Source organism: Xanthomonas arboricola, assembly GCF_003353015.1.
Lineage (GTDB): Bacteria > Pseudomonadota > Gammaproteobacteria > Xanthomonadales > Xanthomonadaceae > Xanthomonas > Xanthomonas arboricola_E.
Genome location: NZ_QREM01000008.1, coordinates 57,672 through 113,423, shown reverse-complemented (window position 1 = coordinate 113,423; position 55,752 = coordinate 57,672). Strand labels below are relative to the sequence as shown.

The window sequence follows — 55,752 nt, the reverse complement described above, 5'->3', positions numbered from 1 at the left end:
GCGACGGCAGCAGCCAGGCCTTGTGGGCGAGTGCGGTGGCCGGCAGTGCGGCGAGCAGGGCGACCAGGACGAGCGAACGTTGCATGACAACTCCTTGAAGGATGATAAGGGCGGTGGGCACGTGTCTGATCAGCGCGCGTCGCCGCGCTGGCTGGATGCGTGGGACAAAAAAAGCGGGAGACGATCTGCTGAAGCGGCTGCAACTGGCGCCAGCCGGGCAGGGCGCAAGCTGCCCGCGCTACCGGCCGACGCCAGGCGTCACGGTTTGGCGACCAGGCTGACGGCGCCCAGTTCGCTGCTGCCGCTGGCCTTGGCGTTCTGCGGCGTCTTTGCCGGCCAGCTGAAAGGCACCTTGACCAGTTCGCGGCCGCCGACCTCGCGCGCGGCTTCCACCACCAGCGTGTACTGGCCGGCCGGCAGCGACTTCAACGCGCCCTTGGTATCGCTGAAGGAAAGCGCATGCGCGCCGGCCGGACGGGTGGGGCCGGTGACGCCGTCGACCGGCACCTCCAGGGTGCGTCCGCTCTTGCGCCACCACTGGCGCAGGTCCGGCAGCCACTTGGTGCCATGGCCTTCGGCGGTGTCCTTGGATTGATACCAGACCGCCAGGTTGGCGGCGACCTTCTGGTCGGCGCCTTCCAGCCAGATCGCCACATACGGGCGGTGATACTCGGCGACGTTGAGCTTGGGAATCTCGACGTTGATGTCGAGCGTGGCCGCGTACGCCGGCATGGCGAGCAGGCCGCTCAGGGCGATGGTCAGGGTGGCGCGCATGATCGTCTCCGGTAGAAAGGTCAGTGGATCAACAGCAGGGCGAGCAGCAACGGAATCAGCAGGCCCAGGCCGACCAGCGGCCAGGTCATGCGGCGCTGGCGCGCATGCAGATGCAGCAGGAACAGCCCGGTGATGCAGAACACCAGGCAGGCGATGGCGAATACGTCGATGAACCAGCCCCAGGCCGGCCCGGCATTGCGGCCCTTGTGCAGGTCGTTGAGATAGGCGATGGCGCCGCGCGAGGTGCGCTCGTATTCGATCGCGCCGGTGCTGCGGTCCAGGCTCAGCCAGGCATCGCCGCCAGGACGCGGCAGCGCCAGATACACCTCGTCGGCCGACCATTCGCCGTTGCGCGCGCCGATGCTGATCTCCAGCTCGCGTCCCAGCCATTGCGCCACGCGCGGCGGCAGCGGTGCATCGCCTTCCCGGCGCGCGCCCAGGGTCTTGAGCAACGCGGGCGGCAGGGTCAGCGTGCGCTGTTGGGTCGACGGGCTGGCTTCGATGCGCGCGGCATGGTTCAAGGTCAGCCCGGTGACGGTGAACAGCAGCATGCCGACCAGGCACAGCGCCGAACTGATCCAGTGCCATTGATGCAGCATGCGCAGCCAGAATCCACGGCGTTGCTGGGCAATGGCGTTGGTGGCGTTGGTGGACGACATGGCGCGCTCAGGCCACATCCGCTGCGAGCGGCGGCTGCAATTGCGATTGCCGCGCTTCCACTTCGCTCAGCAAGGCGCGCAGACGTGGTTGCGTTGCACTGGCCAGCAACGGGGTGAGCTGCCGCAGGAAGCCGGCATGCCCGCCGGCGATCGCACGGCGCATCCAGCGCTCGGCCTGGTCGATGTCGCCACCGTCTGCGAGCAAGGTGGCGTAACTGGCCTGGCCGCGAAAATCGCCCGCTTCGGCAGAGCGGCGATACCAGTGGTGCGCAGCGATCGGGTCTGCAACGCAGGCCAGGCCCTGGTCGAGATAGCGCGCCAGGAAATTCATCGATTTGGCATGCCCGCGTTCGGCGGCCGTGCGATAAAGCGCCAGCGCCTGTGCATGATCCTGCGCCACGCCACGCCCGGAGGCGTGCAGATGCGCCAGGTTGTACATGCCCCAGTCCAGCCCATGCTCGGCGGCGCGGCGATACCACAACGCCGCCAGCACCTCGTTGCAGGCGGTGCCGAAGCCCAGTTCATGGCAACGCCCCAGCTGGTTCATCCCTTCCGGATGCCCGGCATTGGCGGCCACTTCGTACCACAGCATCGCCATGGCCGGATCGGCGGGGATGCCGCGGCCCTCGGCGTAGAGCTGCGCGAGCAGCAGTTGCGCCGCCTGATCCTGGCGCTCGGCGGCCTTGCGCAGCCGTGCGATCGCGCGATCGGGATGGGTGCGCAGCAGCTCGATCAGCTGCGCGGGGTCCAGTGCGGGCTCAGACATCGGCCCATTGCCGCAACAGGTTGTGGTACACGCCGGTGAGCTGGACCAGCGACGGATGGCCGGGGGTGTCCTGGGTGAGCCGCCGGATGGACACATCCAGTTCGAACAGCAGGCGACGCTGCGCATCGTCGCGCAGCATGCTTTGCGTCCAGAAGAAACACGCCACGCGGGCGCCGCGGGTCACCGGCATCACCCGGTGCAGGCTGGTGCCGGGATAGATCACCATGTGCCCGGCCGGCAGCTTCACCGACTGCGTGCCGTAGGTGTCTTCGATCACCAGTTCGCCGCCGTCGTAGCTGTCCGGGTCGCTGAGAAACAAGGTAGCGGAGACGTCGGTGCGGATGGGATCTGCGCCGCCGCGACTGCGGTCGTAACGGATCGCGTTGTCGACGTGATACCCGAACGATTGCCCGCCGCTGTAGCGGTTGAACAGCGGCGGATAGATGCGCCGCGGCAACACTGCCGAAAAGAACGTGCTGTTGCGCGCGAGCGCCTCCAGCACCAGCGCGCCGGCCTCGCGCGCCACCGCGCCGTCTTCGGGCAACTGCGCGTTGTCCTTGGCCTGCGCGGACTGGTGGCCGGCAGTGATGCGGCCATCCGCCCAGTCGGCCGCGTCCAGCCGTTCCCGCAACGTGCCGAGTTGTGCGGGGGTGAGGACATCGGGAATGGGCAGCAGCATGCGGTGGTCTCCACGCCGCCCGCGGCATGCGGACGGCGTGTCAGTGGGTCAGAAACTGAAGGTGGCGCTCAACACCGCCGAGCGACCTTCGCCAGGAAGCGCCCAGCCATTGCCCGCCGTGACGGTCCCTGCGGCGTTGACGGTGAGGTTGTTGCGCACGCTGGTGTAGTACTCCTCGTCGAACAGGTTGTTGACGTTCAACTGCAGGCTGAGCCAGTCGTTGACGCGCAGGCCGACCATCGCGCGGTGTACCCAGTAGTCGTCGGTCTTGATGTAGGCGGCCGCCGAGGAATTGTTCGGATAGAAACCGCCCTGGTAGGTGACGCCGTAGCCGAAGGTCCACTGGTTGAGCGTATAGGTGGTCCAGATGTTGCCGGCATTGCGCGGGGTCTGCACCAGCTCGCGCCCGGCCACCGGGTCGCCGGTGAGGCTTTCGGTGCGGTTGGACACGCTCTGCAGCACTTCGCTGTCCAGGAAGGTGTAGTTGGCGAAGATCGACCAGCGCTCGGTCAGGTAACCGGCGGCGCCAAGCGCGATGCCGTCCACGCGCGCCTTGCCGTCCAGCACCTGCTCGGGGATCAGCGGATCGCCGCTGTTGACCTTGTAGTTTTCGCGCTCGTTGCGGAACAGCGCAGCGGTCAGCGCCAGGCGCTGGTCCAGCACGTCCCACTTGCCGCCCAGTTCGATGTTGACCGCCGTCTCCGGCTCGACATTGCAGTTGGCACCGGCGGTAGCGGTGGCGATCGGCGTGCACGAGCCGTTGACCGAGGCCTTGGACGGCGTCTTGCTGTTGGCGTAGGACAGGTACAGGCTGGCGTTCTCGGCCGGCTTGAACACCAGGCCGGCGCGATAGGAGAACAGGTCCTCTTCGCTGCTGGCCGGGAAGCCCGCGCTCACACCGGTGACGTTGCCGGCGGCATTGACGGTGTAGGTGGTGCTGTCGCCTTCGTTGTGCTCGTAGCGACCGCCCAGATTGAGCATCCATTGCTCGTTGAATTGCAGGGTGTCGAACAGATAGATCGCCTGGTTGGTCAGGCTACCCTTGCTGTGCCCGGTGCGGACGTAATTCTGCGGGCCGGTCCAGATGTTGTACGGATTGTCGAAGGACTGCAGCGGATAGGTGATGCCGGTGGTGGAGCCATCGGCATTGCGGAAGCTGGTGCCGCTGTCGAGTTCGAAGTCTTCCTTGCTGAAGGCCACGCCTGCGACCACGCGGTGCTCGATGGCACCGGTGTGCAAGGTGGCGGTCAGGTCGGTCTGGCTATGCGCGATGAAGTTTTCCGTCTCGCGCACCAGGCCGCGCGGGCCGCTGTTCGGATTCCAGCTGGCCGCCGGCTGGCCGACGCAGGCGCGACCGGTGTACGGGTCGGTGCCGTTGGGCAGGCACCAGGTGCCCTGCAGTGCGGTGGCATTGGTGGTCTGGTCCACGCGCTGCACACGCGCCAGGCTACGCAGCTTGAGGTTGTCGTCGAAATCCATTTCCAGCACGCCGGTCAGCATGTCCACGTCGATTTCCTGACGCGAGGTATTGCGGTAACCGAAGAAGGTCTGCGGGTCCACGCCGGGCAGCGGACCGTCGTTGAACGGGCTGAGCGCGAACGGCACGCCGTACTGCGGCAGGTTGTTGTCGTGCTGGTGCAGGTAGCTCAGGGTGAAGCGGGTATCCGAGCCCAGGCCGAAAGCCACCGACGGCGCAAATCCCCAGCGATGACGGAATTCCTCATCGCGCCCCGGCACGTCCTGGGTGTGGCCCATCGCGTTCAGGCGCACGGCGGTGCCGTTGTCGAAATCGTAATTGCTGTCGGCGGTGAGCCGGCCATAGCGGTCGCTGCCGCCACCAACCACGACATTGGTGAAGTCGCCCTGGCCGGCGGTCTTGGTGACCAGATTGATGTTGCCGCCGACCGAGCCGGCGCCGGACATGGCCGAGTTGGCGCCGTTGATCAGCTCCACCGCTTCCAGGTTGAAGGTGTCGCTGCGGCTGTACTGGGCGCTGTCGCGCACCCCATCGGTGGTGATGTCGCTGCTGGCAGTGAAGCCGCGCAGGTTGATGCTGTCGCCATAGCCGCCGCCGCCTTCGCCGGCGCCGAAGGTGATGCCGGGCAGGGTGCTGAGCACGTCGCGCAGCGACAGCAGGTTCTGCTGGTCCATGGTCTGCTTGGTGACCACGGTGATCGTCTGCGGCGTGTCCAGCAGTGCCTCGGTGTACTTGGGCGAGGACGGCTTCTGCGCGCGTTCCTGCTGCACCCGGATGGCGTCCAGATCGACCGCGCCCGGAGGAGCCGGCGCATCGCCAGGCTGGGCGAAGGCAGGAGCGGACAGCGTCAGCAGCACGGCCGAGGTGAGCGGGGAGATCTTGGGAGTCATGAGGCGTCTCGAAGAGGAAGCGAGGCTCCGGCCTGGCGATGGCTCGGCGGATGCGGGATGGGAAGGCGGAAACTGCGCGCCCGCTAGCCCGAGGCGGCCAGTTGCCCCGACCAGTGTGCGGACACAGGCAGGCGCTGCGCAGCAGGGCGCATGCGGGGCAAGGTCAGGCAACACGTGTCGGGCAGAGCTGGGCGCATGGGATCGCAGGGCAGGCCAGTTGTTAAGAAGGCCTGAAGGGCTGCGATCTTAAATGCAAATCATTCTTCTTTGCAATCTTTGTCGAGCGCTGCCGTGCGCAGGGACATGGGCGCTGCGTGACGCGTCAGTCCACGGCGCCAGCAGCGCGGGGGTGCAAGGAGATTGGTCCGGCCACCGTTGGCGGGCCGGCGTGCCCTGGTCGCGTCCGGCCGCGCTTTGCCTTGCATGGCAGTGCGGCTGCTGCAGCGCGGATCCGCGGGCTGCTGGACTGCCTGCCGTACCGGATCGAGAGTGCGGAACCCGCCCCGACCGGCCCCGCGGCGTCGTATCAGGCGCGGGTGCAGCCGCGGTCAGCGGTCGTCGCGGGTCCAGATGCCGCCGTGTTCGCGCTTGACCGGGAATTTCGGTACCGCGGTGTAGGCCGGCGCGCACAGCGGGCGGCCGTCGCGGATGTCGAAGCGGGCGCTGTGCAGCAGGCATTCGATGCTGCCTTCCGCCGGGTCGAACGTGCCCGGCGACAACTCGTAGTCTTCGTGGCTGCAGCGGTCTTCGAGCGCGTACAGCTCGCCGTCGAGGTTGAAGATGACGATCGGGGCATCGGTCACCTCGTCCCAGACGGTCTGCAGCTCGCCGGGCAGCAGCGCCTCGCTGGCGCAGACGTAGGTCCAGGTGTCGCTCATGGCGCTGCGCCGCCGAGCGGTTTTTCCAGCACCTCGAAGCGCAGGTCCTGGCGCAGCGGCACGCCGAAGCGCGCGTCGCCATACGGGAACGGTTTGGTGATGCCAGTGCGGCGATAGCCGCGGCGCTCGTAGAACGCGATCAGCTCGGTGCGGATGTCGATCACCGTCATGCGCATCACCGGCAGCTGCCACTCGCTGTAGGCGATACGCTCGGCCTCGGCCAGCAGCGTCTTGCCCAGCCCGCTGCCCTGCAGCGCGGGGTCGACCGCAAACATGCCGAAGTAGCCGGCGCCGTGGTCGTCGGCGATATGTGCGCAGGCCAGCAGGCGCTTGTCCTGTTCGACCAGCAGCACCAGGCTGCGATCGCGCAGCAGATCCTCGCGCAGCACCGCAGGATCGATCCGCGCGCCGTCGAGCAAGTCGGCCTCGGTGGTCCAGCCCACCCGGCTGACATCGCCGCGATAGGCCGACGTCACCAGCGATACGAGGGCGTCGATATCGTCGACGGTGGCGGTGCGGAAGGTGGTGGTCTGCATGGGGAGCAGTTTAGCGGGAGTCGGGAGTCGGGAATCGGGAATCGGGAATCGGGAATCGGGAATCGGGAATCGGGAATCGGGAATCGGGAATCGGGAATCGGGAAAAAGCGTTGCGCCGCTCGATGAGCTATTTCCAACGTGTCGAACTGCATCAGTATGCGGNGGGAATCGGGAATCGGGAATCGGGAATCGGGAATCGGGAAAAAGCGTTGCGCCGCTCGATGAGCTATTTCCAACGTGTCGAACTGCATCAGTATGCGGAACAGCCGCTTTGTCGATTCTCCATTCCCGATTCCCGATTCCAATCAACCCAGCAGGCGACGCACCTTCACCAGCGCAGCAACGAAGCGCTCGATCTCGTCGTGCGTGTTGTAGAACGCCAGCGAGGCGCGGCAGGTGGCGGCGACGCCGTAGTACTGCAGCAGCGGATGCGCGCAATGCTGGCCCGAGCGGATTGCGACGCCTTCCAGGTCGAGCAGGGTGGCCAGGTCGTGGGCATGCGCGCCTTCGACCAGGAAGGACACCACTGCGGCCTTGTCCGGTGCGGTGCCGAAGATGCGCAGACCGTCGATGCGCTGCAGTTCCTCGGTGAAGTGCGCCAGCAGCTCGGCCTCGCGCGCTTCCACGTGCGCCAGGCCGACCGATTCCAGGTAATCGACCGCGGAGCCCAGGCCGATGAATCCGGCGATGTTGGGCGTGCCGGCTTCGAACTTGTGCGGGGCCTCGTTGAATACGGTGCCGTCGAAACTGACTTCCTTGATCATCTCGCCGCCGCCCAGGAACGGCGGCATCGCCTGCAGGTGTTCGCGGCGCGCCCACAATGCGCCGGTGCCGGTCGGCCCGCACATCTTGTGGCCGGTGATGGCGTAGAAGTCGCAGCCGATGCCCGCCACGTCGACACGCCGGTGCGGCGCGGCCTGCGAGCCGTCCACCACGGTGACGATGCCGCGCTTGCGCGCCTCGCGGCAGATCTCGCGCACCGGATTGACCGTGCCCAGCACATTGGACACATGCGTGATCGCCAGCAGCTTGACCTGTGGCGTCATCGCCTTGCGCAGCGCGTCCAGATCCAGCGCACCGTCCGGGGTGATCTCTGCCACCCGAATGGTGGCGCCGGTACGCTGCGCCACCAGCTGCCACGGCACGATGTTGGCGTGGTGCTCCATGCGCGAGATCAGGATCACATCGCCGGCGCCCAGGCGCGGCAGCGCCCAGGAATAGGCGACCAGATTGATTGCAAAGGTCGTGCCGCTGCACAGCACCAGCTCGTCGGCGCGCACGTTGAGAAAGCGTGCCAGCTTGCTGCGCGCGCCTTCAAACGCATCGGTGGCCTCGGTGCCCAGCGCATGCACCGCGCGGCTCACGTTGGCGTTCTGGCGACGATAGAACTCGTCGGTCGCGGCGATGACCTGCAGCGGCTTCTGCCCGGTGTTTGCGTTGTCGAAATAGATGAGCGGCTTGCCGTGCACCTGCCGCATCAACAACGGGAAGTCCGAGCGCACGCGCTCCCAGTCCGGCGCGGCCAGGTGCGTGGCGGCAGGCGCGTTCATGCCACGCCTGCCGAGGCCAGTGCGCGGTCCAGCTGCAGCGCCAGCACCGCCCCCAGTGCGCCGGGCAGCATGCGCAGCGGCTCGTGGCAGAACGCGGCGCTCAACAGACGCTGCGCCTCGGCCTGCGGCAGGCCGCGCGAGCGCAGATAGAACAAGGCATTGTCGTCGAGCTGGCCGACGGTGGCGCCATGCGCGGCCTGTACTTCCTCGGCATCGATCACCAGCACTGGCTGGGTATCGATCTCGGCATTGGACGACAGCAGCAGATTCTTGCTCGACAGCCGCGCGTCGGTGCCATCGGCGCCGGGACGGATGTTGATGCCGCCGTGGAAGACCACCCGGCTGCGATCGGCGCCCACGCCGCGCCAGACCAGCTCGCAAGCGGTGTCGCGTGCGATGTGCGCAATACCCAGGCGTGTATCGACGTGGCGGCGGCCGTTGCCGAGCAGCACGCCATTGGCGGTGAGCTGGGCGTTGTTGCCTTCCAGGCGCACGTTGAGCTCGTGGCGCGACAGGTTGGCACCCAGTTCCAGATCCACGCGCTGGTAGCGCGCATTGCGCGCGAGCACCGCATCGGTGCGCAACAGCGCCGTTGCGTGCGCACTGTCGGCCTGCACGCGCGCATGCGACAGCACTGCATCCTGGGCCAGATGGACATGCATCAGGCTGTTGTGCAGATGCGCGGCATCGCCGACATGCAGGTGATGCTCGACCACGTTCAGCGCCGCGCCGGCGCGCAGTTCGATCAGGTGGCGGTGATGCCAGGACAGGTCATGCTCGCCGGCCACGGCGATGAAGACCAGGTGCAGCGGCGCCTCGATCTGCGCGCCGTCCTGCACGCGCACCAGCACGCCCTCGTCGGCAAGCGCGGCATTGAGGCGCGCAAAGATTTCATCGCTGCCTTCGAAGCGGCGGCCAAGCAACTGCTGCGCCTCGTCGCCGGCGGCCAGCGACGCGGACAGGGTGTCCAGCCGCACGCCGTCCGGCAGCGTCGACAAGTCGCTCAATGCGTCGGACGGGCGGCCGTTGACGAACACCAGTCGCGGCGACGGGATATCGTCCAGCAACGCGGCATCGATCAACGTCGGCACCAGCGGCGCGGGCTGGAAGCTGCGCCGCTCCAGCTGGCGCAGCGAGGTGTATTTCCAGGCTTCGGCGCGCGGGCCTGGGAGGCCGGCCTGCAGCGCGGCATCGAGTTCGACCCGGCGCGCATCGTTACCGCAAAAGCCGCGGGCGAGGGATTCCAGCAGGGCGCTCATCAGGCAGCCGCCTCGGGCACCACGCGGTCCTTGAGGAAGTGGTAGCCATGCTTTTCCAGTTCCAGTGCCAGTTCCGGGCCGCCGCTCTGCACGATGCGGCCTTCGGCCAGGACATGCACCACGTCCGGGGTGATGTAGTCGAGCAGGCGCTGATAGTGGGTGATCACCAGGAACGAACGCTCCGGCGAGCGCAGCGCGTTGACGCCGTCGGCCACGCTCTTGAGCGCGTCGATGTCCAGGCCAGAGTCGGTCTCGTCCAGGATGGCGAGCTTGGGTTCGAGCACGGCCAGCTGGAAGATCTCGTTGCGCTTCTTCTCGCCGCCGGAGAACCCTTCGTTGACGCCGCGGTGCAGCAGCTCGTCCTTCAGGTGCAGCACGGCCAGCTTCTGCCGCACCAGCTTGAGGAACTGCATCGAATCCAGTTCGTCCTCGCCACGCGCCTTGCGCTGTGCATTGAGTGCTGCGCGCAGGAAGTAGGTGTTGTTGACGCCGGGGATCTCCACCGGGTACTGGAAGGCCAGGAACAGGCCGGCTGCCGCGCGTTCTTCCGGCGACAGCTCAAGCAGGTCCCTGCCTTCGAACTGCACGCTGCCTTCGCTGACTTCATAGCCGTCGCGCCCGGCCAGCACATTGCCCAGCGTGGACTTGCCGGCGCCGTTGGGCCCCATGATGGCGTGCACCTGGCCCGGCTGGATGTCCAGCGACAGGCCCTTGAGGATGTCTTTGCCGGCGATGCTGGCGTAGAGGTTGTTGATCGTAAGCATGGGAATAGGGAATCGAGAATAGGGAATGGGTAATGCGAGACGTTTGCGCGGCAAGGGGCAGGAAAGAGAACCGATACCGATTCTCCATTCCCCACTCCCGATTCCGTCGGCGTCAGCCGACGCTGCCTTCCAGCGAGACTTCCAGCAGCTTCTTGGCTTCCACCGCGAACTCCATCGGCAGCTCGCGGAACACCTGCTTGCAGAAGCCGTCGACGATCAGCGACACCGCGTCTTCCTGGCTGATGCCGCGCGCGCGGCAATAGAACAGCTGGTCGTCGCTGATCTTGGAAGTGGTGGCCTCGTGCTCGACGGTGGCGCCGGGATTCTTCACCTCGATATAGGGGAAGGTGTGCGCGCCGCATTGCTTGCCGATCAACAACGAATCGCACTGGGTGTAATTGCGCGCGCCATCGGCATTGCGGTCCACCTTGACCAGGCCGCGATAGGTGTTCTGCCCGCGCCCGGCGCTGATGCCCTTGCTGACGATCTTGCTCTTGGTGCGCTTGCCGATGTGGATCATCTTGGTGCCGGTATCGGCCTGCTGGCGGTGATGGGTCAGCGCCACCGAATGGAACTCGCCGACCGAATCGTCGCCGAGCAGCACGCAGGAGGGATACTTCCAGGTGATCGCCGAGCCGGTTTCGACCTGGGTCCAGGTGACCTTGCTGCGCGCACCACGGCACTCGGCACGCTTGGTGACGAAGTTGTAGATGCCGCCACGGCCTTCCTCGTCGCCCGGATACCAGTTCTGCACGGTCGAATACTTGATCTCGGCATCTTCCAGCGTCACCAGCTCGACCACCGCCGCGTGCAACTGGTTCTCATCGCGCATCGGCGCGGTGCAGCCTTCCAGATACGACACATAGGCCTTGTCCTCGCACACGATCAGGGTGCGTTCGAACTGCCCGGTGTGGCCGGCGTTGATGCGGAAATAGGTGCTCAATTCCATCGGGCAACGCACGCCCTTCGGGATGAACACGAAGCTGCCATCGGAGAACACCGCCGAGTTGAGCGCGGCGAAATAATTGTCGCCGACCGGCACCACGCTGCCCAGATACTGCTTGACGATCTCCGGGTGTTCCTTGATGGCCTCGGACATCGAGCAGAAGATCACGCCCTTTTCGGCCAGTTCCTTGCGGAACGTGGTGCCGACCGAGACCGAGTCGAACACCGCATCCACCGCCACGCCGGCCAGCCGGGCGCGCTCGTGCAGCGGCACGCCGAGCTTGTCGTAGGTGTCGAGCAGCTCCTTGGGCACGTCGTCCAGCGAGGCGTACTTCGGGCCCTTGGGCGCGGAGTAATAGCTCAATGCCTGGAAATCGATCGGCGAAACCTTCAATTTCGCCCATTCCGGCATCGGCATCTTCAGCCAGTGCCGATAGGCCTCGAGCCGCCAGTCGGTCATCCATTGCGGCTCGTCCTTCTTGGCCGACAAGGCGCGGATGACGTCCTCGTCCAGGCCGGGCGGAAGCGAGTCCGACTCGATGTCGGTGATGAAGCCGGCGTCATAGCGTCGGCCCAGCCGTTCGATAATTTCGGCATTCTGCGGGGGTGCAAGTTCGGTGGCCATCGGGCTGCCTACAGGGTCAGGTGGTCGCGACGCGTGCGGCAATGGAACGCCGACGGCCGTCGCCAGGGAGAGAGAGGGGCTGCAACATCTGTGCGAGCGTGACGCGACGCAGCGCGTCGCCGACCACGTCGTTGATCAGGCGCCAGTTGGAGCGCACCCCGCATGTCTGCGCGATGCCGCACTGGCTGTGGTCCTGGCTGCATTCGGTGATCGCCAGCGGGCCTTCCATCGCCTCGACGATCTCCACCAGCGTGATCTCGCTGGCCGCGCGCGCCAGCCGGTAGCCGCCATGCACGCCGCGCAGCCCTTCGACCAGGCCTGCCTGCGACAGCGGCTTGAGGATCTTGCTAACGGTCGGCGCTTCCAGGCCGGCCTGCTCGGCCAGTTCGCTGGCGCTGAGCACCTGGCCGCAGCGCGCTGCCAGGACGGTCAACACGACGGTGGCGTAATCGGTGAGTTTGGTAACGCGCAACATGAGGACGGCAAGAAACCTTAAAGCGGACCGAAATTGTACGCTTTTGGCCGGGGCAGGGCCAGCCGCCCGGTTCAGCCGCCGGCAAGCAGCAGCCGTTGCAGGGACCGGTGCGCTTGTGCTTGGCGCATCGTCGCGCTGCAGTCACAATGAGCGGCCCCATCACTGGACCCCTTCATGTCGCGCAAAGTTGCCGCCCGCAAGTCACGTATCCACGGCAATGGCATGTTCGCCCTCGCCGCGCTCCGCAAGGGCGAGCGCATCATCCAGTACAAGGGGCGCCTGCGCACGCACGCCGAAGTGGATGCCGATGACACCGGGGATGTCGAAAGCGGCCACACCTTCCTGTTCACGCTCAGCGACGACTACGTGCTGGATGCCAACTACGAAGGCAATGTTGCGCGCTGGATCAACCACAGCTGCAGTCCCAATTGCGAGGCGGTGATCGAAGAGGCTGAAGGCGACGACCGCAGCAAGGACAAGATCTTCATCGAGGCCAAGCGCGCGATCAAGGCCGGCGAAGAGCTCACCTACAACTACGGCATCACGCTGGCCGAGCGGCATACGCCGCGCCTGAAGAAGATCTGGGCATGCCGCTGCGGGTCGAAGAACTGCACCGGCACGATGCTGCAGCCCAAGCGCTGAGCACTCGCGTACCGCTGCCGCACTGACGCGGCGCATACATCGGTTCACTCACGTGCAACAACGGCGCGACTAGCGTGCGGACTTCTTTTCAGCGAGGAGTTCCCGCATGTCTTATTCGCTCTCCGGCAAGACCATCGCCGTGCTGGCCACCGATGGTTTCGAACAGTCCGAGCTCATCGAGCCCAAGCGCCTGCTGGAATCCTGGGGCGCCAAGGTCGATGTGATCGCGCCCGGCGACGCCGCGCAGATCCGCGCCTGGAACAAGACCGACTGGGGCGATTCGGTCCCGGTGGACCGACGGCTGGACCAGGCCAAGGTCGATGCCTACGACGCGCTGGTGCTGCCCGGTGGTGTGCTCAACCCCGATACGCTGCGCGGCGACGCCAAGGCGATCGCATTCATCCAGGCCTTTGCCAGCGCCGACAAGCCGGTCGCCGCAATCTGCCACGGCCCCTGGCTGCTGGTGGAGAGCGATCTGGTGCGCGACCGCGATGTCACCTCGTGGTCGTCGGTCAGGACCGACCTGCGCAACGCCGGTGCACGCTGGCAGGATGCAGAGGTCGTCGTTGACGGGGCGCTGATCACCAGCCGCAAGCCCGACGATATCCCGGCCTTCACTGCTGCAGTGGCCAAGGCCCTGGCGGCCTGATCGCTTCGTTGCGATGTAGACAGCACGAAAGCAAAGGCCCGGCGTGATGACGCCGGGCCTTTGTCTTGATCCGATACTGGTTTGTGCGCGTTGGCGCGGCTGCAAGACGGCGGACCTTCATCCTGCGTCGCACCTGGTGCGAAGGCCTACTTCCCGGACAGTGCGGCCGCCGGCACCAGTTGCTCGATGTTCTGGTTGAAATTGACCGCGACGCGGCCGTTCTGGATGCCGACCGACTCCACCTGCACATTGCCCATCACCGCCGCAATGGCCGGATCGATGCGATAGATCGGCTCCTTGCGCGCGTAGTCGGCCAGCCAGGCATTGAGCAGCTGGCGGGTGCTTTGATCGAGTCGTGCGCCGGCGTTGGCCGGGCGGAAGTCATCGATGGTGGGCTGATCGAGATAAAAGCCCTGCTTGGCCGTGTCGTAGCGCAGTGCACTGGTCAGAGTCACATTACCGACCGGTGCAGGCGCGCCGCCGGCAGTGGCGAGCGCCAGGTCGAAGGCCATCTTGAGCCGGTCGCCCGGCGGCAGCGACAGCGCCGGATTGCTGACCGTCATCTCGACCAGGCCGCCCAGCGCATCATGCGTCTGCGGGAAGCGGCCCCCCAGGAACTGCTGCAGGTCGCTGCCCTGCACGCTGATTTGATGCCCCTGGATCTGCGGGGTCGCCCACGCGCCGGTCGTCGGTAGCGCCAGAGCCAGGGCAAGCAGGGATCCGGTAAGCGAACGCAGTTTCATCGGGTGACTCCGGCAACAGGTGCGATCACCTTAGTCGGTGCCGGTGAACCGTGGGTTAGCGCAATACCGGGTGCAGGGTGGCCGAGTAGATCTCCCAGTCGTCGCTGCCGCTGCGCGGCTGCAGCCGGTAGGCGCCGACCAGGCGTTGGGTGCCGGTGTCGGTGCGCACGATCAATTGCACCGGCACTTCGATCCGGCGTGGGGGCTGTTCCTGATCCAGTGCGATGGGCGCGTCGTTGTTGATACGCATCGACTGGATATTGCCGATACCGCGCAGCGCCGCATCGTCCGGCACCGGGGCGGGGCGACCGCCGCTCCACAGGGCATCGGCATCGCCGCGTGCGGCCCCTGGCAATGCGCCCAGATAACGCTGCACGGTCGCGCTTGCTTTGGCGAAGTTGGCGCGTGCATGCGCATCGTCAGGGGCGGCATCGATTGCGGGGCGTCCAGGTGTGTTGCCATCCATCGCAACACCCGGGGCCTTGGCCGCCGCTGCGGCTCGCGAAGGCGGCGCCGCGATGTCGGTTTCTTGGTCCGCGTCGCGATGACAACTGCAACCGGCGATGGCCGCTGCAAACATGACGATCCCCAACCCACGCATGGCGCATCTCCTGTCCCCGATGCGCGCAGTGTAGCGATCACCGCGGGGGCGGTCTCAGCTGCCGGGAGCCGGCTGCACGCGCTGCAGGCGCTCCAGCAGCAACTGCAGCTTCGGCCGCAGGGCTTCCAGCGCGTCGCTTGGCCGTGCGCGCGGGCGGGCGGCCAGGTCTTCCAGCAGTTGCGAGCCGACGGTCAGCGCCGCGCATTCGTCGCTGCTCAGATCGCGTCGCAGGTGCAGTTCCTCGAGTAGCCGCATCCAGTCCGCACGCGAGCGCTGTTCGAATTCGATGGTGCAGCGATCGCTGCAGGGGCGGCCATCGCTCTCGATGGGCGTGACCGTAATGCGATAGCGTTTTCGGGACATGGAGGGGCGTCGTTCCTTGGGCTGACTCCACCATAGGCGCAGCCGGCAACGGCCTCGATAGCTCAGGCCATGACGCAGTGTTCCAGCGTACTCACTGTGCCGGCTGTGGCATGGGTTTGCGCAGCAGCGGCAGCGGATCGTACGCACCGTTGCGCCCATAGACCCCATAGTGCAGATGCGGCGGCGTGCCGCGCGCGTTGCCGGTGGTGCCGACCATGCCAAGCCGCGTGCCGGGCTCGACGACATCGCCGACGGCCAGGCCGGCGGCCCAATCGTCCAGGTGCGCGTAGTAATGGCGTTCCATCGCCGGCCCGAGCACCCAGACCTGTTTGCCGCCCAGGCCTTGATCGCGGATGGCACTGACCACCCCACGCGTTGCGGACAGCACCGGCGTGCCGCGCGGCGCGAAGATATCCACGCCGGCATGACGTCGGTCGCGACCGCGCGGTGCACCGAAGGTATCGGCGATGCGGCGCGCCTGCACGCCTTGGACCGGAACTTGTAGCTGCACAGGTGGCGGCATGCGCGACAGCTCCCAGCTGGTACGCAGTTGTTCGGCAATCGGCAACTGCCATGCCCAACGCGCAGCGACACCCAGGATGCACAGCAGCGCGATCGACACCAGCAGCCGGCGCAGGCGGCGTGCAGGGCTGCGAGGTGCCGATGGCGGCGGTGTGGATGAGCGGGGGAACGCTGGGTCGGTCACATGCACCTGCTGCGCTGAGCATCAGGGTGCAGGGTAGGCAAGCGCCGATGAGCGGCATGTGGGTAACGGCATTGGCGGTCACGCGCGCCGCAAAAAAAAGACGGCCCGCAGGCCGCCTTGGTGACGCCGGATGCGTGCTCGATTAGAGCGCGGCGTCCTTCAACTTCTTCAGCGAACGAATCTTCAGCTTGCAGGTCGCAGGCTTGGCGGCAAAGATCTGCTCTTCCTTGGTGAAGGGGTTGATGCCCTTGCGCTTCGGCTTGGCCGGCACGTTGACCGAGGTGATCTTGAGCATGCCCGGCAGGGTGAAGCTGCCAGCGCCCTTCTTGCTCAGCGAAGCATGTGCGGTGGCTTCCAGCGAAGCCAGCACGGCGCGGACATCCTTCGGAGCCAGCTGGGTGGATTCGGCAATGTGCGCGACCAGGCCGGTCTTGCTCAGCGCTTCCTTGATCGGCTTCGGCGCAGCGGACTTGGCAGCAGCGGCCTTGGCCGGCTTTGCGGTCTTGGTCGCAGCGACCTTTTTCACTGCCTTCTTGGGGGCAGCCTTCTTAGCGGCGGTTTTTGCCATGAGGTATACGTTCCGTATTCGTTGGTGGTGTTGGGTCTGCCGACCCGGTCGGCAACGCGAAATGTAGGGCAACTGCTGCGCGCCGCCAATAGGTAAACGATGAAACAACCGAAAAAAAGCGTCTTTTGACGGGGATTCGTTCACCGGTGACAGAAACCCTCCGCCAACGGGCTGCCGAAGCGGCTGCGACGCGCAAGCCGATGCGGTATCTGACGCATAGCAGCAGATCGTTTGCGCGAAGGCATGTGTGCGTTTATACGCTGTGTTCGGCATCGAGTGCTGGTCAACGCCTGCTGCCGGCGGTGGCGTTCGCTGCCGCGATCAGCTGTGGTTGCGTGGGCGTACCGGCGGGATGCGTCTGGCGTCGCCGGTTGTGGCAGCAGGTTTCGGCGCCGTGCCTCGATCCCGATCCGCAGCGGTCGCGTTCCTGCCGACCTGTACCCCCAGCGTGTGCCGGGGTTTTGTACGCGAGCGGCAGCGACGCGCTGCGGGTCGTCACGATGCCAAGGCGCACTCGTTGCAGCACGCCCGCGCGTGCCGGCCGCTGCGAAACATCGCTGCGCCCGAAGACGCGCGCTCGCTGCGACTAATCGTTGGCCGCCGACAGGCTGCGGCCGCGCTCGGTCGCTGCGGCGATCGCCTTGGCGGTGAGCGCTTCGAATTGCCCGGCCTGGAATGTCTCGATTGCCGCCTGCGTGGTGCCGTTGGGCGAGGTCACCCGGCGGCGGAGCAGCTCCGGTGCTTCGCCCGATTCGGTCAGCATGCGCGAGGCACCGAGCAGGGTCTGCAGCACCAGCGTGCGCGCGGTCTCCGCTGGCAGGCCTTGCGCGCGCGCGGCGGCCTCCATCGCTTCGGCCAGCAGGAACACATAGGCCGGTCCACTGCCGGAGACCGCGGTGACTGCGTCCATCTGCGCCTCGTCGTCGATCCAGACGGTGACGCCGGCGCTTTCGAGCAAGCTGGTTGCCTGCGCACGTTGCGCGTCGGACACGCGTGGATTGGCGTACAGCCCGGTGACGCCGGCACCGAGCAGCGCGGGCGTATTGGGCATTGCGCGCACCACCGCCAGGTGGCCGCCGAACCAGCGCTCCAGCTGCGGCGCGGTGATGCCGGCGGCGATGGACAGCAGCAGCGGCTGCTGTGCCTGCGCAAGATCGGCCAGCTGCGCGCATACCGTTGGCAGCACCTGCGGCTTGACCGCCAACACCCAGCTGCGTGCGCCGTCCACCGCGCTACGCGCCTGCTCCACGGCATGCACGCCGAAGTCGCGCGACAGCGCATCGCGCAGCTCGGCCACCGGCTCGGCGACGCGGATGCTGGCAGCGGGCACGCCCTGCCGGATCAGCCCGGCAATCAGGCTGCGCGCCATGTTGCCGCCGCCGACGAATGCGATGAGCGCTGTGGCGGGCGAGGGCATGGGGGCGGAGGGCAGAGTCATTGCGACACCTTGGATAAGAGGGAGCAGTGGGGATAAGAGGCAGCAGCGACGCTGCGCGGGGCCGGGCGGAAAAGGCGCTCAGGACGCTGCGGCAGCCGACGCAGCGCGTTCGCCGAACAAGGCAGTCCCGACCCGCACCATGGTCGCGCCGGCCGCGATCGCTTCGGCAAAATCCGAGCTCATGCCCATCGACAAGGTATCCACTTGCGGGTAGCGGCGCTTGAGGTCTTCGAACAGTGCCTGCATGCGGGTAAACGCCACCATGCGGCGCGCCTGCTCGGGAAACGGCGCGGGGATCGCCATCAGGCCGCGTAATTGCAGCTGCGGTTGCAGCGCGATGGCCGCGGCCAGGCCGTCGACCACCTCCGGTGCGCAGCCGTGCTTGCTGTCCTCGTCGTCGATATTGACCTGGATCAGCACGTTCAACGGCGCACGCCCGGCCGGGCGGTGCCTGGCCAGCGGTGCGATCAGCTTGGCGCGGTCCACGGTCTGCACCCAGTCGAAGCACTGGCTGGCCAGCTCGGCCTTGTTGGATTGCAGGTGGCCGATCAGATGCCACTCCAGACCCAGCGTCTGCAGCTGGACAATCTTGGCGTGCGCTTCCTGCACATAGTTTTCGCCGAATGCGCGCTGGCCCTGCGCCGCCAGCGCGGCAACCGCGTCCGCCGGCCGGGTCTTGGACACCGCCAGCAGGCGCACATCGGCACGCGCGTGTCGCGCGGCGGCAGCGTGGATGGCATCGAGAATCTGCGGCAGCGACGAAGCCGGCACGTGGCAATCCAGGCGGGAAAGGAACGCTATAGTGCCGCCCCCGGCAGCGTCCTTCCAGCCGGGTTGCCGAATCGGGCCGGCCGATGACGCTGCGGTAGCGCACGGAAGTGCCGGGCCGGGCCACATGCGCGGGTCGCCGACAGTCGATGCCGGAGCTGGCCCGGGCCAGCGCCCTGCCCGCAGCGCAGCCGCCAAACCAACGCCTTCAGGCACGCCCGACGATGGCGGCCTGAACCGGCCGTGCGCCGCTTCCCGCTGGCAGCCAGAACGCTATACTGCCGCTTGGGGAGTACCTTCCAATCGCAGCCTAGGGGAAAAGCAGCGCATGGATATCGCTGAACTATTGGCGTTTTCCGTCAAGAACAAGGCATCGGACCTGCATCTGTCGGCCGGCCTGCCGCCGATGATCCGTGTCGATGGCGATGTCCGTCGCATCAATATTCCGGCCCTGGACCACAAGCAGGTGCACGCGCTGGTCTACGACATCATGTCGGACAAGCAGCGGCGCGATTACGAGGAATTCCTCGAGGTCGACTTCTCGTTCGAGATTCCCTCGCTGGCGCGCTTCCGCGTCAATGCGTTCAACCAGAACCGCGGCGCCGGTGCGGTGTTCCGCACCATTCCCTCCGAAGTGCTGACGCTGGAAGACCTGGGCTGCCCGCCGATCTTCCGCCAGTTGATCGACCAGCCGCAGGGCCTGATCCTGGTCACCGGCCCGACCGGGTCGGGCAAGTCGACCACGCTGGCCGGCATGATCGACTACATCAACAAGAACGAATACGGCCACATCCTCACCGTCGAGGATCCGATCGAATTCGTGCATACCTCGCAGAAGTGCCTGATCAACCAGCGCGAAGTGCACCGCGATACGCACGGCTTCAACGAGGCGCTGCGCTCGGCGCTGCGCGAAGATCCGGACATCATCCTGGTCGGCGAATTGCGCGACCTGGAAACCATCCGCCTGGCGCTGACCGCCGCCGAAACCGGCCACCTGGTGTTCGGCACCCTGCACACCAGCTCGGCGGCCAAGACCATCGACCGCATCATCGACGTGTTCCCGGCCGGCGAAAAGCCGATGGTGCGCTCGATGCTGTCCGAGTCGCTGCGTGCGGTGATTTCGCAGGCGCTGCTGAAGAAGGTCGGCGGCGGACGCACCGCGGCCTGGGAAATCATGGTCGGCACCCCGGCCATCCGTAACCTGATCCGCGAGGACAAGGTGGCGCAGATGTATTCGTCGATCCAGACCGGCCAGCAATACGGCATGCAGACGCTGGACCAGCACCTGCAGGACCTGGTCAAGCGCAGCCTGATCACGCGCAACCAGGCGCGCGAGTACGCCAAGGACAAGCGGATCTTCGAGTAGCCGGGATTCGGGATTCGGCATTTGGGATTCGCAACGGCGGCTCCCGGACCGGACCCCGCTCTTGCGAATCCCGAATCTCCACTCCCGAATCCCTGCTCCCGAGGAGCACGCCATGAGCACCATCGACTTCACCTCCTTCCTCAAGCTGATGGCGCACCAGAAGGCGTCGGATCTGTTCATCACCTCGGGGATGCCGCCGGCGATCAAGGTGCACGGCAAGATCAGTCCGATCACCCAGACGCCGCTGACCGCGCAGCAGAGCCGCGACCTGGTGTTGAACGTGATGACGCCGTCGCAGCGCGAAGAATTCGAGAAGACCCACGAGTGCAATTTCGCCATCGGCGTGTCCGGGGTCGGGCGCTTTCGCGTGAGCTGCTTCTACCAGCGCAACCAGGTCGGCATGGTGCTGCGCCGGATCGAGACGCGCATCCCCACGGTGGAAGAACTGAGCCTGCCGCCGGTGATCAAGACGCTGGCGATGACCAAGCGCGGCATCATCATCTTCGTCGGCGCCACCGGGACCGGCAAGTCCACCTCGCTGGCGGCGATGATCGGTTACCGCAACCAGAATTCCACCGGGCACATCATCACCATCGAAGACCCGATCGAATTCGTGCACAAGCACGAGGGCTGCATCATCACCCAGCGCGAAGTCGGCATCGATACCGACAGCTGGGAAAATGCGCTGAAGAACACCCTGCGCCAGGCGCCGGACGTGATCATGATCGGCGAGGTGCGCACCCGCGAAGGCATGGATCACGCCGTGGCCTTCGCCGAAACCGGCCATCTGGTGCTGTGCACCCTGCACGCCAACAACGCCAACCAGGCGATGGACCGCATCATCAATTTCTTTCCGGAAGACCGGCGTGGCCAGCTGCTGATGGACCTGTCGCTCAATCTCAAGGGCGTGGTCGCGCAGCAGTTGATCCCGACCCCGGACGGGCGCGGCCGGCGCGTGGCGATGGAGATCATGCTGGGCACGCCGCTGGTGCAGGACTACATCCGCGACGGCGAGATCCACAAGCTCAAGGAGATCATGAAGGAGTCCACCAACCTGGGCATGCGCACCTTCGACCAGAGCCTGTTCGAGCTGTACCAGGCCGGCGAGATCAGCTACGAAGACGCGCTGCGCTACGCCGACTCGCAGAACGAGGTGCGCCTGCGCATCAAGCTTTCGCAGGGCGGCGATGCCAAGACCCTGGCCCAGGGGCTGGATGGCGTGGAGATCGCCGAGGTTCGCTGAGCGTTCGCAGGTGCGCTGCAAGCCATGGCCGATGGCCGCAGCGTGCAGTGTGCAGCGAGCGGGGTGGTCCGGGCCGCAGTCGACGCAGCTTGCTGCAGGCAGCGTGTTGCTGCGCGATGCCGGTGGCAGGCCTTGCCGCGGTCGATGAACGCGCGACGTCGCAACGCCGGACCGGGGTGATGTTTCAGATGTAACCAGGCGGGCCGATAGTGTCTAATATCCGCACCCCACCGCAGTGCCCCAGCCCGTGAGCCTTCCCGATTCCGACCTCCGTCCGGAGCAACAGCCGTTGCCCGACGACGGCACAGTGATGACGTCCGGTCCGTTGACGCCGCCCCCGGATTCGGCCGGCACCGCGGCCGACGATCACGCGTTTCACCACTCGGTGGCCGAGGACGTGCAAGGCATGGTGCTGGCGACGCTGGTGGCCTCGCTGGGCCTGGCGCTCTTCGCCAAGGGCGGGCTGATGATCGGCGGCATGGCCGGCGTGGCATTCCTGCTGCATTACGCGCTGCACTGGAATTTCGGCCTGGTGTTCGTGCTGGTCAACCTGCCGTTCTACTGGCTGAGCGTGCGCCGCATGGGCTGGGAGTTCACCCTGAAGACCTTTGCCGCGGTCGGCGCCTGCGGCGCGCTCACCGACCTGATGCCGCGCTGGGCCGACTACGCGCATGTCAGTACGCTGTTTTCGGCCGTCGTCGGCGGCGCGCTGGCGGGCCTGGGCATCCTGTTCTTCATCCGCCATCGCGGCAGCCTGGGCGGCATCGGCATCCTGGCGGTGTACCTGCAGCGCGAGCGCGGCTGGAGCGCCGGCAAGGTGCAGATGAGTTTCGATGCGATGCTGATGCTGGTCGCCTTCGGCATCCTGACGCCGGACAAGGTGCTGTACTCGGCGCTGGGTGCGTTGATGCTGAGCCTGGTGCTGATGTTCAATCACCGGCCGCATCGCTACATGGGCGTGTGATCCGGCGCCTCGTCGGATGCCGTCGGTGCCGCTGCGATCGGCAGCGGCGCGTCTCACGCCGATACAGCAGCGCTGCATCGCCGCTGCGCCCTGGCGCCGTGCAACTGCCTGCCGGCCTGCAATCGCGGGCCTGCCGCTAGGGCTTGCCGTGGTGCATCCACGGCGGCGACAACGCCTGGATGCGCGCATGCACCGGGCAATCGGCGTGATGCGCGCCGGGCAGGTAGCCCAGGCTCATCAGGAATTCGCCGGTGATCTCGCCGCCGGTGAAGCGGAAGGTCTTCTTGAACAGCGTGACCCAGGCGGCCTTGTCGAGCGGGTGCTGCGCGTCCAGCCATTGCGCGAAACTGCCGTGGGTGGCGCGCAGCTGCTGGATGACCTGCGCATTGTGGATGGCCGCCAGCACTTTCAAGCGGTTGCGGATGATGCCGGCATCGCCGAGCAGCCGTGCGATATCGCGCTCGCCGTAGGCCGCCACCGTGTCCACGTCGAAGCCGTCGTAGGCGCGCTGGAAGTTGCCGCGCTTGCGCAGGATGGTTTCCCAGCTCAGCCCGGCCTGATTGATTTCCAGCACCAGGCGCTCGAACAGCTCGTGCTCCTCGCGCTGCGGAAAGCCGTATTCGTGGTCGTGGTAGTGCCCGTGGACCGGATGGCCTGGGGCGATGCTGCAATAGCCGCTCATGGGAGACCTGTTGTGGGTGGACCGGTTGTCGCTGGACCGGGGCCGGCGCAGCGGCCGGCAATCCGGCGCCCGAGCTTAGCGGCCGCGCAGCGATGCATGCGTGGACGCATCCACTGCAGGACCACGAGCAGCGCGATCGCAGCATGGCGCAGCCTGCATGTTCGCGCTACGCCGCAGGCAGCCATCTGGATGTGCCGGGCCTTGCTGCCGGGTGCCATCGGTGGCGCCTGCGGGGACGATGTCGGTGGGCAGCCTCGGCAGTTTCGGTGGGCAGCCTGGGCAGTCCGATGCCGCCAGGGTGCAGCAAGGATGGCAGCGGCTCTGCGCGCGGCGAAGCGAACGGCTAGAATGCGGCCATGTCCGTTTTGCCCACGCCTCTGGCCAACCAACTGCTGATCGCGCTCCCGGCGCTGTCCGATCCCACCTTTTCGCGCAGCGTCGCGCTGATCTGCCAGCACGACGAGAACGGCGCCATGGGCGTGCTGGTCAACCGGCCCTCCGAGTACACGCTGGGCGAGGTCCTGTCGCAGATGGGCATCGACACCGTCGACGAGCACCTGCGCGAGCAGATCGTGCTCAGCGGCGGACCGGTGCACCCGGAGCGCGGTTTCGTCATCCACGACGATGCGCGTGACTGGGATTCCAGCCTGGAAGTGGGGCAGGGCGTGTACCTGACCACCTCGCGCGACATTCTCGAAGCCATGGCCGCCGGCGAAGGCCCGCGCAATGCGCTGGTGGCGCTGGGCTGTGCCGGCTGGGGCGCGGGGCAACTGGAATTCGAACTGGGCGAAAACAGCTGGCTGACCGCGCCGTCGGACGCCAATGTGCTGTTCGCCACCGCGCTGGAAGATCGCTGGCAGACCGCTGCCGGGCGCATCGGCGTGGATCTGTTCCGGCTGACGGATTATTCCGGGCATGCCTGAGGCGGGCGCGATCCGCCCCGACGGCACGGTGCTGGGCTTCGACGTGGGGTCGCGCCGGATCGGCGTGGCGGTCGGTACCGCATTGGGCGCCGGTGCGCGTGCAGTGGCGGTCATCCCTGTGCATGCGAATGGCCCGGACTGGGTCGTGCTGGACCGCGTGCACAAGGAATGGCGGCCGAACGGCCTGGTGGTCGGCGACCCGTTGACCCTGGACGACAAGGATCAACCCGCACGCAAGCGCGCGCACGCCTTCGCCCGCCAACTGCGCGAGCGCTATGCGCTGCCGGTGGTACTGATCGACGAGCGCTCCAGTTCGGTCGAAGCTGCGCAGCGTTTCGCGCGCGAGCGCGCCGACGGGCGCAAGCGCCGCCGCGATGCCGAGGCGCTGGACGCGATGGCGGCCGCGGTGATCGTCGAACGCTGGTTGGCCGCGCCCGACCAAGCCACCCTTCTCCCCTGACACTCCCGACCTGCGATGACCACCATGCAACTCGATTCGGACGGACGCCTGCGCCACCTGCTCACCCTGGAAGGACTGCCGCGCGCCACGCTGCTGCAACTGCTCGATCGCGCCGGCCAGATCCGCGACGCGGCGGTGGGGCGCGTAGGCAAGCGCAGCGTGCTCGCCGGCACCGCGGTGTGCACGCTGTTCTTTGAACCGTCCACGCGCACGCGCAGCTCGTTCCACCTGGCTGCACAGCGGCTGGGCGCGGATGTGCTCAACTTCGATGCCTCGACCTCCTCGACCCGCAAGGGCGAGACCGCGCGCGACACCTTGAAGAACCTCGAGGCGATGGGCGTGCGCGGCTTCGTGGTGCGCCATCCCGACGACGGTGCGGTGGAAGCGCTGGCCGCAGCTGCAGGCGAGGGCACCGCCTTGATCAATGCCGGTGACGGGCGCAGTGCGCATCCCACCCAGGGCCTGCTGGACATGCTGACCCTGCGCCAGGCCAAGGGCACCGATTTCTCCAGGCTCAAGGTGGTGATCGTCGGCGACGTGAAGCATTCGCGCGTGGCGCGTTCGGACCTGCATGCGCTGCGCACGCTGGGTGCCGGCGAGATCCGCGTCTGCGGTCCGGCCAGCCTGCTGCCCGACGACGCCATGCTGGACGGCTGCGTGGTCGGCCAGGACTTCGACGCCATGCTGGACGGTGCCGACGCCTTGATGATGCTGCGCCTGCAGCGCGAGCGCATGGAAGAAGGCCTGGTGCCGTCGCTGGAGCAGTACCATGCCGACTACGGACTCACTCGCGAGCGCCTGGCACGCGCCGGCCGTGATGCCGCCGTGCTGCATCCGGGCCCGATCAACCGTGGCGTGGAAATCACCGACGAAGTCGCCGATGGCGCGCAATCGTGCGTGCTGCGCCAGGTCGCCAACGGCGTGGCGGTACGCATGGCCGTACTGGAAACCCTGCTCGGCTGAGCGAGCGCAGCAACGCGACCGCAGACCCGCAATGCGGTCGCGGTCGCCGCCGGCCGAGCGTCTTCGCGCAGACGCTCGCACAGCCCTTGCCATCAGAACGCACGCGCAGCCTGCTCTTACGATTCCCGATTCCCGATTCCCGATTCCCGATTCCCGAATCCAGCCACCACGCCATAACATCCACTCGCCTATCGTGGCCGCTCCTTTCATCGCAGGAGATCGCAATGGGTATTTCACGTCACGCCACCGCTCACTGGGAAGGCGACCTCAAGACCGGCAAGGGCCAGCTCAGCACGCCGCAGAGCGGGCTGATGGACAAGACGCGCTACGCCTTCAACAGCCGCTTCGGCGACGAGAAGGGCACCAACCCGGAAGAACTGATCGCCGCCGCGCACGCCGGCTGCTTCACCATGGCATTGTCGGCGCAGCTGAGCGAAGCCGGTTTTCCGCCCACCTCGCTGGAGACGCGTGCAGACGTGGACCTGTCGATGGAAGGCGGCCCGCAGCTGTCGCAGATCCGCCTCAAGCTGAGCGCCGTGGTGCCGGGGATCGACGAAGCCAAGTTCCGCGAACTGGCCGACACCGCGAAGAAGAACTGCCCGGTGTCCAAGGCGCTGAGCGCGGTGCCGATCAGCCTGGAAAGCGAGTTTTCCAACCAGGCGTGACCCCTGTGCGTGCGCCGGCGATGCTTGCCGGCGCACGCAGCTGGCGGCGACCTGAATAGGGCTTTGCAGGGGCGGTTCGGTTCAGGGCGGTTTCACTGGCGCAGGCCGAGCATCGGCTGCGTGTCCTCCCTGTGAAGCTGCTGCAATGAAAACTCTCGTGCTTGGTGCTCTGGTGGTGGGTCTGGCCGTTGCAGGCAATGCAACCGCGCAGCGCTATGACAGCGGCTACAACGGACGTGGCAACTACGAGGATGGTCGCTACGAATACGCGCGGGTGGTGCGCGTGGACCCGATCATCGTGACCGATGCGTACAACGAGCGCAGCAGCGAACGCTGCTACAACCGCCCGGCCGACGGCTACTACACCAGCAACGATGGCTATTACCGCGATGGCGGCAGCTACGGCCAGGCCGGCGTATCCAATCGCGGGGTGGCCAGCGTGATCGGCGGCATCGCCGGTGCGGTACTGGGCAGCCAGGTCGGTGGCGGCAATGGCCGTCTGGTCGGTACGGCGGTCGGCACCATGGCCGGCGTCGCGGCGGGCCGCTCGATCTACGAAGCCAACAACCGCAACTACCAGGGCAATGTCAGCGTCTGCGAGCCGGTGTCCTACCGCCGCGAGCGCGATCGTGTCGATGGCTACGACGTGACGTACGAATACGCCGGCCGCACCTACCACACGCGTAGCGACTACAACCCGGGCGACCGCATCCGCGTGCGCGTGGACGTGCGTCCCGACTGACCGGTGCGGTAGCGCGCCGTGCTCAGGTGATCGCCATCGGCCGCTTGAACGAGGAAAACGCTGCGGGAGACCGCAGCGTTTTTCGTTCCGGCGCAGGCATGGTCCAGCCCGCAGGATCTGGCGCGATCACGCCCAATCCAGCGTGCCGCGAATCACCGTCTGCACCTGGCCGCCGGACCATACATCGCCCTCCGCATCGATGCGCAGTTCCAGCAGGGCGTCGAAGCCGATCTCGCGGCCCTGGCTGACCACATAACGGCGTTCCCTGCCCGGCAGTGCGTTGCGACTGTCCAGCCAGGCGGCGAGCACCGCGTTGGCCGCGCCGGAGGCGGCGTCTTCGAAGCGCCGGCCATTGCCGACGAAGGCGCGCACCGCCAGCTCGTAGGCACCGGGCGCTGCGGCGCGGGCGTAGGCGAACACGCCCATGCTGCCGGTGGATTCGGCCAGCGCGGCGATCGCGTCCCAATCCGGCTGCAGGCCGCGCAGTGCCGCTTCACTGGCCAGTTCCACCACCCACCAGGTGCGCCCGCCGTCCATCAACGCGGGCGGCAGTCCGCCGAGGGGCCAGCCGCGCAATGCATCGCGCAGGCGCGGATCGTCCGCCTGCACCTGCTCGGCCACGCGCGCGCGCGGGGTGCGGATGGCGATGCTGCGGTGACCTGCGATCTGCTCCACGCGCAGCGGCAGCTGGCCGGCGATGCCGTCCTGGATCAGCACGCCGTCGTCGGGCGCGGCCAGGCCGGCCTCCAGCACCGCATGGGCGGTGCCCACGCTGGGGTGGCCGGCAAACGGCACTTCCTTTTGCGGCGAAAACATCCGCAGCCGGTAGCTGCTGTGCGCATCCGGCGCCGCAAACACGAAGGTGGTTTCCGGCAGCTTGGTCCAGCGTGCGATGGCCTGCATCGCGGCATCGTCCAGGCCTTCGGCATCCAGCACCACCGCCAGCGGGTTGCCACTGCCGGGGCGGGCGGAGAACACATCCAGTTGCAGGAAACGGCGGGTGGTCATGGTGGCGGTTCCGCGAACAGGGCGCGGCAGCTTACCAATCGATACGGCCTTCGATCACTTGCCTGGTCGTTCCGCCGATCCAGACCTCGCCTTGGTGGTCCACCTCCACGTGGACACGGCCGTCGCGGCCGACCTCGCGGCCCTGGCTGGCGACGTAGCGCGACGCCTCGCCCGGCACGCGGCCCTGGCCGTGCAGGCGCGCGGCAATGCAGGCGTTGGCGCTGCCGGTGACCGGGTCTTCCGCAATGCCGTCGCCGGGGCAGAAGGCGCGCACCACCAGGTCCGCGTCGCCATCGGCCTGCGCCGCGTAGATGGCCAGGCCGGTGGCGGCGCTGGCCTGGGTCAGGCGGGTGATCGCAGCCAGATCGGGCATCGCCTGGCGTACCGCCTGCGCGTCGGCCAGTTCCAGCAGCCACCAGCCGGGGCCGTTGTTCCAGAGGGCGGCCGGCTGGTCGGCCACGCGCAGACCCGCGCAGGCCTCGTGCAACGCCGCAGCAGGGATCGTGCCGGTCTCGATCGCTTGCGCGCGCGGTGCCTGCAGCCGCACCAGCAGGGCGCCATGCCGCTCGATCACCTGCACCGGCAGCACGCCCGCCGCACATTGCTGGCGCATCCGGCCGTCCGGCTTGAACGCCACCAGCCCGTGGGTTGCCGCCGCCCATGCGGCGCCGACGCTGGGGTGGCCGGCAAACGGCAACTCGGCGCGCGGGGTGAAGATGCGGATGTGGTAATCCGCATCGGGCGCGCTGACCGGCAGGAAAAAGATCGTCTCCGACAGGTTCAGCCACGCGGCGATCTGCTGCATCTGCGCGGACGACAACGCCTGCGCGTCGAGCACCACGCCCAACGGATTGCCGTTGCCGTGCTGGCCGCCGAAGACATCCAGTTGCAGGTAGCGGTGCTTGCTCATGGGGCATGGATCTCGATCGATGGAAGGCGCGTGGATGGTTGCAGCGCAAACCGTTGCGGTGATGGAAGCGGCTGCCGGCATGCTGTGACCGCACCCGGGGTCATGCAGGCGACATTGGCAGTAGAATCGGAGGTTCCGCCCGGCGTACCGGGCGTTTTCCCCCTCATCCTAAACGCCTATCTCCATGTCAGCTCCCCACTCTACCGATCGTTGGATCGTCCTCAAGTTCGGCGGCACCTCGGTGTCGCGTCGTCATCGCTGGGACACGATTGGAAAACTGGCGGGCAAACGGGCCGAGGAAACCGGTGGCCGTGTGCTGGTGGTGGTGTCTGCATTGTCGGGCGTGACCAACGAACTCACCGCGATCGCCGATGGCGCCGCCGACAGCGCGCAGCGCGTGGCCGCGCTGGAGCAGCGTCATCGCCAGTTCCTGGCCGAGCTGGAGCTGGATGCCGATGCGGTCCTCGGCGAGCGCCTGGCCGCCTTGCACGCCCTGGTTGCCGACGCGCGCGCGGCCACGCGCACGCTCGATTGGCAGGCCGAGGTACTGGGGCAGGGCGAGTTGCTGTCTTCCACCATCGGTGCGGCGTACCTGCATGCCAGCGGCCTGGACATGGGCTGGCTGGATGCGCGCCAGTGGCTGTCGGCGCTGCCGCCGCAGCCCAATCAGAGCGAATGGTCCAGGCGCCTGTCGGTGTCCTGCCAATGGCAGTCCGACGCCGACTGGCGTGCGCGTTTCGCTGCGCAGCCCACGCGCCTGTTGATCACCCAGGGCTTCATTTCGCGACACGCCGATGGCGGCACCGCGATCCTGGGGCGTGGCGGTTCGGATACCTCGGCGGCGTACTTCGGTGCGTTGCTCGGCGCCAGCCGGGTGGAGATCTGGACCGACGTGCCCGGCATGTTCAGCGCCAACCCGAAGGACGTGCCGGACGCGCGGCTGCTGACCCGCCTGGACTATTACGAGGCGCAGGAAATCGCCACCACCGGCGCCAAGGTGCTGCACCCGCGTTCGATCAAGCCCTGCCGCGATTCCGGCGTGCCGATGGCGATCCTGGATACCGAGCGCCCGGATCTGCCCGGCACCAGCATCGACGGCAACGCCGAGCCGGTACCGGGCGTCAAGGCGATCAGTCGCCGCAACGGCATCGTGCTGGTGTCGATGGAAGGCATCGGCATGTGGCAGCAGGTCGGCTTTCTGGCCGATGTGTTTACGCTGTTCAAGAAGCACGGCCTGTCGGTGGACCTGATCGGTTCGGCCGAAACCAATGTCACCGTGTCGCTGGACCCGAGCGAGAACCTGGTCAACACCGACGTGCTGGCGGCGTTGTCGGCCGATCTGTCGCAGATCTGCAAGGTCAAGATCATTGTTCCCTGCGCGGCGATCACCCTGGTCGGGCGCGGCATGCGCTCGCTGCTGCACAAGCTCTCCGATGTGTGGGCCACGTTCGGGCAGGAACGCGTGCACATGATTTCGCAGTCATCCAACGACTTGAACCTGACCTTCGTCATCGATGAAGCCGATGCCGATGGCCTGCTGCCGATCCTGCATGCGGAATTGATCGACAGTGGCGCGATGCCGGTGAGCGAAGGCGAGGTGTTCGGTCCGCGCTGGCGGCAGATCATCGGTTCGGTGCGCCCGCGGCCCACGCCGTGGTGGCATGCCGAGCGTGCGCATCTGCTCTCGCTCTCCAGGGCCGGCACGCCGCGTTACGCGTATCACCTGCCGACCGTGCGTGCGCGTGCGCAGGCATTGGCGCAGATTGCCGCAGTGGACCAGCGCTACTACGCAATCAAGGCCAACGCGCATCCGGCGATCCTGATGGCGCTGGAACAGGCCGGCTTCGGCCTGGAATGCGTCTCCCACGGCGAACTGCGCCGCGTGTTCGATACCTTGCCCGAGCTGTCGCCGCGGCGCGTGCTGTTCACGCCGAGCTTCGCGCCCAAGGCCGAGTACGAAGCCGGCTTCGCGCTGGGCGTGACCGTCACCGTGGACAACGTCGAAGCATTGCAGTGCTGGCCGGAGGTGTTCCGCGGCCGCAACGTGTGGCTGCGCATCGACCTGGGGCATGGCGACGGGCACCACGAGAAGGTCAATACCGGCGGCAAGGCGTCCAAGTTCGGGTTGTCGTCCACGCGGGTGGATGAGTTCGTGGAAGTGGCGCGCACGTTGGAGGTCACCATCACCGGCGTGCATGCGCACCTGGGCAGCGGTGTGGAGACCGGCGAACACTGGCGGATGATGTACGACGAACTGGCCGGCTTTGCGCGCCGCATCGGCACGGTGGAGACCATCGACATCGGTGGCGGCCTGCCGATTCCGTACAGCGCCGAAGACGAGCCGTTCGACCTGGAGCTGTGGGCCAAGGGCCTGGCCGAGGTCAAGGCGGTGCATCCGGGCTATCGCCTGGCGATCGAGCCGGGCCGCTACCTGGTGGCCGAAGCCGGCGTGCTGCTGGCGCAGGTGACCCAGGTGATCGAAAAGGATGGTGTGCAGCGCGTGGGCCTGGATGCGGGCATGAACACACTGATTCGCCCTGCCTTGTACGACGCCTGGCACGACATCGAAAACCTCAGCCGGCTCGACGCGCCCGCCGATGGCAGCTTCGATATCGTCGGGCCGATCTGCGAATCCTCCGACGTGTTCGGCAAGCGCCGTCGTCTGCCGGCCGCCACCGCGCCGGGCGATGTGATGCTGGTGGCCGATGCCGGTGCCTACGGCTACTCGATGGCCAGCACCTACAACCAGCGCGAATTGCCGCGCGAAGAGGTGATCGATGCGCCCGCAGGCTGAGTTCATTGCGCTCAGCACGCTGGCCGGTGGCGGCGCGATGGTGTTCGCCACCGCGCTCCAGCAACTGGGCTTTGCCATGCCGTGGAGCGACACCTTCAAATGGGTGCTGCCCGCGTTGGTCGCCGCCGGTATCGGCGCATGGCTGGCCGGGCGTTGGCAAGGTCGACGCGATGCGCGGGCTGCGGCGCGTCGCAGTGGCGGGATGGCGGTGCGCACGGTGTTGTTGAGCGCGCTGAGTTACGTGCCGGTGGTGGCGCTGTATCTCGCAGTCGCCTTCGCGGTGTCCGGCGATGCGACGGCCGCACGCCTGGATGTGCTGCTGCTGGCGATGCTGTTCGGCTGCCTGCCGCTGCTGTGGGCCGCGGTGCCGTTTTCCATGATTGAATATGTCCTGTGCCGGCGTTATCTGCGTCGCGTACGTGTTCCTGCAGGTAGTCCATGAGCGCTTTCGACAAACACCAGATCTCCACCTTCCGTTTCGTGCGTTGCGCACTCGACGCACAGACCGGCGTGGCGACGCTGGTGTATGCCTTCGACCAGGGGCCGGAACTGGTCGAGACCGTCGCGGTGCCGGGCGCGCCCTTCGTGCTGGACGGCGCGCATGCCGCTGCGGTGCAACAGGCGCTGCGCCTGCTGCACCTCATCGCCGGCGTCAGCTATTTCAAGGCGGCGGTACCGCCGGCCATCCAGATCGACGATTACGCCATCGATGCGGATACCGCTGCGCTGGTGGAAAGCGTCTACCTGCATGGCCTGGGCGAGTTCGCCTATCGCAATGGCCTGAACCTGCACGGCAGGATCCGCTTTCCGGTGGCCGCACCGGCACCTGCCGATGCGCCGGCGCTGGGCCTGCGCGAGCATGCGCTGGTGGCGATCGGCGGCGGCAAGGATTCGCTGGTCAGCATCGAGGCCCTGCGCCACGCCGGCGTGGAGCAGACCGTCAGCTGGATCGGCGGCTCGCAGCTGATCCGTGCCTGCGCCGAGCGCACCGGCCTGCCGGTGCTCAATATCGGCCGCGTGCTGGCCCCGGAATTGTTCGAGCTCAATCGCCAGGGCGCGTGGAACGGGCATATCCCGGTCACCGCGGTGAATTCGGCCATCCTGGTGCTGTCGGCCCTGCTCAATGGCGTGGACCAGGTGGTGTTTTCCAACGAGCGTTCGGCCAGTTACGGCAGCCAGATTCCCGGCACCGGCGAGGTCAATCACCAGTGGTCCAAGGGCTGGGCGTTCGAGCAGGCATTCGGCGACTACGTGCAGCGGCATGTGGCGGCCGACCTGCGCTATTACTCGTTGCTGCGGCCGTTGTCGGAGCTGGCGGTGGCGCGCCAGTTCGCCAGGACCGACCACTACGACGCGCATTTTTCCAGCTGCAACCGCAACTTCCACATCATGGGCGAACGCCCGGTGCACCGCTGGTGCGGGGTCTGCCCGAAGTGCCATTTCGTGTTCCTGGCGTTGGCACCGTTCATGCCCAAGACGCGCCTGGTCAAGATCTTCGGACGCAATCTGCTCGACGATGCAAGCCAGGCCGGCGGCTACGATGCGCTGCTGGAATTCCAGGACCACAAGCCGTTCGAATGCGTCGGCGAAGGCCGCGAATCGCGCGCGGCGATGGCGGTGCTGGCCAGCCGTGCCGAATGGAAGGAGGACGCGCTGGTGCTGCGTTTCATCCGCGAGATCCAGCCGCAGCTGGACCAGCAGGAACTGCAGCTGGAGCCGTTGCTGGCGATCGACGGCGAGCACCGGATTCCGTCGGCGCTGTGGGAGCGCGTGCGTGCGAATTTCGCAGCTTGAGGGCAAGGCGGTTGCGTTATGGGGCTGGGGGCGCGAAGGGCGTGCGGCGTATCGCGCCTTGCGCGCCCGGTTGCCCAGCCAATCGCTGACGGTGTTCTGCAACGCCGAAGAGGCGCGCGAGCTCGATGCGCTGGCCGACGCTGCGTTGCAGGTGGAAACCGAGGCCGGCGCGCAGGCGCTGGGCCGGTTCGAGGTGGTGGTCAAGTCGCCCGGCATCAGCCCGTATCGCCCCGAGGCGCACACCGCCGCCACCGTGCACGGCACGCAATTCATCGGCGGCACCGCATTGTGGTTTGCCGAACATGCGCAGCCAGACGGCGTGGTGCCGGGCGCCATCTGCGTCACCGGCACCAAGGGCAAGAGCACCACCACCGCGCTGCTGGCGCATCTGTTGCGTGCGGCCGGGCATCGCACCGCGCTGGTCGGCAACATCGGCCAGCCCTTGCTGGAAGTGCTGGCACCGCAACCCCCGCCTGCGTATTGGGCGATCGAATTGTCCAGCTACCAGACCGGCGAGGTCGGGCGCAGCGGCGCGCGTCCCGAGTTGGCGCTGGTGTTGAACCTGTTTCCGGAACATCTGGACTGGCATGGCGATGAAGCGCGCTATGTGCGCGACAAGCTGGCGCTGGTGACCGAAGGCCGCCCGCGCATCGCCTTGCTCAACGCGGCCGATCCGCAGCTGACCCAGCTGCAGCTGCCCGACAGCGACGTGCGCTGGTTCAACCATCCCGATGGCTGGCACCTGCGCGGCGATGTGGTGTATCGCGGCGAGCAGGCCGTGTTCGATACCGCCAACGTGCCGCTGCCCGGCGAACACAATCGGCGCAACCTGTGCGCGGTGCTGGCTGCGGTGGAGGCCCTGGGCCTGGACGCTGCGGCACTGGCGCCGGCCGCAGCGAGCTTCCGCCCGTTGCCGAACCGCCTGCAACTGCTCGGCAGCGTGGACGGCATCAGCTACGTCAACGACTCGATCAGCACCACCCCGCATGCCTCGCTGGCGGCGCTGGCCTGCTTTGCGCAGCGGCGCGTGGCCTTGCTGGTGGGTGGGCACGACCGCGGGCTGGACTGGCAGGAGTTTGCCGAACAGATGGCGCAGCGGGCACCGCTGGAAATCGTCACCATGGGCGCGAACGGGCCGCGGATCCACGCCTTGCTGGCCCCGCTGGCCAAGCGTGGTCGCTTTGGCCTGCACGCCGCGGTGGACCTGGAGCACGCGATGCAGCTGGCACGCGAGGCGCTGGGCGGGCAGGGCGGCGTGGTGCTGCTGTCGCCGGGCGCACCGAGCTTCGGCGCGTATAGCGACTATGTCGCGCGCGGCCGCCATTTTGCGCAGCTGGCCGGATTCGACCCGGCGGCGATCAGCGCCATCCCGGGGCTGGGTGTGCAGTAAGGCCTCCGGCCGGTAAGGGCAGCGAACGGAACCAGTGCACTCCCCACCAGGCGGACGCGGCCGGTGCACGCTGCGGCCTGTGACGGTCGTACGCTCCGGTCGTGAGCGCGCCATGCCCACCCGCCCGACGACTGCTCGCTACATGCTGGTCGTCGCTCCACGTCATCGCAGGCCAATCCAGCTGGGCAAGTCGGGCATGCCGCAGACCAATGCCGGTCGGGCAGCGCAGCCACTGGTAGGCGCGTCCGTGCGCCGCGACCAATCCTGCACGCCGGCCGGGCCTACACTCGCGCAAATCCCGGGAGCAAGCGCATGCACAAGCAATGGTCGTGGAGCGGTGTAGGTCTGTTCGGCGTGTTGGCATCGTTGGCCTTTCCAGCGGTGGCCGCGATGCAGGCCAAGCCGCTGGAATGGACGGTCGGCAAGGACAGCTATAGCGGCGTGCTGGTCTACGACGATGCCGGCGCCGCCAAGCGGCCGGGCCTGGTGATGGTGCCGAACTGGCGCGGGGTCAACGATTCGGCGATCGCCAAGGCCAGGCAACTGGCCGGCGACAAGTACGTGGTGCTGGTCGCCGACGTCTACGGCAAGGGCAGGCGTCCGGCCAACGACAGCGAGGCCGGGCAGTTCGCCGGTGCCCTGAAGAAGGATCCGGCCACGCTGCGTGCCCGCGCGTTGAAAGCGGTCGACGTGCTCAAGGCGCAGGCCGGCAAGGCACCGCTGGATGCATCGCGGATCGGCGCGGTGGGTTTCTGCTTCGGCGGCACCACGGTGCTGGAACTGGTGCGCGCCGGCGCGCAGCTGGCCGGTGTGGTGAGCCTGCACGGCGGTATCGCCACACCCAGCCCGGCGTCCGCCGGTTCGGCCAACACACCGCTGCTGGTGCTCAACGGCGCCGACGACAAGAGCGTGACCAAGGCGGACGTCGCCGCGTTTGAAACCGAGATGAATGCGGCCGGCGCGGACTGGCAGTTCGTCAACTTCAGTGGGGCCGTGCATTGCTTTGCCGAAGCCGATGCCAACAGCCCGCCGGGCTGCCTGTACAACCCGCGTGCGGCGGCACGTGCCTACCGCATGCTCGGTGATTTCTTCGACGAACGCTTTGGTTTGTAGCCGGGATTGGTGATTCGTGATTCGGGATTCGCAAAAGCGTGGTCCCGTCTTTCGAATCTTTCCGTGAGTTTGTGCTCAGGGCCTTGCGTTGAACATCGCTGGGCGATCGAATGCCGGGATTCGTAAAGGCGCGACCGAGCAGCCGTTGCGAATCCCCAATCCCGAACCGCAAATCCCGTCCGGCGCGTGAAGCGCGCCGGATCAATGCGTGCGTTGCACCGCATACCGCGCCAGGCCGCGCAATGCGGCAACTGCGGGGCTGGGCGGCAACGTGTCCAGCGCCTGTTCGGCGGCGGCGGCATATTCGGCGGCACGCTGGCGGCTGTAATCCAGGCCGCCGGTGGCATGAATCGCCGCCAGCACTTCGGGCATTGCGCTCGCATCGCCTTGTTCGACGATCTGCCGCAGGCGTTCCCGGGTGGCCGCATCCGAGTGCGCCATGGCATGGATCAGCGGCAAGGTCGCCTTGCCTTCGGCCAGGTCGTCGCCCAGGTTCTTGCCCAGGTCTGCGGCATCGGCGGCGTAGTCGAGCACGTCATCGGCAATCTGGAAGGCAAAGCCCAACTGCATGCCGTAGTCGTACAGGCGCTGCTGCACCTGCGCATCCGCGCCCGAGGCCAGCGCGCCCAGGCGGGTGCCGGCGGCGAACAGCACCGCGGTCTTGCGCTCGATCACGCGTAGATAGGCGGCTTCGTCGGTGTCGGGGTTATGCACGTGCAGCAGCTGCAGCACCTCGCCTTCGGCGATGCGGTTGGTGGTGTCGGCCAGGATCTGCATGACTTCCATGCGATCCAGCTCCACCATCAACTGGAAGCTGCGCGAATAAAGGAAATCACCGACCAGCACGCTGGGCGCATTGCCCCACAGCGCATTGGCGGTGCTGCGCCCGCGGCGCAGGTCCGACTCGTCCACCACGTCGTCGTGCAACAGGGTGGAGGTGTGGATGAACTCGATGATCGCCGCCAGCTGGTGGTGCTCCGGGCCGGAGCCGCCCGCGGCATGACCGGCCAGCATCACCAGCATCGGACGCAGGCGTTTGCCGCCGGCGGAGATGATGTGATCGGCAATCTGGTTGATCAGCACGACGTCCGAGGCCAGACGGCGTCGGATCAGCGCGTCGACCGCGGCCATGTCGGGCGCGGCGAGGGACTGGATCTGGGGCAGGCCCAGCACGGTGGGGAGGTCTTCGGCGATGGTCATGCGCAGGCGTTCGTGATGTGCGCCGATTATAGGTGTCTGGGCCAGATCCGTCCCGTCGGTCGTGTCCGACGGCCTTCACGGTGGGTGCAACCCCTTGCGCTGACAGCGTCGGGCAGGTTCGGCAGTGCCCGGATTCCGACCGGTCGGCGCGGCATTTCCCGGCCTGGCGCTGCGGGGATCCGCCGGCACCGGGGGCGGGCAGGTGCGGTAACATTGGCACCAAGACATTCACCGCCGCGCCCATTGGCGCCGGCGCACCATCTCGGAAGCATCTATGGCCCGCGGCATCAATAAAGTCATCCTCGTCGGCAACCTCGGCAACGATCCCGACACCAAGTACACCCAAGCCGGCATGGCGATCACGCGCGTGAGCCTGGCCACCACCAGCGTGCGCAAGGACCGCGATGGCAACAACCAGGAGCGCACCGAGTGGCACCGCGTGGTGTTCTTCGGCAAGTTGGGCGAGATCGCTGGCGAGTACCTGCGCAAGGGCTCACAGGTGTACGTCGAAGGCGAGCTGCGTTACGACAAGTACACCGGCCAGGACGGCGTGGAGAAGTACAGCACCGACATCGTCGCCAATGAGATGCAGATGCTCGGCGGCCGTGGCGAAGGTGGCGGCGGCGGTATGGGCGGTGATCGTCCGCAGCGCAGCCAGGCGCCGCGCCAGCAGCAAGGCGGCGGTGGTCAGGGCGGCGGTCAGGATTACGCCCCGCGTCGTCAGCAGCCGGCCCAGCAGCAGTCGGCACCGCCGATGGACGACTTTGCCGACGACGATATCCCGTTCTGATCGGCGGTCAGCCTGTGTGTCGTTCCGGAAGGCCCGCATCGCGCGGGCCTTCTGCGTGCTGGCCACTGGTCGCATCGACGCAGGCCAGGCTGTTCGGAGGCTCCCTGGCCGGGCGGGTTGATCCGGCCGGTACGATGACGGGCTCGGCGGGCTCGGCAAGCTCGACCGGGGGCGGCTGGCGGCACCTGGCGCGCAATTGTCAGGTGGGCGAACGCCGCACAGGAGGGGGTGCAGGCCTGGCGCGTGACGATTCCGTGCGTGAGGCGCCCGCTTGGCCCAGCGCAGTGGTGTTCGCGGCGCTAGGCCGAGGTCCGGTTCCGGCCATTCTGCTTGGCGCGATACAGCGCCGAATCGGCGTCGTGCACGAAGGCATCCGGGCTGCGTGGCACTTCGCCCGGTTCGAATGTCGCTGCGCCGACGCTGACGGTGACATGCGCGCTGGTCGGGCTGGACAGGTGCATCAGGCCGAGCGCGGCGACGGCGCTGCGGATCGCATCGGCCAGCCGCAGTGCGCCGGCGGCATCGGTCTGCGGCAGGATCATGCCGAACTCTTCGCCGCCGTAACGCGCGGCAGTGTCTTCGCTGCGCCGTGAGCAGCCGGCGATTGCGCCCGCGATCAGGCGCAGGCAGGCGTCGCCATTTACATGGCCGTAGGTGTCGTTGTAGAGCTTGAAATGATCCACATCGATCATCAGCACCGACAATGGCGCCTGGCGATGCACCGCCTGCTGCAAGGCGCGCGAGAGCCGGTGATCGAATGCACGCCGGTTGGCAATGCCGGTGAGCGCATCTATCCAGGCTTCGGAGCTGAGTTTGTCCTCGTTGCGATGCATGCGGCGCAATTGCAGGTCCAGCCAGATGCCCACGCCCAGCAGCAACACGCATCCCAAGGTGGCGATCACACTCCGCTGGCGCGCGGATTGCCGCCAGTTGGCCAATGCGTCATCGACCGAGACGCCGGTCAAGACGGTCAATGGATACGCCTGCGCTGGCGCGAAACTGGAAATGCGCTCCACGCCGTCGATCGGCGAGCGGTAGGTGGCCGTGCCGTGCCTGCGTGCGCGCATGGTGACGTAGATCGAGGTGCCTGCGATCGAGGTGCCGATCACGCCCGGTTTGTCGGGCCGGCGCACCAGCACGATGCCCTCGTCGTTGGTCATGCCGATGGTGCCGTTGGGGCCGACCTCGAAGCTGCTGTAGTAGTTCTGGAAATACTTCAGTTGCAGCGTGACCAGGACAACGCCGGCAAAGTCGCCCCCGGGCGTGTTGAGGCGCCGGCTCAACGTGAGCACCCAGCTGCCATCGGAGCGGCTGCGGACCGGCGGCCCGACCAGCGACAGGGCGTCGCGATGGTCGCGGTGATACTTGAAATAGGCGCGATCGGCGTTGTTGTGTGTCCTGGGCGTGCTGTTCAGTGACGAACTCACCCAGCTACCGTCGGCTGCATAGATGAAGATGCCATGCAGCCGGTCCGAGCGACGCGCCTCATGCACCAGAAAGTCGTGCATGACCAGGCGCGCAGCGGCCGAGCCCTGGTCGTGCTCCACCCGCGACACCAAGCCGGACAGCACCGCATCGGCGATCGTCAGGGTGTCGCTGGCATGCTGCGCCAGGGAATTGGCGAGATTCAGCGATTGCGCTTCGGCGGTGCGCAGCGCGCTCGCGCGCTCTTCATGGATGGACCAGGACTCCGACCCAAGCAGCAGCAGGCACGAAATGCTCAGCACAAAGTGCAACGCGATGCGTTGTGCACGTTGCCGCCGTCGCTTGCTGGTCGATGTCACGGAAGTCACCTGTGTGGACATCAGCGCCGTGCAACTGGCGTGCCAGCCTGGCCGCCGGCATGGCATGGAATCGCTTGCACCCGGTGGCGCAGTGCCGATCCGTGATCGATGCCTCACGCAGCGCGCGGCAACTCGGCCGGCCTGCGCCCACGCTGCTGTCCAGCCTGCTGCGGTCGCCGCGCCTGGTGCTGCAACGAACTCGCCAGCGCACGGCACAGCCGCAAGCCGGCTCGACTGCATGCGGATAACGCCCGGCGTGTTATCCCGCACGTCGGTCATAGCAAGGAGCGCCCCATGCGCGCCATTCGTCTCGCTCATCCTGCAGGCTTGAGCGCATTACACGCCGTCGCGTTGCCCGACCCCGGGCAGCCGGGACGCGGCCAGATCAGAGTGCGGCTGCACGCGAGCTCGCTGAATTTCCACGACCTGGGCGTGGTGTCGGGGCAGATGCCGACCGCTGACGGCCGCATCCCCATGTCCGATGGGGCCGGGGTGGTCGAAGCGGTCGGGCCCGAGGTGGATGAGTTCGCCGTCGGCGACCATGTGCTGTCCACCTTCTTCCCCGGCTGGCTGGATGGCGAGCCGCTGCATGCCGGCTTTGCCACCACGCCCGGCGACGGCGTGGACGGGTACGCACGCTCTGCGGTGGTAACCGCCGCGCACGCGTTCACGCATGCCCCGGCTGGCTACAGCCATGCCGAAGCGGCGACCTTGACCACGGCCGGCGTCACCGCATGGCGCGCCCTGGTGGTCAATGGCCGGCTCAAGGCCGGCGACAGCGTGCTGGTGCTCGGCACCGGCGGTGTGTCGATCTTTGCACTGCAGTTTGCCAAGGCGATGGGCGCCACCGTCATTGCGACCTCGTCGTCCGATGAAAAACTGGACAAGGCGCGCGCGCTGGGCGCAGATCACGTGATCAACTACCGCCAGCATGCCGAGTGGTCGGCGCAGGTGCGGGAGATCACCAACGGCCGTGGCGTGGATCACGTGGTCGAGGTCGGTGGGCCGGGCACGTTGGCGCAATCGATCCGCGCCGGACGGGTGGGCGGGCATATCGCCTTGATCGGCGTGTTGACCGGTGCAGCGGGTCCGGTGCCGACCGCTGAAATGATGGGCCGGCAGCAGCGCCTGCAAGGGCTGGTGGTCGGCAGCCGCACGCATCAGCAGCAGCTGGTGCGTGCGCTGGACGCCTTGCCGTTGCGGCCGGTGATCGATCGCGCCTTCGCGCTCGACGACATCGCCGACGCGTTCGCATTGCAGCAGGCGGGCGGCCATCTGGGCAAGATCGTGCTGGAGTTCTAGAAGCGGCTTGCGAACCAGTGCGCCCGCCACCAGGCGGGCGCGGCCGCAACGCGAATCGACGTGTGGCAGCCGGATACTCCACCTCCTCCACACTGTTCACGCCCGGCTGAGGACTATCGCTACAGGGCGGTAGCCGCTCCAGGTCGATCGTTTGCATCCGCATGACTGCGACGCAGTGCGCCTTGCTACACCAGACGATCGGGGCGAAGCGCAGAGATGAAAACGCGCATGCCGCGTGGACGCTCCGTTCGTCGTCGCCATGCAGCTGACAGGGATGAAGGCATCCCTGTCAGCGGACTGATATCGGATCACTGCAGACGCTGCGACAGGCTATACACACATGCGCACACACGCTGCTCGTACGCAGCGATCGATGCGCAGGCAAGCGTGCAAGACATTCCAACAATGATGAGCGCGTTGCATAGGCGCATGCATTCCATGTCGCCAATGCGTAGCTGGAGCGGTCCTGGCATCGTGGCATATCGCCGATTCGCACCCGCACACGCGCGCCGCATGCTCACACGCTTGTGACCGGCGGCTCTGCACATTATTTAAGAACTGTATAAGCCAGCATTGTTGGAGATGCCAGCCATGAGAGATATCAAGATGACCCGTCGCGAGGTACTGATCGCTGGCACGGCGTCGGCAGCCAGTGTTGCCGCAACCCAATCGATGGCTGCCACTGCCACCAGCACGCTGTCGCAGCGGCAGGCGGCCGAGCCGGCCAATGCATCGAGCCAGGTCGCGTTCGAAGTCAACGGCAAGCCGGTGACGCTGACCCTGGACAATCGCACCACCTTGCTGGATGCCCTGCGCGAACACCTGCAGCTGACCGGCACCAAGAAAGGCTGCGACCACGGCCAGTGCGGTGCCTGCACCGTGATCGTCGACGGGCAGCGGATGAACGCCTGCCTGTCGCTGGCGGTGATGCACCAGGGCGGCAGGATCACCACCATCGAAGGCCTCGGCACGCCGGACAAGCTGCATCCGATGCAGGCGGCCTTCGTCAAGCACGATGGATACCAGTGCGGCTATTGCACGCCCGGGCAGATCTGTTCGGCAGTGGCGGTGCTGGACGAGGTCAAGCGCGGCATTCCCAGTCACGTCACCGAAGATCTCACCGGCAAGACCCGGCTCACCACGCCGGAATTGCAGGAACGGATGAGTGGCAATATCTGTCGCTGCGGCGCGTATTCCAACATCGTCGATGCGATCAACGAAGTTGCCGGAGAGCGCGCATGAAGGCGTTTAGCTACGAGCGCGCGACCTCGCCCGCCGATGCCGCGGCCAAGGCGGCACGCCAGCCGGGTGCCAAATTCATCGCCGGCGGCACCAACCTGCTCGATCTGATGAAACTGCAGATCGAAACGCCCTCGCACCTGATCGACGTCAACGGGCTGAGCCTGGATACCATCGAGGAAACGCCGGACGGCGGCCTGCGCATCGGCGCCCTGGTGCGCAATACCGAGCTGGCAGCCGACGCCCGCGTGCGTCGCGATTACGCCGTGCTGTCGCGCGCGTTGCTGGCCGGTGCCTCGGGGCAGTTGCGCAACCGCGCCACCACGGCGGGCAACCTGTTGCAACGTACGCGTTGCCCGTATTTCTACGATACCAATCAGCCATGCAACAAGCGCCTGCCGGGCAGTGGGTGCGCGGCCATCGGCGGCTTCAACCGGCAGTTGGCGGTGATCGGCGTGAGCGAAGAATGCATCGCCACCCATCCCAGCGATATGGCCATTGCGATGCGCGTCCTCGATGCGGCGGTCGAGACGGTGCGCCCGGATGGACAGACCCGTGCGGTGCCGCTGTCCGAGTTCTATCGTGCGCCCGGCAAGACGCCGCACCTGGAAACAGTGCTGGAACGCGGCGAACTGATCACCGCGGTGCGCCTGCCCAAACCGCTTGGCGGCACGCATGTCTACCGCAAGGTGCGCGACCGCGCCTCGTACGCATTTGCCCTGGTGTCGGTTGCGGCGGTGGTGCAACGCGATGGCAGCGTGCGTGTCGGCGTCGGCGGTGTCGCCCACAAGCCGTGGCGCAGCGAGGCGGCCGAAGCGCAGTCGCGCCAGGGTGCGCGTGCGATCGCCTCCGTGCTGCTCGATGGCGCACAACCCACTGAACACAATGCCTTCAAGCTGCCGCTGGTTGAGCGCGCCTTGACCGCGATCCTGGCCGACACGAGGGCCTGATATGAAATTCGACACTCCCGCCAGTCCCAATCCCATCGACCAGCTCAAGGTCGTCGGCAAGCCGGTCGACCGTATCGATGGTCCGCTCAAGACCACCGGGCAGGCGCCGTATGCGTACGAGCACCACGACCTGCCCGGCCGCGCCGCCTATGGCCATGTCGTCGGCGCCGGCATCGCCAAGGGCAGCATCCGCAGCATCGATCTGGGCGCTGCACGCAATGCGCCGGGCGTGCTCGGCATCGTCACCGCGCAGAATGCAGGCAAGTTGCAGAAAGGCAAATACAACACTGCCAAATTGCTCGGTGGCCCGGAGATCCAGCATTACCACCAGGCCATTGCGGTGGTGGTCGCAGAGACCTTCGAGCAGGCACGTGCCGCCGGACAGTTGATCAAGGTCGACTATGGACGCCATGTCGGTGCCTACGATCTGGAAAAGGCCCGCGATGGCGCCAAGGTCACCAAGGAAGGCGGGGCACCGAACAGCGCAGTCGGCAATTTCGATAGCGCCTTCGCGGCAGCGCCGGTGCAGCTGGATGCCGACTACACCACGCCGGACCATTCGCACGCGATGATGGAGCCGCATGCGTCGATCGCCATGTGGGAAGGCGACAAGCTCAGCGTGTGGACCTCCAATCAGATGATCGAATGGAGCACGGGCGATCTGGCCAGAACGCTCGGTCTCCCGGGCGAGAACGTGCGTCTGATGTCGCCGTATATCGGTGGCGGCTTCGGCGGCAAGCTGTTCCTGCGTGCCGATGCGCTGCTCGCCGCGCTGGCCGCGCGCGAGGTCGGACGCCCGGTCAAGGTGATGCTGCCGCGGCCGCTGATCTTCAACAACACCACGCACCGCCCGGCCACCGTGCAGCGCATCCGTATCGGTGCGCAGCGCGATGGCAAGATCACCGCGATTGCGCATGAGAGCTGGTCCGGCGACCTGCCCGAGGGCGGCCCCGAGATCGCTGCCGCGCAGACGCAGTTGCTGTATGCCGGCGCCAACCGCCTGATTGCCACACGCCTGGCCGTGCTCGATCTGCCCGAGGGCAATGCGATGCGCGCCCCGGGCGAGGCGCCGGGCTTGATGGCGCTGGAAGTGGCCATGGACGAGATGGCCGAGAAGCTGGACATGGACCCGGTCAAGTTCCGGATCGTCAACGATACCCAGGTGGATCCGGAAAACCCGCAGCGTCCGTTCTCGCAGCGTCAGTTGGTCAAGTGCCTGGAAGACGGGGCCAAGCGTTTCGACTGGTCCAGGCGCAAGGCCAAACCGGCGAGCAGCCGTGATGGGCGCTGGTTGGTCGGCATGGGCGTGGCGGCCGCCTTCCGCAATGCGCCGGTGACGACCTCCGGCGCCCGCATGCGACTGGAGCAGGGCGGTCGCGTGGTGGTGGAAACCGACATGACCGACATCGGCACAGGCTCCTACACCATCATCGCGCAGACCGCCGCAGAGATGATGGGCGTGCCGTTGGACTGGGTGGATGTGCGTCTGGGCGATTCCAGCTTTCCTGCCTCGGCCGGTTCCGGCGGGCAATGGGGTGCGAACAGTTCCACTGCCGGTGTGTATGCGGCGGCAGTGAAACTGCGCGAAGCCGTCGCCAAGCAGTTGGGCCTGGACCCGGCCAAGGCCGAGTTCGCCGATAGCCATGTGCGAGCGGGCGGCAAGCGCATCGCGCTCGGCGAGGCCGCCGCCAATGGCGCCTTGGTGGTGGAGGACAAGATCGAGTTCGGCGACCTTTCCAAGACGCATCAGCTGTCCACCTTCGGCGCGCACTTCGTGGAGGTCGGCGTGGATATCGCCACTGCCGAGGTACGCATCCGCCGCATGCTCGCGGTCTGCGCGGCCGGACGCATCCTCAATCCCAAGTCTGCGCGCAGCCAGGTCATCGGCGGCATGACGATGGGCGCGGGTGCGGCCTTGATGGAAGAGCTGGCGGTCGACAAGCGGCTGGGCTTTTTCGTCAATCACGACCTGGCCGGGTACGAAGTGCCGGTGCATGCGGATATCCCGCACCAGGAAGTGATCTTTCTCGAAGAGAGCGACCCGATGTCGTCGCCGATGAAGGCCAAGGGGGTCGGCGAGCTGGGCATCTGCGGTGTGGCTGCAGCAATCGCCAATGCGGTCTACAACGCGACCGGTGTGCGCGTACGCGAGTACCCGGTCACGCTGGACAAGCTGCTGCCGCATCTGCCCGAGTTGCTGCGCGCGTGAGTGCGGTGGTGGCCCCGGTCACGCATGCGGCGCCGGCCGAGCCGGCGTGGCCGGCATGGCCGAGCTACGCGCTGCACGAGGACCTGCTGCCGACGCTCAGTGCCTGGCATCGGGCAGGCCAGCGCGTGGCCATCGCCACGCTGATCGACGTGCAGGGCTCCTCGCCGCGCCCGTTGGGCAGCGAGATGGCCATCAGTGCCGACGGTCGGGTGGCCGGCTACGTCTCGGGCGGGTGCGTGGAGGCGGCAGTGGCGCACGAGGCCATCGCCGCCTTGCGCGACGGCACCCCGCGCTGGCTGGACTATGGCGAAGGCAGCGAAGTGCTGGATATCCAGCTCAGCTGTGGCGGCCGTATCGGCGTGCTGGTCTGGCTGGTACAGGACCTGGGCGAGCATCTGGCACGCTGGCGCAATGCGCGCCAGCATCGTCGTCCGTTTCATGTCGCGCTGGATCGGACCACCGGCGCGCTCCGTTATCCGGTGAGCACGCAGGATCTGCGTCCCGACGAATTCCTGCGCACGCACCGCCCCCCGCTGCGGCTGGTGCTGGTCGGTGCCGATCCTGCGCTGCTGGTGCTGGTGTCGCTCGCCAGCCAGATGGGCATCGACGTGCGTGTGCTGCGGCCGCATGGCCCCAGCCAGCCGCCGCCCGGACTGGCCGCCGAGCACTACGATCGGCGAGCCCTGGGCGAGGCTCTGCAGGATCTGCATCTGGATGCGGACACCGCGCTGTACAGCCTCGCCCACGACGGCGACGCCGATCTGCAGGTCGCCTGCCGGGGGCTTGCTTCTGCGGTCGCCTGCATCGGCATCCTGGGCAGTCGCCAGAAGCGTGAGGCACGTCTGCAGGCGCTGCGTGCGCTCGGGCATGACGATGCCGCCCTGGCCAGATTGCGGCTGCCGGCAGGCTGGCGCATGGGGCGTTGCTCACCCCACACGATTGCGCTGGGCATCATTGCCGAAGCCACCCAGGCGGTCGCCGATGGGCAGGCCGCAGCCGTCTTGGCTGGCTAGGAGCGGTCGAGGTCATCGCGCTCACCGCAAGGGCGCGCGCAGCCGGTACCCGCATGTGGCACGTACCCGCAGTACGCGGCGGTTTCTCCCCGCGGTCTGCCGTCTGTTCGCTCCGGTGAAGTGCGTCGTGGCCATTGCTGCCATGCCGGCGGGCAGGGCACTCACCGCGCGCGTGCGCCTTCACCTGCAGGTAAATTTCACCTGCAGGTAAATTGCAACTGGCAGTCAGCGACGGCGGTGTGCGGGATTATCGATGGAGTTTCCAATACTGAAAATGGCGGTCTGGAAGACAATTAATTCTTGAGATGCCTTTCAAGGTATTCATTTACTTCCTGCGCCTGGCGGTCGTCGATGAGCTGCGCCGTCCACTGCCGGCAATCAGTGCTGCCAGTCTTGATGCAGCGCCACCGCAGCGGTGCCGGTCCTTCGTTGTGCTGCAGCAGCAGCCCATGTGCGCCGGTCGACTGGCAGGCGTCGGCGAGCCCCTGCCTTGGTCCGGCACATGCGCTGCATTTAGTCACTCCGCGCGCACAGTTACCTCTCTAGGCTGGCGCCTCTCCACTATCCACGCCACGTCGCCATGACCGAATTACCTGATCACTACGACGACGTGTCTGGCGCCGCGCCGCGATGGCCGTCGCCGATGAGTGCCGGCCGCGATGCGGCCCGGTGCGATGCGCTTGTTGATGCAGGCCCTGCGCGGCCGACATCGGACCACCCTTCGCTCCGCGCGATGGCATCGGGCGCATGAGCAGCGATCACGTTGCGCTGTTGCTTGCCGCCGGTGCAGGACGCCGGCTGGGGCGTTCCAAGCAATTGCTGCTGCGCGACGGCGAACCGTTGTTGCGGCGTTTTGCGCGCATTGCGCTGCAGACGGCGCCACGCCGCTGTGTGGTGGTGCTGGGCGCCGATGCCGACGCGCTGAGCGATGTCCTGCAGGGACTGGAGGTGGAAGTGCTACGTCACTCTGATTGGGACGCCGGCATGGGTTCCAGCCTGGCGGCGTTGCGCCGGCATGTGCAGGACGACACCTCGCTCAGGCGCAGCCTGATCCTGGGGTGCGACCAGCCCGCACTGGATACGCCGCACCTGCGTGCCTTGCTGGAAGAGGCCGACCGTGCCGCATCCGGATGCGCCACCAGCGGATATGCCGGTGTGCGCGGCATCCCGGCGGTGGTCGCCCACGCGGCCTGGGCCGAGGTGCCGCTCCAGGGCGACAGTGGACTGCGTGGCTTGTTCGCCAGCCTGGACGTGCAGACCCTGGGCTGCGTCAGCGCCCCGGCGCTCGCGCTGGACGTGGACACGCCCGCCGATCTGGTCGCGGCGCAACAGCGTGGCTGGGTGGATGCGGAGTGAGGCGCCGCGACAGCTGCGGTTGCGCGCTATCGGGCAGCCTGGTGGCGGAGTGCCGTCAGGACCACAGCACGATCGCTTCCCGGATCACCAGGACATAGCCCACCACCATCGCGGTCTTGACCGGCAAAAGGAACTTCCTGAGCAGATGCATGTGACCCCTCCCCTGAGGCGTTTTCAAGAGCGACGTATTCCCCCGCGCCGTCTGCGCCCGTTGACGGCCATCTGCGGCGTCTGTTCGCCGCTCGAACGCGAATCTAGCGCCAGCGTCGATCGGTGTCACGTAGGTATTTTCCTACCCTCATGCCAGTGTCCGCCCGACGGCGTTGGCATAAGCGAAAAGTCATCCTGGCTATGCCGGACGCGGGGCCCTTGGCCACTCTCCCGCGGCCCCTTGAGTAAGGGCGCGCCGGCATCCCGGACCGGACCATGGCACTCCCATCCCCGGCGCGCTGGGCGTCCCCGCGCTGCCGACTTCCGTAGTTCTACCGCTGCATGTACCGGCCGGAGGCCCTGATGGACGAGTCCCGTTATGTCGTGCGTATTCATCCCGAGCAGGGAGGTTGGTGGGTGACCCGGCCGCAATGGTCGCCATTGCGTTATCTGCGCGAGCAGGGCGCGCTGGAAAATGCCGAATTGATGGCCAAGCTGCACTGCCTGACCACCGGCCAGCCCAGCGGCGTGGTGCTGCATACCGCCGATGGCGACCGCGTGGTGCGTCGCTACGGCTGACCGGGCCGGCCTTCTGCAGCGCTGGGTGACGGCGGCGGAGGCGGAGGCCCGCCGCCACGTGCGCCGGCCGATCCGCGGCGGGCGCAGGTCCTGCAGCGGAGCGGGATGGTGGCGGGCATGCCACAGATAGCCCAGCGCAGCGCAGCCGCCGGTGGCCGGGCCTGCGCGGCTGCGTAAGAGCGGCGGTCCCGCAGTCCCCGCGCGCGTTGGCACATCCAGTCGACGGGATGCGCCCGATCGGCCATTCTTGCGGCGATCCGCACCTTGGCGGCTCCCAGTCGAGAATGTCGCCCCCAGTGAATGCTGCCGGTTCTGCCTTGATCCAAAACGATATCGTCGTCTTCGGCCTGATCGCCGCCACCCTGGGGGCAGTGTTCTGGACCTCCTCGCGCGAGCAGGGGCCGTGGCGCCGCTTCTACGCCGTGGTCCCGGCGCTGCTGCTGTGTTACCTGCTGCCAGGCATCTACAACACCGTTGGCCTGATCGACGGTGCCAACACCCGCCTGTACAACCCGATCGCGCGCGACGTGCTGCTGCCGGCGGCGCTGGTCCTGCTCACCTTGAGCGTCGACCTGCGCGCCATCCTGGGGCTGGGACCCAAGCTGGTCGCCATGTACCTGGGCGCATCGCTGAGCATCATGCTGGGCGCGGTGGTGGCGTTCTGGGTGATGGGCTGGCTGCATCCGGCCACGGTGGCCGGCGATACCTGGGCCGGCATGGCCGCGCTGGCGGGCAGCTGGATCGGCGGCGGGGCCAACATGCTGGCGATGCGCGAGGTCTTCAACGTGGACGCCACCACCTTCGGGCAGTTTGCAGTGGTGGACGTGGGCGTCGGGTATGTGTGGATGGCGGCGCTGATCTTCCTGGCCGGGCGCGCGCGCAGCATCGATGCGCGCAGCGGCGCCGATACCCGCGCGCTGGATGCCCTGCAGGCACGCATGGCGCAGTTCCAGGCCGAACATGCGCGCATTCCCAGCCTGGCCGATCTGATGGTGATCGTGGCGGTGGCGTTCGGTGGGGTCGGGCTGGCGCACGCGCTGGCCACGCCGCTGGCCGCGTGGTGCAAGGCCAACCTGCGCTGGTCCAGCCAGTTCAGCCTGGACACGCCGTTTGTCTGGGTGGTGGTGCTGGCGACCAGCATCGGCCTGCTGCTGAGCTTCACCCGCGCACGGACGCTGGAAGGCGCTGGCGCGTCCAGGATCGGCTCGCTGCTGCTGTATTTCCTGATCGCCTGTATCGGCATGCAGATGGACCTGCTGGCGCTGCTGGACCGCCCATGGCTGTTCCTGCTCGGGCTGATCTGGATCGCGGTGCATATCGGCTTGCTATGGGGCCTGGGCCGCCTGTTGCGGGTGCCGTTCTTTTACTTCGCGATCGGCTCGCAATCCAATATCGGTGGACCGGCCTCGGCGCCGGTGGTGGCCGCCGCGTTCCACCCGGCGCTGGCGCCGGTCGGCGTGCTGCTGGGCACGATGGGCTACGCCACCGGCACGTACCTGGCCTATCTGGTCGGCATCACCCTGCGAGCGATGGCGGGAGCGGGCTGACCGGGCCTGCCGCTGTCGGTGGCCTCAACGGGACCGTGGTGCCCACGCGCGCGGGCGTCTCCACGCGTCTGTCGCAGTGCCGGATGCACCAACTCTGCCTCCATTCGACGACCGCTCGCCAGGCAACTCGCGTCGGGCACCGGCAGCGCCAGTGCCCGACCACGATTACTGCTGGAGACCGCGGCGCTGCGCGTCCTGCTGTGTGCTCTGCTGCGATTGCTGCTGGTTGTGCTGCTGCAACTGATCGACATTGCCGTGCGCCGGCTCGCTGGCTGCCGAGGCGGTCTGCACATGGCTGCGCAGATGCGCCGGGTCGTCCATCCGGCCCTGCACCGCAATCAGGCTGTCGCCGTCGCGGTTGGGCACCAGGTGGTCGATCCGCTGCAGACCGTCGCTGCCGGCACGCGCAGCCACGCTGGCGGCGGTATTGAGAAACGCGGTGTCGTCGCGCAGGCCCAGGCGCTCGCGCTGGCCGTCCAGGCGCACCACCGCATCGTTGAACAACTGGCTGCCGGTACCTTGCGCCTGCCCCGGCGATTGCAGGTCCTGCGCCTTCATCACCGAGTCCATGCCGTGCAGGTCCAGGCGGTGCTTCAGCATCATGCCCGGCACCAGGCGTTGCCCGAACGACAACGGGTCCGGTTCCGGCAGCTCGATCTGATGGCCGGCCGCGTCGGGCATCGCCCACTTCAGCGGGATGCTGTCTTCCTGCAGATGGGTGAGGATCTCGTTCTTGACGTGGTAGCCGCGGATCAATTCGCTGCTGGCGTAGTCCTTGGCCGCGGCGGCATCCAGGCCCTGGCGTTCCAGCGTGCGGTCGTTGACGCCGGCGGCGTTGTAGGTCACGGCGGGGATGTCGTTGACCATTGCCGATGCCGCCGCCAGGCCGCCACCGAGCGAGTGTCCGGAGATCACCACCTGGTCGCCGAACGCCTGCCTGGCCTGGCTGCCGAGCTGGATCGCGGACGCGTACTGGGCGTCGTCGAAGCCCAGGCCCTGGCCGAGGTTGTGCTTCCAGTCCTTGCCTTCGTCGGTGCCGCAGAAGCCGAGCACCACCTGGCCCTGGTCGTTGCGGTAGAACGCGGCATCGAAACCGCTCTTGGCGTCGTGCAGCAGGCCGGGATCGATGCCGGCACGTTGCAGCGTGCTGTCGTCCAGGCGCGTCCAGCCATTGGGCAGCGGGGCAAACGTTTCAGCGCTGCCATCGCGTCGCTGCGAGGCAGTAGCGTAGAGATCTTGCAGCACTGCCGGGAACTGGCGGTCTTCCGGCTTGGGTTGTTGTCCACGCATCGACGCTGCGAACGGGGTGGACGAGGAAGTGGAATCTGACGGGCTCATGCGCGGCTCCTTGCGTTCGTCGTGCGAAAAGCCCGCTTAGCGGCTGCTTTCCACGGGAATGTCGTGGGCGCTCAACCATGCGCGCACGTCCGACCTGGCCTGCTGGCCGGCGGCATTGAGCAGGCGGTCCGGAGTGGTGAAAAAATACGCCTGGAAGGTTTTCTGCTGCGCGTTGCGCAGCGTCGGATCCACGCCGGCCTTGAGCAAGTGCAGCACTGCCGGACTCGCCGCGCCGCTTTGGGCGGCCAGGTGCAGCACGCTGTTGCCGGTGTTGTCGATACGCTGCAGGTCTGCGCCGGCGTCGATCAACAGGCCGATCTGTGCATCGCGCTTGCTCTGCACGGCGCGGAACAGCGGTGTCCAGCCTGCGCGTGCGCTGGCCACGTCGATCGGCGCCTTGTGCTGCAGCAGGATCTTCAGGTACTCCGGGTCCTGCGCCATGGCGGCCATGTGCACGACCGTTTCCTGGTCCATGCCCGGCAACGACGGGTCTGCGCCTGCATCGAGCAGGGCGGCCAGGGCACGGGGTTGTTCGTTCCAGATCGCCCACTCGAGCAGGGTGACGTTCTGATCGCCGTGTGCGGCGAGATCGACTGTCGGTGCGAGTGCGCCGATTCGGGCGACGTCGCCGTGCGCAATGGCGTTGGCGATATCGGTCAGGCCGGGGTCGCGGAAGGCGACGGTGTGGTCCTGCAGCGTAGCTGACATGGTGGTTTGCTCCTTGGCACCGGGCGAGGCGGTGCATGAGACCGCGAAAAACGAGGTCGCAAGAACGAGCAGGGTGGGGAATCGCGTCTTCATCGAAATCTCCTTGTCCTGATCGCATTCCTGGTGGCACTGCGGTGTGTCCTTCCGCAGCCGGGCCGATCCTACCAGCTGCCCCGGCGAGGCGCGGTAAGATTTCGTGACATGTACCGGCGCCTGCAGCGCCAGCCGTTGAGGCCGCCCGTCGCAGCGGTGCCTGCATGGTGCCGATGCACCACGCTGGGTCTCACACGCGGATGCACTCTGCCACAGCCAACGGTCACGACGCGGCCGGCATAATGGTGCTTTGCGAGCAGATGGGTGCAATGGTCTACGAATTACTGATCAGCGACTGCGATGGCGTGCTGGTCGACAGCGAAATACTGGCCGACCGGGTGATGCGCGAGGCGCTGGCGGCCTTCGTGCCGGCCGAGGCATTGGAGCATCTGCTCGGGACGACGTTCGGGCAGACCACGCGTGAGGTGTTGCTGCGGGTGCAGGAACATTTTTTGGTGCAGTTGCCAGCCACCTTGCTGGCACAGATTCAAGCGCGCAGCGAAGCCTTGATCCAGGCGCAGGTGCAGCCGATTCCCGGCGCACGCGCCGCGCTGGAACAGATTCCGTTGCCGCTGGCGGTGGCCTCCAACAGCCGCCGCCACAATGTGATCGCCTCGGTCGAACGGGTGGGGCTCACCGCGCGCGCGGCGGGCAACATCTTCAGTGCCGATATGGTGGAGCGGCCCAAGCCGGCGCCGGATGTCTACCTGTTGGCGGCCCGTACCCTGGGCGTTGCGCCGGAGCGCTGCCTGGTGATCGAGGACAGCCCCACCGGCGCCACTGCCGCGTTGGCGGCCGGCATGCAGGTGCTGGGTTTCACCGGTGCCAGCCATATTCCGCTGGGACACGGCGAGACCTTGCGTCGGATCGGTGTGCTGGAGGTGTTCGACGATATGCGCGATTTGCCTGCGCTGTTCGAATTGCTCGCGCAAAAGCGCGCTGGCTGAGCCGCTGACAAGATCTCTTGAATGCGGTGTCGATGTTGGCGAAGTCGCAGCCATCTCGTTGTTCAACCGATCCGGCCAGATCGTGCAATCGATTTGCAATGACAGGGCTGTTGAGCCGTGGCGTGGTTTGAGTGCAGCCAAAAGCTCGCGTCAAAAGCCCAGATCAAAAGCCCAGATCAAAAGCCCGGTGAGTCGAGGGCGCGGCGCCCTCACCGCTTGCGGGACACGCCGCAAGTACGTCCATGTAGGCTCGGTGGCGGCATCCATGCCGCCACACGGTCCCGCAACCGGCGAGGACACCGCACCAGACAGTTGGTCGGCACTCGTTTGAAAAGCTGTCTGTAGTGCGGCGCGCATAAGACATGAAGCCGATGTTTCATGATCGAACAAGGCGCATCCAGCACCGCTCTCCCATGCGCACCGACCAACTTGACGGGTCCTTGCCCGCCTACCGTCGCGGGACCTTACGCGGCATGGATGCCGCGTAAGAGCCTCCATGGACGGATTCACGGCGTGTCCCGCGACGGTGGGCGGGCAAGGGCCCTGCAGCCAGGCCGCAGATCACCCGCCCTACAACGGATCCATCCGCAAGGCCGTCCATCAGCCGCTCTGCCTCGCGGCCTGTCCCGCAGCGGTGGGCGAGCAATGGCCCTGCAGCCAGGCCGCCGATCACCCGCTCTGCAACTGATCCATCGGCAAGGCCGGCCATCAGCCGCCCGGCCTTGCGGCGTGTCTGCGGTGATGAGTGCGAGAGGCCCCCTTGCGGCCAACCCCAAGCCATCAACGCAACAGGGCGCGATTCGCATCGCGCCCTGTTGCGGTTCCACTAGACGATCGGCCACTCGCTGATCAGACACTCGTCCAATCAGCAGCAGCGGAACCCGCTCTTGCCGCCGTAACGCGCATCCTGGCGCTCGCGGAAGAAGGTGGGGTAGTCCATCACCGGTTTGTCCGGGTGTTTTTCCAGCATGTGGCGCACGTAGTTGTCGTAGTCGGGAATGCCGCAGCACAGGCGGGCGGTCTGGATCAGGCGCCGCCAGATGCGGCGATGCACCTGGTACTGGCTGGCAAGAACGAGTTGGGTGCCCATTACAGGTCCGCCATCTGGTGGGGCTGCAAGGCCACGTACGGGGTCTCGCGGTCGCTGCGCTGCGGATTGCGACGTGCGATCACGATCGTCTTGATTGCGTAGACCAGGATCGATCCCACCACGAACAGGAACAGCACCGTCAGCCCGGTGTTGACGTAGGCGTTGGTGACGATCTGCTGCATCTGCGCCACCGTCTTGGCCGGCGCGGTGATGGTGTTGCTGGCGATGGCATCCTGGTACTTGTGCGCCTGCGCCAGGAAGCCCTGCGCCGGGTTGCTGTCGAAGATCTTGATCAGCCCCGCATAGGTGGTGCAGATCAGCAGCCACACCGCCGGCACCAGCGTGACCCAGGCGTAGCGGTCGCGCTTCATCTTGAACAGCACCACCGTGCCCAGCATCAGCGCGATCCCGGCCAGCATCTGGTTGGAGATGCCGAACAGCGGCCACAGGGTCTGGATGCCGCCGAACGGATCGATCACGCCGGTGTAGAGCAGATACCCCCACAAGGCCACGCAACCGGCGGTGGCGATGATGTTGGCGGCCCACGATTCGGTCTTCTTCAGCGCCGGGATGAAGTTGCCCAGCAGGTCCTGCAGCATGAAGCGGCCCGCACGCGTCCCGGCATCCACGGCGGTCAGGATGAACAGCGCTTCGAACAGGATCGCGAAGTGGTACCAGAACGCCATGGTGTCTTCGCCCGGCAGCAGCTGGTGCAGGATCTGCGCGATGCCCACCGCCAGGGTGGGCGCGCCACCGGCGCGCGCCAGGATGCTGTGCTCGCCGATGTCGCGTGCCGTGGCTTCCAGCACCTCGGGCGTGATCGCAAAGCCCCATTCGGACACCTTGGCCGCAACGGCCACCGTGTCGCTGCCGACCAGCGAGGCCGGGCTGTTCATGGCGAAGTAGATGCCCGGCTCGATGATCGATGCGGCCACCAGCGCCATCACCGCCACGAACGATTCCATCAGCATGCCGCCGTAGCCGATGTAGCGCATGTGGCCTTCGTTGGCGAGCAGCTTGGGCGTGGTGCCCGAGGCGATCAACGCGTGGAAGCCGGAGACCGCACCGCAGGCGATGGTGATGAACAGGAACGGGAAGATGCCGCCTTTCCACACCGGGCCGTCGCCGGTGGACGCGAACTGGGTCAGCGCCGGCATCTTCAGGTCCGGCATGACCACCACGATGCCGATCGCCAGTGCCAGGATCGTGCCGATCTTGAGGAAGGTGGACAGGTAATCGCGCGGTGCCAGCAGCAGCCACACCGGCAGCACCGAGGCGACGAAGCCGTAGCCGATCAGCATCCAGGTGATCTGCTTGGCGGTGAAGGTGAAGGCCGGGCCCCAGGTGGGGTCGGCGGCGACCTTGCCGCCCAGCCAGATCGCACCCAGCAACAGGATCAGCCCGACCACCGAGATCTCGCCGATCTTGCCGACCCGGATGTAGCGCATGTACACGCCCATCATCAGCGCGATCGGCATCGTGGCGATGACGGTGAACATGCCCCACGGGCTTTCGGCCAGCGCCTTGACCACCACCATCGCCAGCACCGCCAGGATGATGATCATGATCAGGAAGGCGCCGAACAGGGCGATGGTGCCGGGCACCTGGCCCATTTCCTCGCGCACCAGGTCGCCCAGCGAGCGGCCGTTGCGGCGGCTGGACAGGAACAGCACCACGAAGTCCTG

The 55,752-nt window shown here is 66.9% G+C and carries 54 protein-coding genes (2 of these 54 running past the window's edge); 25 read left to right on the top strand and 29 right to left on the bottom strand.

Annotated features, from left to right (window positions below; all coding sequences use genetic code 11):
- The 13 genes from C0541_RS08460 to C0541_RS08400 form a co-directional block, all read right to left on the bottom strand.
- Positions 1-85 carry the 5' portion of a DUF4198 domain-containing protein gene (locus C0541_RS08460; protein WP_115047585.1) on the bottom strand. It extends 719 nt beyond the left edge of the window, so the window shows 85 of its 804 coding nt (coding positions 1-85); its start codon is at positions 83-85; the stop codon falls past the left edge of the window.
- Between the two features lie 173 nt (positions 86-258).
- Entirely contained in the window at positions 259-774 is a 516-nt protein-coding gene (locus tag C0541_RS08455; RefSeq protein WP_115047583.1) for a DUF2271 domain-containing protein, read from the bottom strand.
- Positions 775-794: 20 nt separating this feature from the next.
- Positions 795-1,433 (bottom strand): PepSY-associated TM helix domain-containing protein, encoded by a 639-nt coding sequence (locus tag C0541_RS08450; protein ID WP_115047581.1) that lies wholly within the window; start codon positions 1,431-1,433, stop codon positions 795-797.
- Positions 1,434-1,440: 7 nt separating this feature from the next.
- Positions 1,441-2,199: a tetratricopeptide repeat protein gene (locus tag C0541_RS08445; RefSeq protein ID WP_115047579.1), complete on the bottom strand. Its 759-nt coding sequence runs from the start codon at positions 2,197-2,199 to the stop codon at positions 1,441-1,443.
- Positions 2,192-2,878: a Fe2+-dependent dioxygenase gene (locus tag C0541_RS08440; protein ID WP_115047577.1), complete on the bottom strand. Its 687-nt coding sequence runs from the start codon at positions 2,876-2,878 to the stop codon at positions 2,192-2,194. Before C0541_RS08440 ends, C0541_RS08445 begins: the two co-directional genes overlap by 8 nt.
- 48 nt (positions 2,879-2,926) lie before the next feature.
- Positions 2,927-5,245, bottom strand: coding sequence for a TonB-dependent receptor (locus C0541_RS08435; protein ID WP_115047575.1), 2,319 nt, complete (start codon positions 5,243-5,245; stop codon positions 2,927-2,929).
- A 548-nt stretch (positions 5,246-5,793) separates the two neighbouring features.
- Complete coding sequence (locus tag C0541_RS08430; protein WP_115047573.1) at positions 5,794-6,123, bottom strand: non-heme iron oxygenase ferredoxin subunit; 330 nt, start codon at positions 6,121-6,123, stop codon at positions 5,794-5,796.
- Positions 6,120-6,659 carry a GNAT family N-acetyltransferase gene (locus C0541_RS08425; protein WP_115047571.1) on the bottom strand — a complete coding sequence of 180 codons (540 nt, stop codon included), beginning with the start codon at positions 6,657-6,659 and terminating at the stop codon, positions 6,120-6,122. The genes C0541_RS08430 and C0541_RS08425 overlap by 4 nt, the downstream gene beginning before the upstream one ends.
- A 305-nt stretch (positions 6,660-6,964) precedes the next feature.
- Positions 6,965-8,209, bottom strand: a complete 1,245-nt coding sequence (locus C0541_RS08420; RefSeq protein ID WP_115047568.1) for a cysteine desulfurase — start codon at positions 8,207-8,209, stop codon at positions 6,965-6,967.
- Positions 8,206-9,468 (bottom strand): Fe-S cluster assembly protein SufD, encoded by a 1,263-nt coding sequence (sufD, locus tag C0541_RS08415; RefSeq protein WP_115047566.1) that lies wholly within the window; start codon positions 9,466-9,468, stop codon positions 8,206-8,208. Before sufD ends, C0541_RS08420 begins: the two co-directional genes overlap by 4 nt.
- The gene (gene sufC / locus C0541_RS08410; RefSeq protein ID WP_115047564.1) at positions 9,468-10,232 is read right to left on the bottom strand and encodes a Fe-S cluster assembly ATPase SufC; all 765 of its coding nucleotides are present in this window, start codon (positions 10,230-10,232) and stop codon (positions 9,468-9,470) included. The genes sufD and sufC overlap by 1 nt, the downstream gene beginning before the upstream one ends.
- Before the next feature lie 112 nt (positions 10,233-10,344).
- Complete coding sequence (gene sufB / locus C0541_RS08405; RefSeq protein ID WP_115047562.1) at positions 10,345-11,802, bottom strand: Fe-S cluster assembly protein SufB; 1,458 nt, start codon at positions 11,800-11,802, stop codon at positions 10,345-10,347.
- A 16-nt stretch (positions 11,803-11,818) separates the two neighbouring features.
- The gene (locus C0541_RS08400) at positions 11,819-12,277 is read right to left on the bottom strand and encodes an SUF system Fe-S cluster assembly regulator (protein WP_104535922.1); all 459 of its coding nucleotides are present in this window, start codon (positions 12,275-12,277) and stop codon (positions 11,819-11,821) included.
- A 174-nt stretch (positions 12,278-12,451) separates the two neighbouring features.
- Here C0541_RS08400 and C0541_RS08395 point away from each other — a divergent pair, with 174 nt between their 5' ends.
- Together C0541_RS08395 and C0541_RS08390 are read left to right on the top strand one after the other, a co-directional pair.
- Positions 12,452-12,919: an SET domain-containing protein gene (locus tag C0541_RS08395; protein ID WP_115047560.1), complete on the top strand. Its 468-nt coding sequence runs from the start codon at positions 12,452-12,454 to the stop codon at positions 12,917-12,919.
- Positions 12,920-13,025: 106 nt separating this feature from the next.
- Complete coding sequence (locus tag C0541_RS08390; protein WP_115047558.1) at positions 13,026-13,568, top strand: type 1 glutamine amidotransferase domain-containing protein; 543 nt, start codon at positions 13,026-13,028, stop codon at positions 13,566-13,568.
- A 146-nt stretch (positions 13,569-13,714) separates the two neighbouring features.
- Here C0541_RS08390 and C0541_RS08385 read toward each other — a convergent pair whose 3' ends face one another.
- The 7 genes from C0541_RS08385 to C0541_RS08355 form a co-directional block, all read right to left on the bottom strand.
- Positions 13,715-14,311, bottom strand: coding sequence for a DUF1439 domain-containing protein (locus C0541_RS08385; protein ID WP_115047556.1), 597 nt, complete (start codon positions 14,309-14,311; stop codon positions 13,715-13,717).
- Positions 14,312-14,366: 55 nt separating this feature from the next.
- Positions 14,367-14,777, bottom strand: a complete 411-nt coding sequence (locus C0541_RS08380; protein ID WP_238601289.1) for a hypothetical protein — start codon at positions 14,775-14,777, stop codon at positions 14,367-14,369.
- A gap of 189 nt (positions 14,778-14,966) precedes the next feature.
- Complete coding sequence (locus tag C0541_RS08375; protein ID WP_115047554.1) at positions 14,967-15,275, bottom strand: DUF3861 domain-containing protein; 309 nt, start codon at positions 15,273-15,275, stop codon at positions 14,967-14,969.
- Between the two features lie 91 nt (positions 15,276-15,366).
- On the bottom strand, positions 15,367-15,987 hold the full coding sequence (locus C0541_RS08370) for a M23 family metallopeptidase (RefSeq protein ID WP_161959973.1): 621 nt from the start codon (positions 15,985-15,987) through the stop codon (positions 15,367-15,369).
- A 136-nt stretch (positions 15,988-16,123) separates the two neighbouring features.
- On the bottom strand, positions 16,124-16,549 hold the full coding sequence (locus C0541_RS08365) for an HU family DNA-binding protein (protein ID WP_115047552.1): 426 nt from the start codon (positions 16,547-16,549) through the stop codon (positions 16,124-16,126).
- Between the two features lie 586 nt (positions 16,550-17,135).
- On the bottom strand, positions 17,136-17,987 hold the full coding sequence (gene proC / locus C0541_RS08360) for a pyrroline-5-carboxylate reductase (RefSeq protein ID WP_115047550.1): 852 nt from the start codon (positions 17,985-17,987) through the stop codon (positions 17,136-17,138).
- A 78-nt stretch (positions 17,988-18,065) separates the two neighbouring features.
- Positions 18,066-18,758, bottom strand: a complete 693-nt coding sequence (locus tag C0541_RS08355) for a YggS family pyridoxal phosphate-dependent enzyme (protein WP_115047548.1) — start codon at positions 18,756-18,758, stop codon at positions 18,066-18,068.
- A gap of 325 nt (positions 18,759-19,083) precedes the next feature.
- Between C0541_RS08355 and C0541_RS08350 the strand changes: the two genes are divergently transcribed.
- From C0541_RS08350 to C0541_RS08340, 3 genes are all read left to right on the top strand, one after another.
- Positions 19,084-20,121 carry a type IV pilus twitching motility protein PilT gene (locus C0541_RS08350; protein WP_003489919.1) on the top strand — a complete coding sequence of 346 codons (1,038 nt, stop codon included), beginning with the start codon at positions 19,084-19,086 and terminating at the stop codon, positions 20,119-20,121.
- A gap of 112 nt (positions 20,122-20,233) precedes the next feature.
- Positions 20,234-21,364, top strand: coding sequence for a PilT/PilU family type 4a pilus ATPase (locus C0541_RS08345; RefSeq protein ID WP_115047546.1), 1,131 nt, complete (start codon positions 20,234-20,236; stop codon positions 21,362-21,364).
- A 289-nt stretch (positions 21,365-21,653) separates the two neighbouring features.
- A complete protein-coding gene (locus tag C0541_RS08340) occupies positions 21,654-22,328 on the top strand; it encodes a YitT family protein (protein ID WP_161960001.1) in 675 nt (224 codons plus the stop codon).
- Positions 22,329-22,464: 136 nt separating this feature from the next.
- Here the strand turns inward: C0541_RS08340 and C0541_RS08335 are convergent, their stop codons facing one another.
- On the bottom strand, positions 22,465-23,010 hold the full coding sequence (locus C0541_RS08335) for a DNA-3-methyladenine glycosylase I (protein WP_115047544.1): 546 nt from the start codon (positions 23,008-23,010) through the stop codon (positions 22,465-22,467).
- A gap of 356 nt (positions 23,011-23,366) precedes the next feature.
- Between C0541_RS08335 and C0541_RS08325 the strand changes: the two genes are divergently transcribed.
- The 5 genes from C0541_RS08325 (at position 23,367) to C0541_RS08300 (ending at position 26,763) form a co-directional block, all read left to right on the top strand.
- Positions 23,367-23,933 carry a YqgE/AlgH family protein gene (locus C0541_RS08325; protein ID WP_011051924.1) on the top strand — a complete coding sequence of 189 codons (567 nt, stop codon included), beginning with the start codon at positions 23,367-23,369 and terminating at the stop codon, positions 23,931-23,933.
- Positions 23,926-24,393, top strand: a complete 468-nt coding sequence (ruvX, locus tag C0541_RS08320) for a Holliday junction resolvase RuvX (RefSeq protein WP_115047540.1) — start codon at positions 23,926-23,928, stop codon at positions 24,391-24,393. The genes C0541_RS08325 and ruvX overlap by 8 nt, the downstream gene beginning before the upstream one ends.
- A gap of 15 nt (positions 24,394-24,408) precedes the next feature.
- Complete coding sequence (locus tag C0541_RS08315; protein WP_115047538.1) at positions 24,409-25,356, top strand: aspartate carbamoyltransferase catalytic subunit; 948 nt, start codon at positions 24,409-24,411, stop codon at positions 25,354-25,356.
- Between the two features lie 224 nt (positions 25,357-25,580).
- Complete coding sequence (locus C0541_RS08305; protein ID WP_115047534.1) at positions 25,581-26,021, top strand: OsmC family protein; 441 nt, start codon at positions 25,581-25,583, stop codon at positions 26,019-26,021.
- Between the two features lie 145 nt (positions 26,022-26,166).
- A complete protein-coding gene (locus C0541_RS08300) occupies positions 26,167-26,763 on the top strand; it encodes a glycine zipper 2TM domain-containing protein (RefSeq protein ID WP_161959972.1) in 597 nt (198 codons plus the stop codon).
- Between the two features lie 126 nt (positions 26,764-26,889).
- On the opposite strand, the gene C0541_RS08295 is transcribed toward C0541_RS08300, so the two are convergent.
- Together C0541_RS08295 and C0541_RS08290 are read right to left on the bottom strand one after the other, a co-directional pair.
- Positions 26,890-27,771, bottom strand: a complete 882-nt coding sequence (locus tag C0541_RS08295) for a PhzF family phenazine biosynthesis protein (protein ID WP_115047532.1) — start codon at positions 27,769-27,771, stop codon at positions 26,890-26,892.
- Between the two features lie 31 nt (positions 27,772-27,802).
- Complete coding sequence (locus C0541_RS08290; protein ID WP_115047530.1) at positions 27,803-28,681, bottom strand: PhzF family phenazine biosynthesis protein; 879 nt, start codon at positions 28,679-28,681, stop codon at positions 27,803-27,805.
- Between the two features lie 184 nt (positions 28,682-28,865).
- Here C0541_RS08290 and C0541_RS08285 point away from each other — a divergent pair, with 184 nt between their 5' ends.
- From C0541_RS08285 to C0541_RS08265, 5 genes are all read left to right on the top strand, one after another.
- Positions 28,866-31,475, top strand: coding sequence for a bifunctional aspartate kinase/diaminopimelate decarboxylase (locus C0541_RS08285; RefSeq protein WP_115047528.1), 2,610 nt, complete (start codon positions 28,866-28,868; stop codon positions 31,473-31,475).
- The gene (locus C0541_RS08280) at positions 31,459-31,917 is read left to right on the top strand and encodes a hypothetical protein (protein ID WP_115047527.1); all 459 of its coding nucleotides are present in this window, start codon (positions 31,459-31,461) and stop codon (positions 31,915-31,917) included. Before C0541_RS08285 ends, C0541_RS08280 begins: the two co-directional genes overlap by 17 nt.
- Positions 31,914-33,269 (top strand): UDP-N-acetyl-alpha-D-muramoyl-L-alanyl-L-glutamate epimerase, encoded by a 1,356-nt coding sequence (gene murL, locus C0541_RS08275; protein ID WP_115047525.1) that lies wholly within the window; start codon positions 31,914-31,916, stop codon positions 33,267-33,269. Before C0541_RS08280 ends, murL begins: the two co-directional genes overlap by 4 nt.
- The gene (murD, locus tag C0541_RS08270) at positions 33,250-34,659 is read left to right on the top strand and encodes a UDP-N-acetylmuramoyl-L-alanine--D-glutamate ligase (RefSeq protein WP_115047523.1); all 1,410 of its coding nucleotides are present in this window, start codon (positions 33,250-33,252) and stop codon (positions 34,657-34,659) included. The genes murL and murD overlap by 20 nt, the downstream gene beginning before the upstream one ends.
- A 312-nt stretch (positions 34,660-34,971) precedes the next feature.
- The gene (locus tag C0541_RS08265) at positions 34,972-35,772 is read left to right on the top strand and encodes a dienelactone hydrolase family protein (RefSeq protein ID WP_161959971.1); all 801 of its coding nucleotides are present in this window, start codon (positions 34,972-34,974) and stop codon (positions 35,770-35,772) included.
- A 201-nt stretch (positions 35,773-35,973) separates the two neighbouring features.
- Here the strand turns inward: C0541_RS08265 and C0541_RS08260 are convergent, their stop codons facing one another.
- Positions 35,974-36,972, bottom strand: a complete 999-nt coding sequence (locus tag C0541_RS08260; protein ID WP_115047521.1) for a polyprenyl synthetase family protein — start codon at positions 36,970-36,972, stop codon at positions 35,974-35,976.
- Positions 36,973-37,246: 274 nt separating this feature from the next.
- Between C0541_RS08260 and C0541_RS08255 the strand changes: the two genes are divergently transcribed.
- A complete protein-coding gene (locus C0541_RS08255; RefSeq protein WP_115047519.1) occupies positions 37,247-37,762 on the top strand; it encodes a single-stranded DNA-binding protein in 516 nt (171 codons plus the stop codon).
- A 299-nt stretch (positions 37,763-38,061) separates the two neighbouring features.
- Here C0541_RS08255 and C0541_RS08250 read toward each other — a convergent pair whose 3' ends face one another.
- On the bottom strand, positions 38,062-39,567 hold the full coding sequence (locus C0541_RS08250; protein ID WP_429001337.1) for a sensor domain-containing diguanylate cyclase: 1,506 nt from the start codon (positions 39,565-39,567) through the stop codon (positions 38,062-38,064).
- A 273-nt stretch (positions 39,568-39,840) separates the two neighbouring features.
- Between C0541_RS08250 and C0541_RS08240 the strand changes: the two genes are divergently transcribed.
- From C0541_RS08240 to C0541_RS08205, 8 genes are all read left to right on the top strand, one after another.
- Positions 39,841-40,848, top strand: a complete 1,008-nt coding sequence (locus C0541_RS08240) for a zinc-dependent alcohol dehydrogenase family protein (RefSeq protein WP_115047513.1) — start codon at positions 39,841-39,843, stop codon at positions 40,846-40,848.
- 591 nt (positions 40,849-41,439) lie between these two features.
- On the top strand, positions 41,440-42,090 hold the full coding sequence (paoA, locus tag C0541_RS08235) for an aldehyde dehydrogenase iron-sulfur subunit PaoA (RefSeq protein WP_161959970.1): 651 nt from the start codon (positions 41,440-41,442) through the stop codon (positions 42,088-42,090).
- Positions 42,087-43,037 carry an FAD binding domain-containing protein gene (locus C0541_RS08230; RefSeq protein ID WP_115047509.1) on the top strand — a complete coding sequence of 317 codons (951 nt, stop codon included), beginning with the start codon at positions 42,087-42,089 and terminating at the stop codon, positions 43,035-43,037. The genes paoA and C0541_RS08230 overlap by 4 nt, the downstream gene beginning before the upstream one ends.
- A 1-nt stretch (position 43,038) precedes the next feature.
- Positions 43,039-45,246 (top strand): aldehyde oxidoreductase molybdenum-binding subunit PaoC, encoded by a 2,208-nt coding sequence (paoC, locus tag C0541_RS08225; protein WP_115047507.1) that lies wholly within the window; start codon positions 43,039-43,041, stop codon positions 45,244-45,246.
- Positions 45,243-46,259, top strand: a complete 1,017-nt coding sequence (locus C0541_RS08220; protein WP_115047505.1) for an XdhC family protein — start codon at positions 45,243-45,245, stop codon at positions 46,257-46,259. Before paoC ends, C0541_RS08220 begins: the two co-directional genes overlap by 4 nt.
- A gap of 747 nt (positions 46,260-47,006) precedes the next feature.
- On the top strand, positions 47,007-47,615 hold the full coding sequence (locus C0541_RS08215; protein WP_115047503.1) for a nucleotidyltransferase family protein: 609 nt from the start codon (positions 47,007-47,009) through the stop codon (positions 47,613-47,615).
- A gap of 513 nt (positions 47,616-48,128) precedes the next feature.
- Positions 48,129-48,344, top strand: coding sequence for a hypothetical protein (locus tag C0541_RS08210; protein WP_115048134.1), 216 nt, complete (start codon positions 48,129-48,131; stop codon positions 48,342-48,344).
- Between the two features lie 296 nt (positions 48,345-48,640).
- On the top strand, positions 48,641-49,891 hold the full coding sequence (locus tag C0541_RS08205) for a DUF819 domain-containing protein (RefSeq protein WP_161960000.1): 1,251 nt from the start codon (positions 48,641-48,643) through the stop codon (positions 49,889-49,891).
- Positions 49,892-50,056: 165 nt separating this feature from the next.
- Here C0541_RS08205 and C0541_RS08200 read toward each other — a convergent pair whose 3' ends face one another.
- Complete coding sequence (locus C0541_RS08200; protein WP_115047500.1) at positions 50,057-51,229, bottom strand: XVIPCD domain-containing protein; 1,173 nt, start codon at positions 51,227-51,229, stop codon at positions 50,057-50,059.
- A gap of 36 nt (positions 51,230-51,265) precedes the next feature.
- Entirely contained in the window at positions 51,266-52,030 is a 765-nt protein-coding gene (locus tag C0541_RS08195; protein ID WP_161959969.1) for an ankyrin repeat domain-containing protein, read from the bottom strand.
- Between the two features lie 242 nt (positions 52,031-52,272).
- Between C0541_RS08195 and C0541_RS08190 the strand changes: the two genes are divergently transcribed.
- Positions 52,273-52,977, top strand: coding sequence for an HAD family hydrolase (locus C0541_RS08190; protein WP_161959999.1), 705 nt, complete (start codon positions 52,273-52,275; stop codon positions 52,975-52,977).
- Between the two features lie 865 nt (positions 52,978-53,842).
- Here the strand turns inward: C0541_RS08190 and C0541_RS08180 are convergent.
- Together C0541_RS08180 and C0541_RS08175 are read right to left on the bottom strand one after the other, a co-directional pair.
- A complete protein-coding gene (locus C0541_RS08180) occupies positions 53,843-54,067 on the bottom strand; it encodes a YbdD/YjiX family protein (RefSeq protein ID WP_016904074.1) in 225 nt (74 codons plus the stop codon).
- Positions 54,067-55,752, bottom strand: partial view of a carbon starvation CstA family protein gene (locus C0541_RS08175; RefSeq protein ID WP_115047498.1) — the 3' portion only. It continues 387 nt past the right edge of the window; the window shows 1,686 of its 2,073 coding nt (coding positions 388-2,073); its start codon lies off the right edge, out of view; it ends in the stop codon at positions 54,067-54,069. The genes C0541_RS08180 and C0541_RS08175 overlap by 1 nt, the downstream gene beginning before the upstream one ends.

What these genes read in the sequence shown, in the direction of transcription:
- C0541_RS08455 (WP_115047583.1), bottom strand. Translation starts at nt 774, where the DNA reads ATGCGCGCCACCCTGACCATCGCCCTGAGCGGCCTGCTCGCCATGCCG.
- C0541_RS08450 (WP_115047581.1), bottom strand. Translation starts at nt 1,433, where the DNA reads ATGTCGTCCACCAACGCCACCAACGCCATTGCCCAGCAACGCCGTGGA.
- C0541_RS08445 (WP_115047579.1), bottom strand. Translation starts at nt 2,199, where the DNA reads ATGTCTGAGCCCGCACTGGACCCCGCGCAGCTGATCGAGCTGCTGCGC.
- C0541_RS08440 (WP_115047577.1), bottom strand. Translation starts at nt 2,878, where the DNA reads ATGCTGCTGCCCATTCCCGATGTCCTCACCCCCGCACAACTCGGCACG.
- C0541_RS08435 (WP_115047575.1), bottom strand. Translation starts at nt 5,245, where the DNA reads ATGACTCCCAAGATCTCCCCGCTCACCTCGGCCGTGCTGCTGACGCTG.
- C0541_RS08430 (WP_115047573.1), bottom strand. Translation starts at nt 6,123, where the DNA reads ATGAGCGACACCTGGACCTACGTCTGCGCCAGCGAGGCGCTGCTGCCC.
- C0541_RS08425 (WP_115047571.1), bottom strand. Translation starts at nt 6,659, where the DNA reads ATGCAGACCACCACCTTCCGCACCGCCACCGTCGACGATATCGACGCC.
- C0541_RS08420 (WP_115047568.1), bottom strand. Translation starts at nt 8,209, where the DNA reads ATGAACGCGCCTGCCGCCACGCACCTGGCCGCGCCGGACTGGGAGCGC.
- sufD (WP_115047566.1), bottom strand. Translation starts at nt 9,468, where the DNA reads ATGAGCGCCCTGCTGGAATCCCTCGCCCGCGGCTTTTGCGGTAACGAT.
- sufC (WP_115047564.1), bottom strand. Translation starts at nt 10,232, where the DNA reads ATGCTTACGATCAACAACCTCTACGCCAGCATCGCCGGCAAAGACATC.
- sufB (WP_115047562.1), bottom strand. Translation starts at nt 11,802, where the DNA reads ATGGCCACCGAACTTGCACCCCCGCAGAATGCCGAAATTATCGAACGG.
- C0541_RS08400 (WP_104535922.1), bottom strand. Translation starts at nt 12,277, where the DNA reads ATGTTGCGCGTTACCAAACTCACCGATTACGCCACCGTCGTGTTGACC.
- C0541_RS08395 (WP_115047560.1), top strand. Translation starts at nt 12,452, where the DNA reads ATGTCGCGCAAAGTTGCCGCCCGCAAGTCACGTATCCACGGCAATGGC.
- C0541_RS08390 (WP_115047558.1), top strand. Translation starts at nt 13,026, where the DNA reads ATGTCTTATTCGCTCTCCGGCAAGACCATCGCCGTGCTGGCCACCGAT.
- C0541_RS08385 (WP_115047556.1), bottom strand. Translation starts at nt 14,311, where the DNA reads ATGAAACTGCGTTCGCTTACCGGATCCCTGCTTGCCCTGGCTCTGGCG.
- C0541_RS08380 (WP_238601289.1), bottom strand. Translation starts at nt 14,777, where the DNA reads ATGGATGGCAACACACCTGGACGCCCCGCAATCGATGCCGCCCCTGAC.
- C0541_RS08375 (WP_115047554.1), bottom strand. Translation starts at nt 15,275, where the DNA reads ATGTCCCGAAAACGCTATCGCATTACGGTCACGCCCATCGAGAGCGAT.
- C0541_RS08365 (WP_115047552.1), bottom strand. Translation starts at nt 16,549, where the DNA reads ATGGCAAAAACCGCCGCTAAGAAGGCTGCCCCCAAGAAGGCAGTGAAA.
- proC (WP_115047550.1), bottom strand. Translation starts at nt 17,987, where the DNA reads ATGACTCTGCCCTCCGCCCCCATGCCCTCGCCCGCCACAGCGCTCATC.
- C0541_RS08350 (WP_003489919.1), top strand. Translation starts at nt 19,084, where the DNA reads ATGGATATCGCTGAACTATTGGCGTTTTCCGTCAAGAACAAGGCATCG.
- C0541_RS08345 (WP_115047546.1), top strand. Translation starts at nt 20,234, where the DNA reads ATGAGCACCATCGACTTCACCTCCTTCCTCAAGCTGATGGCGCACCAG.
- C0541_RS08335 (WP_115047544.1), bottom strand. Translation starts at nt 23,010, where the DNA reads ATGAGCGGCTATTGCAGCATCGCCCCAGGCCATCCGGTCCACGGGCAC.
- C0541_RS08325 (WP_011051924.1), top strand. Translation starts at nt 23,367, where the DNA reads ATGTCCGTTTTGCCCACGCCTCTGGCCAACCAACTGCTGATCGCGCTC.
- ruvX (WP_115047540.1), top strand. Translation starts at nt 23,926, where the DNA reads ATGCCTGAGGCGGGCGCGATCCGCCCCGACGGCACGGTGCTGGGCTTC.
- C0541_RS08315 (WP_115047538.1), top strand. Translation starts at nt 24,409, where the DNA reads ATGACCACCATGCAACTCGATTCGGACGGACGCCTGCGCCACCTGCTC.
- C0541_RS08305 (WP_115047534.1), top strand. Translation starts at nt 25,581, where the DNA reads ATGGGTATTTCACGTCACGCCACCGCTCACTGGGAAGGCGACCTCAAG.
- C0541_RS08300 (WP_161959972.1), top strand. Translation starts at nt 26,167, where the DNA reads ATGAAAACTCTCGTGCTTGGTGCTCTGGTGGTGGGTCTGGCCGTTGCA.
- C0541_RS08295 (WP_115047532.1), bottom strand. Translation starts at nt 27,771, where the DNA reads ATGACCACCCGCCGTTTCCTGCAACTGGATGTGTTCTCCGCCCGCCCC.
- C0541_RS08290 (WP_115047530.1), bottom strand. Translation starts at nt 28,681, where the DNA reads ATGAGCAAGCACCGCTACCTGCAACTGGATGTCTTCGGCGGCCAGCAC.
- C0541_RS08285 (WP_115047528.1), top strand. Translation starts at nt 28,866, where the DNA reads ATGTCAGCTCCCCACTCTACCGATCGTTGGATCGTCCTCAAGTTCGGC.
- C0541_RS08280 (WP_115047527.1), top strand. Translation starts at nt 31,459, where the DNA reads ATGCGCCCGCAGGCTGAGTTCATTGCGCTCAGCACGCTGGCCGGTGGC.
- murL (WP_115047525.1), top strand. Translation starts at nt 31,914, where the DNA reads ATGAGCGCTTTCGACAAACACCAGATCTCCACCTTCCGTTTCGTGCGT.
- C0541_RS08265 (WP_161959971.1), top strand. Translation starts at nt 34,972, where the DNA reads ATGCACAAGCAATGGTCGTGGAGCGGTGTAGGTCTGTTCGGCGTGTTG.
- C0541_RS08260 (WP_115047521.1), bottom strand. Translation starts at nt 36,972, where the DNA reads ATGACCATCGCCGAAGACCTCCCCACCGTGCTGGGCCTGCCCCAGATC.
- C0541_RS08255 (WP_115047519.1), top strand. Translation starts at nt 37,247, where the DNA reads ATGGCCCGCGGCATCAATAAAGTCATCCTCGTCGGCAACCTCGGCAAC.
- C0541_RS08250 (WP_429001337.1), bottom strand. Translation starts at nt 39,567, where the DNA reads ATGTCCACACAGGTGACTTCCGTGACATCGACCAGCAAGCGACGGCGG.
- C0541_RS08240 (WP_115047513.1), top strand. Translation starts at nt 39,841, where the DNA reads ATGCGCGCCATTCGTCTCGCTCATCCTGCAGGCTTGAGCGCATTACAC.
- paoA (WP_161959970.1), top strand. Translation starts at nt 41,440, where the DNA reads ATGAGAGATATCAAGATGACCCGTCGCGAGGTACTGATCGCTGGCACG.
- C0541_RS08230 (WP_115047509.1), top strand. Translation starts at nt 42,087, where the DNA reads ATGAAGGCGTTTAGCTACGAGCGCGCGACCTCGCCCGCCGATGCCGCG.
- paoC (WP_115047507.1), top strand. Translation starts at nt 43,039, where the DNA reads ATGAAATTCGACACTCCCGCCAGTCCCAATCCCATCGACCAGCTCAAG.
- C0541_RS08215 (WP_115047503.1), top strand. Translation starts at nt 47,007, where the DNA reads ATGAGCAGCGATCACGTTGCGCTGTTGCTTGCCGCCGGTGCAGGACGC.
- C0541_RS08210 (WP_115048134.1), top strand. Translation starts at nt 48,129, where the DNA reads ATGGACGAGTCCCGTTATGTCGTGCGTATTCATCCCGAGCAGGGAGGT.
- C0541_RS08200 (WP_115047500.1), bottom strand. Translation starts at nt 51,229, where the DNA reads ATGAGCCCGTCAGATTCCACTTCCTCGTCCACCCCGTTCGCAGCGTCG.
- C0541_RS08195 (WP_161959969.1), bottom strand. Translation starts at nt 52,030, where the DNA reads ATGAAGACGCGATTCCCCACCCTGCTCGTTCTTGCGACCTCGTTTTTC.
- C0541_RS08190 (WP_161959999.1), top strand. Translation starts at nt 52,273, where the DNA reads ATGGTGCTTTGCGAGCAGATGGGTGCAATGGTCTACGAATTACTGATC.
- C0541_RS08180 (WP_016904074.1), bottom strand. Translation starts at nt 54,067, where the DNA reads ATGGGCACCCAACTCGTTCTTGCCAGCCAGTACCAGGTGCATCGCCGC.